This window comes from Paenibacillus sp. D9 (genome assembly GCF_001188365.1).
Classification (GTDB): domain Bacteria; phylum Bacillota; class Bacilli; order Paenibacillales; family Paenibacillaceae; genus Paenibacillus_O; species Paenibacillus_O humicus.
Genome location: NZ_JZEJ01000001.1, coordinates 1385058 through 1441558, shown reverse-complemented (window position 1 = coordinate 1441558; position 56501 = coordinate 1385058). Strand labels below are relative to the sequence as shown.

General features: G+C 61.3%; 57 protein-coding genes (2 of these 57 cut by a window edge). 51 read left to right on the top strand and 6 right to left on the bottom strand.

The features are described 5' to 3' along the window. The 9 genes from VE23_RS06705 to VE23_RS06665 all read left to right on the top strand — a co-directional run. Nucleotides 1-473, top strand: partial view of an amidohydrolase gene (locus VE23_RS06705; protein ID WP_084781696.1) — the end only. 673 nt of this gene lie to the left of the window's left edge; the window shows 473 of its 1146 coding nt (coding positions 674-1146); its start codon lies off the left edge, out of view; it ends in the stop codon at nt 471-473. Nucleotides 474-570: 97 nt separating this feature from the next. Next, nucleotides 571-1008 (top strand): CBS domain-containing protein, encoded by a 438-nt coding sequence (locus VE23_RS06700; protein WP_049867614.1) that lies wholly within the window; start codon nt 571-573, stop codon nt 1006-1008. 151 nt (nt 1009-1159) lie between these two features. Then, nucleotides 1160-2818 (top strand): DNA repair helicase XPB, encoded by a 1659-nt coding sequence (locus VE23_RS06695; RefSeq protein WP_049867613.1) that lies wholly within the window; start codon nt 1160-1162, stop codon nt 2816-2818. Beyond that, nucleotides 2815-4575, top strand: coding sequence for a hypothetical protein (locus VE23_RS06690; RefSeq protein ID WP_157053918.1), 1761 nt, complete (start codon nt 2815-2817; stop codon nt 4573-4575). Before VE23_RS06695 ends, VE23_RS06690 begins: the two co-directional genes overlap by 4 nt. 86 nt (nt 4576-4661) lie before the next feature. Next, a complete protein-coding gene (locus VE23_RS06685) occupies nt 4662-5123 on the top strand; it encodes a YlbF family regulator (protein WP_307721783.1) in 462 nt (153 codons plus the stop codon). Further along, nucleotides 5123-5428: a YlbG family protein gene (locus VE23_RS06680; RefSeq protein ID WP_232313036.1), complete on the top strand. Its 306-nt coding sequence runs from the start codon at nt 5123-5125 to the stop codon at nt 5426-5428. The genes VE23_RS06685 and VE23_RS06680 overlap by 1 nt, the downstream gene beginning before the upstream one ends. A 195-nt stretch (nt 5429-5623) precedes the next feature. Continuing rightward, entirely contained in the window at nt 5624-6061 is a 438-nt protein-coding gene (locus VE23_RS06675; RefSeq protein ID WP_021882077.1) for a hypothetical protein, read from the top strand. A gap of 206 nt (nt 6062-6267) precedes the next feature. Beyond that, on the top strand, nt 6268-7179 hold the full coding sequence (locus VE23_RS06670; protein WP_049869653.1) for a selenium metabolism-associated LysR family transcriptional regulator: 912 nt from the start codon (nt 6268-6270) through the stop codon (nt 7177-7179). After that, nucleotides 7170-8015 carry a PHP domain-containing protein gene (locus VE23_RS06665; RefSeq protein ID WP_049867611.1) on the top strand — a complete coding sequence of 282 codons (846 nt, stop codon included), beginning with the start codon at nt 7170-7172 and terminating at the stop codon, nt 8013-8015. The genes VE23_RS06670 and VE23_RS06665 overlap by 10 nt, the downstream gene beginning before the upstream one ends. A gap of 181 nt (nt 8016-8196) precedes the next feature. On the opposite strand, the gene VE23_RS06660 is transcribed toward VE23_RS06665, so the two are convergent. After that, the gene (locus tag VE23_RS06660; RefSeq protein WP_048747178.1) at nt 8197-8868 is read right to left on the bottom strand and encodes a phosphatase PAP2 family protein; all 672 of its coding nucleotides are present in this window, start codon (nt 8866-8868) and stop codon (nt 8197-8199) included. A gap of 138 nt (nt 8869-9006) precedes the next feature. After that, nucleotides 9007-10779, bottom strand: coding sequence for an Rqc2 family fibronectin-binding protein (locus VE23_RS06655; protein ID WP_048747200.1), 1773 nt, complete (start codon nt 10777-10779; stop codon nt 9007-9009). Between the two features lie 181 nt (nt 10780-10960). On the opposite strand from VE23_RS06655, the gene VE23_RS06650 reads away from it, so the two are divergent. The 19 genes from VE23_RS06650 to spoVM all read left to right on the top strand — a co-directional run bounded on the left by VE23_RS06650 (nt 10961) and on the right by spoVM (nt 33246). Beyond that, nucleotides 10961-13753 carry a calcium-translocating P-type ATPase, SERCA-type gene (locus VE23_RS06650; protein ID WP_049867610.1) on the top strand — a complete coding sequence of 931 codons (2793 nt, stop codon included), beginning with the start codon at nt 10961-10963 and terminating at the stop codon, nt 13751-13753. 427 nt (nt 13754-14180) lie between these two features. Next, nucleotides 14181-15011, top strand: a complete 831-nt coding sequence (gene dapF, locus VE23_RS06645) for a diaminopimelate epimerase (RefSeq protein ID WP_048747182.1) — start codon at nt 14181-14183, stop codon at nt 15009-15011. A 507-nt stretch (nt 15012-15518) separates the two neighbouring features. Further along, entirely contained in the window at nt 15519-15779 is a 261-nt protein-coding gene (gene remA, locus VE23_RS06640; protein WP_006036475.1) for an extracellular matrix/biofilm regulator RemA, read from the top strand. Nucleotides 15780-15793: 14 nt separating this feature from the next. After that, nucleotides 15794-16414 carry a guanylate kinase gene (gmk, locus tag VE23_RS06635; protein ID WP_048747185.1) on the top strand — a complete coding sequence of 207 codons (621 nt, stop codon included), beginning with the start codon at nt 15794-15796 and terminating at the stop codon, nt 16412-16414. 16 nt (nt 16415-16430) lie between these two features. Further along, complete coding sequence (gene rpoZ / locus VE23_RS06630) at nt 16431-16634, top strand: DNA-directed RNA polymerase subunit omega (RefSeq protein WP_048747187.1); 204 nt, start codon at nt 16431-16433, stop codon at nt 16632-16634. A gap of 158 nt (nt 16635-16792) precedes the next feature. Then, nucleotides 16793-18013 carry a bifunctional phosphopantothenoylcysteine decarboxylase/phosphopantothenate--cysteine ligase CoaBC gene (coaBC, locus tag VE23_RS06625; protein WP_048747189.1) on the top strand — a complete coding sequence of 407 codons (1221 nt, stop codon included), beginning with the start codon at nt 16793-16795 and terminating at the stop codon, nt 18011-18013. Beyond that, nucleotides 18010-20649, top strand: coding sequence for a primosomal protein N' (priA, locus tag VE23_RS06620; RefSeq protein WP_049867609.1), 2640 nt, complete (start codon nt 18010-18012; stop codon nt 20647-20649). Before coaBC ends, priA begins: the two co-directional genes overlap by 4 nt. Before the next feature lie 94 nt (nt 20650-20743). Further along, nucleotides 20744-21232 carry a peptide deformylase gene (gene def / locus VE23_RS06615; protein WP_049867608.1) on the top strand — a complete coding sequence of 163 codons (489 nt, stop codon included), beginning with the start codon at nt 20744-20746 and terminating at the stop codon, nt 21230-21232. A gap of 8 nt (nt 21233-21240) precedes the next feature. Next, a complete protein-coding gene (gene fmt / locus VE23_RS06610) occupies nt 21241-22209 on the top strand; it encodes a methionyl-tRNA formyltransferase (RefSeq protein ID WP_049867607.1) in 969 nt (322 codons plus the stop codon). Then, nucleotides 22206-23978, top strand: a complete 1773-nt coding sequence (gene rsmB / locus VE23_RS06605; RefSeq protein ID WP_198156239.1) for a 16S rRNA (cytosine(967)-C(5))-methyltransferase RsmB — start codon at nt 22206-22208, stop codon at nt 23976-23978. The genes fmt and rsmB overlap by 4 nt, the downstream gene beginning before the upstream one ends. 353 nt (nt 23979-24331) lie before the next feature. Continuing rightward, nucleotides 24332-26155: an LTA synthase family protein gene (locus VE23_RS06600; RefSeq protein WP_049867606.1), complete on the top strand. Its 1824-nt coding sequence runs from the start codon at nt 24332-24334 to the stop codon at nt 26153-26155. Nucleotides 26156-26380: 225 nt separating this feature from the next. Continuing rightward, entirely contained in the window at nt 26381-26890 is a 510-nt protein-coding gene (locus VE23_RS06595) for a hypothetical protein (RefSeq protein ID WP_157053917.1), read from the top strand. Between the two features lie 132 nt (nt 26891-27022). Next, nucleotides 27023-28096 (top strand): 23S rRNA (adenine(2503)-C(2))-methyltransferase RlmN, encoded by a 1074-nt coding sequence (rlmN, locus tag VE23_RS06590; protein WP_021879088.1) that lies wholly within the window; start codon nt 27023-27025, stop codon nt 28094-28096. Between the two features lie 19 nt (nt 28097-28115). Further along, nucleotides 28116-28865, top strand: coding sequence for a Stp1/IreP family PP2C-type Ser/Thr phosphatase (locus tag VE23_RS06585; RefSeq protein ID WP_373864523.1), 750 nt, complete (start codon nt 28116-28118; stop codon nt 28863-28865). Between the two features lie 10 nt (nt 28866-28875). Further along, nucleotides 28876-31092, top strand: coding sequence for a Stk1 family PASTA domain-containing Ser/Thr kinase (pknB, locus tag VE23_RS06580; RefSeq protein ID WP_049867604.1), 2217 nt, complete (start codon nt 28876-28878; stop codon nt 31090-31092). Then, nucleotides 31076-32023 (top strand): ribosome small subunit-dependent GTPase A, encoded by a 948-nt coding sequence (gene rsgA, locus VE23_RS06575; protein ID WP_083436534.1) that lies wholly within the window; start codon nt 31076-31078, stop codon nt 32021-32023. Before pknB ends, rsgA begins: the two co-directional genes overlap by 17 nt. Before the next feature lie 2 nt (nt 32024-32025). Next, on the top strand, nt 32026-32670 hold the full coding sequence (gene rpe, locus VE23_RS06570; protein ID WP_048748287.1) for a ribulose-phosphate 3-epimerase: 645 nt from the start codon (nt 32026-32028) through the stop codon (nt 32668-32670). A gap of 5 nt (nt 32671-32675) precedes the next feature. Beyond that, nucleotides 32676-32945 (top strand): hypothetical protein, encoded by a 270-nt coding sequence (locus VE23_RS06565; RefSeq protein ID WP_021879091.1) that lies wholly within the window; start codon nt 32676-32678, stop codon nt 32943-32945. Nucleotides 32946-33165: 220 nt separating this feature from the next. After that, nucleotides 33166-33246, top strand: coding sequence for a stage V sporulation protein SpoVM (gene spoVM, locus VE23_RS06560; RefSeq protein ID WP_040711006.1), 81 nt, complete (start codon nt 33166-33168; stop codon nt 33244-33246). Nucleotides 33247-33380: 134 nt separating this feature from the next. Here the strand turns inward: spoVM and rpmB are convergent, their stop codons facing one another. After that, nucleotides 33381-33569, bottom strand: a complete 189-nt coding sequence (gene rpmB / locus VE23_RS06555) for a 50S ribosomal protein L28 (protein WP_048748286.1) — start codon at nt 33567-33569, stop codon at nt 33381-33383. Between the two features lie 300 nt (nt 33570-33869). Here rpmB and VE23_RS06550 point away from each other — a divergent pair, with 300 nt between their 5' ends. The 7 genes from VE23_RS06550 to VE23_RS06520 all read left to right on the top strand — a co-directional run bounded on the left by VE23_RS06550 (nt 33870) and on the right by VE23_RS06520 (nt 41734). After that, entirely contained in the window at nt 33870-34229 is a 360-nt protein-coding gene (locus VE23_RS06550; protein ID WP_049867603.1) for an Asp23/Gls24 family envelope stress response protein, read from the top strand. Between the two features lie 18 nt (nt 34230-34247). Beyond that, entirely contained in the window at nt 34248-36056 is a 1809-nt protein-coding gene (locus VE23_RS06545) for a DAK2 domain-containing protein (RefSeq protein WP_021879095.1), read from the top strand. A 78-nt stretch (nt 36057-36134) separates the two neighbouring features. Beyond that, a complete protein-coding gene (locus VE23_RS06540) occupies nt 36135-36992 on the top strand; it encodes a DegV family protein (protein ID WP_048748285.1) in 858 nt (285 codons plus the stop codon). Beyond that, entirely contained in the window at nt 36989-39055 is a 2067-nt protein-coding gene (gene recG, locus VE23_RS06535) for an ATP-dependent DNA helicase RecG (RefSeq protein ID WP_021879097.1), read from the top strand. Before VE23_RS06540 ends, recG begins: the two co-directional genes overlap by 4 nt. Before the next feature lie 266 nt (nt 39056-39321). Beyond that, nucleotides 39322-39609: a stage VI sporulation protein F gene (locus tag VE23_RS06530; RefSeq protein ID WP_021879098.1), complete on the top strand. Its 288-nt coding sequence runs from the start codon at nt 39322-39324 to the stop codon at nt 39607-39609. A 291-nt stretch (nt 39610-39900) separates the two neighbouring features. Continuing rightward, complete coding sequence (locus VE23_RS06525; RefSeq protein ID WP_048748289.1) at nt 39901-40938, top strand: YeiH family protein; 1038 nt, start codon at nt 39901-39903, stop codon at nt 40936-40938. A gap of 169 nt (nt 40939-41107) precedes the next feature. Next, on the top strand, nt 41108-41734 hold the full coding sequence (locus VE23_RS06520) for an SGNH/GDSL hydrolase family protein (protein WP_048748284.1): 627 nt from the start codon (nt 41108-41110) through the stop codon (nt 41732-41734). 221 nt (nt 41735-41955) lie between these two features. Here VE23_RS06520 and VE23_RS06515 read toward each other — a convergent pair whose 3' ends face one another. After that, the gene (locus VE23_RS06515) at nt 41956-42405 is read right to left on the bottom strand and encodes a GNAT family N-acetyltransferase (RefSeq protein WP_048748283.1); all 450 of its coding nucleotides are present in this window, start codon (nt 42403-42405) and stop codon (nt 41956-41958) included. 175 nt (nt 42406-42580) lie between these two features. Between VE23_RS06515 and VE23_RS06510 the strand changes: the two genes are divergently transcribed. From VE23_RS06510 to VE23_RS06500, 3 genes are read left to right on the top strand one after another with little or no spacing between them, the layout of a single operon-like run. Beyond that, nucleotides 42581-43492 carry a GNAT family N-acetyltransferase gene (locus VE23_RS06510; RefSeq protein ID WP_048748282.1) on the top strand — a complete coding sequence of 304 codons (912 nt, stop codon included), beginning with the start codon at nt 42581-42583 and terminating at the stop codon, nt 43490-43492. 20 nt (nt 43493-43512) lie between these two features. Next, a complete protein-coding gene (locus VE23_RS06505) occupies nt 43513-43713 on the top strand; it encodes a DUF4177 domain-containing protein (RefSeq protein WP_048748288.1) in 201 nt (66 codons plus the stop codon). After that, on the top strand, nt 43710-44504 hold the full coding sequence (locus VE23_RS06500; protein WP_049867602.1) for a class I SAM-dependent methyltransferase: 795 nt from the start codon (nt 43710-43712) through the stop codon (nt 44502-44504). Before VE23_RS06505 ends, VE23_RS06500 begins: the two co-directional genes overlap by 4 nt. 131 nt (nt 44505-44635) lie before the next feature. Here VE23_RS06500 and VE23_RS06495 read toward each other — a convergent pair whose 3' ends face one another. Further along, entirely contained in the window at nt 44636-45310 is a 675-nt protein-coding gene (locus VE23_RS06495; RefSeq protein WP_049867601.1) for an SOS response-associated peptidase, read from the bottom strand. Between the two features lie 244 nt (nt 45311-45554). On the opposite strand from VE23_RS06495, the gene VE23_RS06490 reads away from it, so the two are divergent. The 5 genes from VE23_RS06490 to VE23_RS06470 all read left to right on the top strand — a co-directional run bounded on the left by VE23_RS06490 (nt 45555) and on the right by VE23_RS06470 (nt 52523). Continuing rightward, nucleotides 45555-47132 (top strand): DUF2515 family protein, encoded by a 1578-nt coding sequence (locus tag VE23_RS06490; RefSeq protein ID WP_069202435.1) that lies wholly within the window; start codon nt 45555-45557, stop codon nt 47130-47132. A gap of 203 nt (nt 47133-47335) precedes the next feature. After that, nucleotides 47336-49108 (top strand): cache domain-containing sensor histidine kinase, encoded by a 1773-nt coding sequence (locus tag VE23_RS06485; RefSeq protein ID WP_048746618.1) that lies wholly within the window; start codon nt 47336-47338, stop codon nt 49106-49108. After that, a complete protein-coding gene (locus VE23_RS06480) occupies nt 49086-50426 on the top strand; it encodes a response regulator (protein ID WP_049867600.1) in 1341 nt (446 codons plus the stop codon). The genes VE23_RS06485 and VE23_RS06480 overlap by 23 nt, the downstream gene beginning before the upstream one ends. Before the next feature lie 28 nt (nt 50427-50454). Next, entirely contained in the window at nt 50455-51792 is a 1338-nt protein-coding gene (locus VE23_RS06475) for an ABC transporter substrate-binding protein (protein ID WP_049867599.1), read from the top strand. Between the two features lie 32 nt (nt 51793-51824). Beyond that, nucleotides 51825-52523 (top strand): GNAT family N-acetyltransferase, encoded by a 699-nt coding sequence (locus tag VE23_RS06470; RefSeq protein WP_049867598.1) that lies wholly within the window; start codon nt 51825-51827, stop codon nt 52521-52523. Between the two features lie 89 nt (nt 52524-52612). On the opposite strand, the gene VE23_RS27295 is transcribed toward VE23_RS06470, so the two are convergent. Beyond that, on the bottom strand, nt 52613-52738 hold the full coding sequence (locus tag VE23_RS27295) for a hypothetical protein (protein ID WP_021882580.1): 126 nt from the start codon (nt 52736-52738) through the stop codon (nt 52613-52615). A gap of 210 nt (nt 52739-52948) precedes the next feature. Here VE23_RS27295 and VE23_RS26390 point away from each other — a divergent pair, with 210 nt between their 5' ends. From VE23_RS26390 to VE23_RS06460, 8 genes are all read left to right on the top strand, one after another. Then, the gene (locus VE23_RS26390) at nt 52949-53044 is read left to right on the top strand and encodes a YjcZ family sporulation protein (protein WP_121234964.1); all 96 of its coding nucleotides are present in this window, start codon (nt 52949-52951) and stop codon (nt 53042-53044) included. Nucleotides 53045-53268: 224 nt separating this feature from the next. Beyond that, nucleotides 53269-53361 carry a YjcZ family sporulation protein gene (locus tag VE23_RS25720; RefSeq protein WP_083436430.1) on the top strand — a complete coding sequence of 31 codons (93 nt, stop codon included), beginning with the start codon at nt 53269-53271 and terminating at the stop codon, nt 53359-53361. Nucleotides 53362-53587: 226 nt separating this feature from the next. Then, nucleotides 53588-53683 (top strand): YjcZ family sporulation protein, encoded by a 96-nt coding sequence (locus VE23_RS26385; RefSeq protein ID WP_121234964.1) that lies wholly within the window; start codon nt 53588-53590, stop codon nt 53681-53683. A 224-nt stretch (nt 53684-53907) separates the two neighbouring features. Continuing rightward, on the top strand, nt 53908-54000 hold the full coding sequence (locus VE23_RS25715) for a YjcZ family sporulation protein (protein WP_083436430.1): 93 nt from the start codon (nt 53908-53910) through the stop codon (nt 53998-54000). Between the two features lie 225 nt (nt 54001-54225). Then, on the top strand, nt 54226-54324 hold the full coding sequence (locus VE23_RS27290; protein WP_232313028.1) for a YjcZ family sporulation protein: 99 nt from the start codon (nt 54226-54228) through the stop codon (nt 54322-54324). Nucleotides 54325-54521: 197 nt separating this feature from the next. Then, complete coding sequence (locus tag VE23_RS26380; protein ID WP_021879332.1) at nt 54522-54659, top strand: hypothetical protein; 138 nt, start codon at nt 54522-54524, stop codon at nt 54657-54659. Between the two features lie 228 nt (nt 54660-54887). After that, the gene (locus VE23_RS06465; RefSeq protein WP_069202434.1) at nt 54888-55574 is read left to right on the top strand and encodes a G1 family glutamic endopeptidase; all 687 of its coding nucleotides are present in this window, start codon (nt 54888-54890) and stop codon (nt 55572-55574) included. Between the two features lie 160 nt (nt 55575-55734). Next, a protein-coding gene (locus VE23_RS06460; RefSeq protein ID WP_048746554.1) for an ABC transporter substrate-binding protein crosses the window boundary here: on the top strand, nt 55735-56501 show its 5' end (the start). It continues 1078 nt past the right edge of the window; 767 of the gene's 1845 nt are visible here — the first part of the coding sequence; it begins with the start codon at nt 55735-55737; its stop codon lies off the right edge, out of view.

The window sequence follows — 56501 nt, the reverse complement described above, 5'->3', positions numbered from 1 at the left end:
CTTTCCAGGCCGGAGAGGCGAGCAATGTCATTGCCGGCAACTGCCGGCTGAAGGGAACGGTGCGCACCTTCGACAAGGGCGTGCGGGACCTGATGCGCCAGCGCATCTCCGAGCTCGTCCGGCTCGTATGCGCCGGATTCGGCACCGAAGGGGAGCTGGATTACCGGGAGGGCTACCCGCCGGTCGTCAATGACGAGCTGGAGGCGGCCCGCTGCATGGCTGCGGCAGCCGAGCTGTTCGGAGACGGGAATGTCCGTCAGTCGGAGCTGATTACGGCAGGCGAGGACTTCGCCTATTATCTCGAGCAGGTGCCGGGCTGCTTCATGTTCGTCGGCGCAGGCAATTCCGAGGCGGGCGCCGTGCATCCGCATCATCATCCGAGATTCGACCTCGACGAAAGCTCGATGCTTCAATCCGCCCGGCTGATGATCGGCTGCGCGGAAAAATATGCCGCCACATTCTCCCGTGAATGACCTCATGGAGGCATGCGCACGATAAGGAAACAACCGGACTTCCTGTGCTGGAAAGCAGGACGAAACGAACCGGCCAATTTCTTGGGAGGTCAAGCGCATGCCAGTTGCGGTATCACAGATCATGAGCAAGCCTTGCATCACTGCTACGCTGAAGGACAATGTGTATGAACTGGCCGTGCTGATGAAGGACCACGGCATCGGCTTCGTTCCGATCGTCGAGGGCGAGAGGCTGATCGGAGTCGTGACGGACCGGGATCTTGTCGTGCGGGGATATGCCGGCAAGCATTCCGGCTCCACCGCCGTAATCGAAGTCATGACGCCGAACCCGGTCACGCTGAGCCCGGCTGACACGGCCGAGGAAGCGGGCCGCCTGTTCGCGGAAAAGGAGATCCGCAGGCTGCCCGTCGTGGAAGACGGCCGCTTGATCGGCGTTGTCGCGATCGGGGATCTCGCCGTACGCGACAGATTTGCGGATGAAGCGGGACATGCGCTGAGCGCCATATCCGAGGCGGCTCCGTCCCCGTTCGTCCATTGACAGGCATAGGAAAGAAAAAGGCCGGCATCCCTTCGGGAACTGCCGGCCTTTTTGCTTCAGCCCTCCTATGCGCGGCCAGGCGGCATAAAAAGGCTGGGTTTTGCCCCATACTGTCAGCATTGGCAAGTGATAAAAGGAGGCTGGGTCTAACATGCTGAAGCGGAAGAGCGGCCCGCTTGTCGTGCTGGAGGACGGCACGGTGCTGCTGGACGATGCCCATCCCGGAGCCGAAAAGGCCAGGGAAGCGCTCGCGGGCTTTGCCGAGCTCGTCAAGCGTCCCGGCACGATGCATACCTACCGAATGACCCCGCTGAGCGTATGGAATGCTGCTTCCCAAGGCAAGCCGGCGGAAGAAATCCTGGACTGCCTAGAAGCCAATGCGCGGTACGGGGTGCCGGGCGCGGCCGCCGGCAGAGTGAAGCAGTGGCTCAGCAGGTACGGGGAGCTGGAGCTGACATCGATTGAAGACGGCATGCTGCTGCTGTCCGGACCCGCCGCAAGGCTGCGGGAAATTACGGACGAGTGCATCGCTTCATGGGGGGCTGCCCGCGCAGCCGATGGAATCGCCGTTCCGGGCGATCGCCGGGGAGATCTGAAGAGAGAGCTGCTGCGGATGGGCATGCCGGTCGTCGACCATGCCGGCTACCGGGAAGGCGAAGCGCTCCGCATCGGTCTGCGCGGCGAGCTGCCCTCGGGCAAGCCATTCCGGCTGAGGGATTACCAGTTGCAAGCGGTGGAACGGTTTTGCCGGGACGGCGTCCAGGGAGAGGGCGGCAGCGGCGTCATCGTGCTGCCGTGCGGAGCGGGCAAGACCGTCGTTGGCGCCGCCGCTCTCGCCAGGCTCGGCTGCGCGACGCTGATCCTGACATCGGGCACGACCTCCGTACGGCAGTGGCGGCGAGAGCTGGTGGAAAAAACGACGATCGCGGAGGATGACATCGGCGAATATACGGGGGAGAACAAGCAAGTACGGCCGGTCACCATCGCCTCGTATCAGATTATGGGACGCCGGGGCAGCGGAGGCCATATGGATTTGTTCAGCCGCAGGGACTGGGGCCTCATCATCTACGACGAGGTGCATCTGCTTCCGGCTCCGGTATTCCGGTTGACCGCCGAGTTGCAGGCGACGCGGAGGCTGGGCCTGACAGCGACGCTCGTGCGCGAGGACGGGCGAGCCGAGGATGTCTTTTCCCTGATCGGCCCCAAGCTGTTCGAGCTGCCGTGGAAGGCGCTTGAGCGCGAGGGCTGGATCGCCGCGGTCAGCTGCCGGGAGGTGAGGGTGCCGCTGCCGGAGGAAGACGGGGAAACATATGATGGGGCGGGAGCCCGCGCCCAGCTGCGGCTCGCCGGAGAAAATCCCCGCAAGGCGGAGGCGGTGCGCCGGCTTCTGGAAAGGCATCCGGGGAAACCTGCGCTCGTCATCGGCCAGTACTTGCGGCAGCTGTCCAGCCTCGGGAGGGAGCTCGAAGCTCCCGTGCTGTCGGGCAGCACGCCGCCCGAGGAGCGGGAGGAGCTGTACAGCCGCTTCAATTCCGGCAGCCTGCCTGTGCTGGTCGTATCCAAGGTCGCGAATTTCGCGATCGATATGCCCGATGCGGCCGTCGCCATTCAAGTATCGGGCAGCTACGGCTCCCGTCAGGAGGAAGCGCAGCGGATTGGCAGGCTGCTGCGGCCGAAGGAAGATAACCGGGCTTATTTCTATACGGTCGTGACGGAAGGGACAAAGGAAACGGAATTCGCGTTGAAGCGGCAGCTGTTCATGATCGAACAGGGCTATACGTACGAGATCGCGGAAAAGGGGTCTTTATGATGGGCTCTGACAAGCCTTGGGAGCGCAGCAAAGCTGTCCGTCCTACCCGGAGACGCAGCGATCCGGTGATTACGCCGGAGCTGCCGGGCTCTGCCGGACCTTTCTCCGGAGAGGATTCGGAAGCGGAGATTTGGAGCCGCTTGAGCCCGGTCTCGAAGGATGTGCTCCGCTGTCTGCTGACGAGATTCGGCGTCCATCCTGCCGAGGAGGGGCGGCTGCTGGAGGAAGCCGCCGCAGGCTGCTGGTCGGGACTGGAGCTGCGTGCCGGCCTGTCCGGCCTGCAGGCAGCCGGAGCCGTGCAAGCGAGGCTGCGCTTCTGGGGGGAGCGCGCCGTCGCCGTGACGGCCGGCTCGTACTTGAAATGGGCGGCCGTTGCCAGCCCATGGATTGCTGCGGACGAGGAGGCGGCGCACCGCAGCGCCGCGTCGGCCGTAAGCGGAGGCGGCGCTCTGTACAGCCGCGCTCTGCTGGGGGCACTAGCGGAGCTTGCCCGAAGCGGACCGGTACTCACCGTGAAGGGAAGGCTTCATGGGAGCACCATTAAAGCTCTGGAGCAGGCAGCGGGCTTGAGCCCCGAATCCTTTATCCAGCTGGACCCTTCCTTGAGGCTGGACTATCCCGGCTCGGTCGCGCTCGTGCTCGACTGGTCTTTCAGCAGCGGCATTTTGCGTCCTGGACGAGCCTGGAGCTGGGATGCGCAGAAGCTGCGGACATGGCTTGACGAGCCTCTGATGCAGCGGGAAAGGGGGCTGTTCAGGTGGATATTGGATCGGGCTGTCCGCCGTTCGGCGGAAGCGGCTGCCGCTGCGTCGGTCATCTCCAGTCTGAGGGAGGATGTCTGGTACAGCGTGCCCAAGCTGGAGCAGCTATGCCGGTCGCGCTCCGTGTGGCCTGCAGGCTGCCCGGGCCGGGACAGCGCGGCATGGACCGGGCTGCTGGAATGGCTGGCGGGCTGCGGCTGGGCCGAATGGGGCGAAACGGAGCAAGGAGAGTCCTGCTTCCGGCTGCTCCTCTCTGCTGAAGGCTGCGGGGAGGATGGGGATTCAGAGGGGGACGAGCCGCTTCTGCTGCAGCCTGACGGAGATATATGGGCGGGAGCCTGGACTTCGTATCGTCAGCTCTGGCCGCTCGAGCTCGTTGCCGAACGTGGAGAAGTGAGGGAGCTCACTGCCTACCGGCTTACAGAAAAATCTCTGAAAAGGTCGGCGGCGCTCGGCATTGGGGCTGGCCAGCTGCGGGAATGGCTGGCCGGCGCCTCGGGAGCGGCGCTGCCTCCGCAGGTGGAAGCGCTTCTGGCGCAATGCTTGCCCGGGACGGAGAGCCGCAGCACCCTCTTCGCCGTCGAGGAGAGCGGGGAGGACGCTGCAGGAAGCAGCGGCAGGCCTTGCTGGCAGCCGTCGGATCCTTCCTTGACCTTTGCCTCGCTCGAACCGGCGCCGGCGGCCGAGGTTCAGCCTTGGCTTGTCCTGCAAGCGGAGAAGCTGCCCGCTGCCTGGACAGCCGCCCCGCGCAACTATCGCCCGTCCGCTTGCCGCCAGCTGCTGGAGAGCGCGGTCCGGCTGCATATTCCCGTGGAGCTTCATGACGGGGAAAGCGCCGGCATATTCGTTCCGCTCCAAGTACAGGGGGACGGCGACGGCTGGGCTGCGGAAGGCTTCTACCGGAAGGACAATGAAGCCAGAGTGCCGGCGATGCTGATTCCCGGCCAAGTCGGCCGAATCCGGCTGCACATTCCCGGAAACGCACCCGCCCGCTGAAGGCGTCTACCGAAGCTCAATCGGGTATGCTATGATAGGAGCAAGCCGGAAGGAGACCTTCCCCGGCAGGAAGGAGTGGACCGATCTTGCAGCAGCTTGAGATTGCGGAGCAGACGCCGCTGGATATGGCGCCAGTCGTGCTCTGCGCCTATGAACTGGGCGATTACATCAACCAATCGGCCGAAGTGGCGGATTATTTATATTGGAAGAACGAAGTCGAACACAACCCGGAGGTCGCCTCGCTGAGGGCGAGGTTCAACCGGGCGAAGGAATTCTTCTCCGAATGCGAGCGCTTCGGAAGGTTCCATCCCGACTATCATGCGGCCAAGGATAAAGTGAAGGCTGTCGAAGCCGAGATGGCGCAGGTGGAATGCATCCGCCGCTACAAGGAAGCCGAGGAGGTCGTGGATACGCTGCTCTATGACGTATCCCTGATGATCGCCGAATCGGTATCCGGCTCGATCAAGGTGCCGGGCAACAATCCGCTGCCGTCGGGCGGCTGCGGCGGAGGCGGCTCCTGCAGCTGCGGAAGCGGGGGGTGCGGCTGATGGAGCATTCCGAGTCGATGCCGGCCGTCGAAGCGGCTTCGTTCCCCGAACAGCGTAAGGGCTACATTGTCTGGGTGAGCGACGCCAAGTCGGCCCGCAGCCTGGAGAAATACGGCAACGTGCATTACATTTCGCGGCGGCTGCATTATGCCGTTATCTACATCGATTCGGGGCGCGAGGAAGAGACGCTGCGCAACATTCACCGCCTGCCGTACGTCAAGAAGACGGAACGCTCCCTCCGGAACGAGATCAAGACGGAATACACCAAGGAAAATCCGGACAAAACGCGTTTCTACAGCATGTAGATGCAGCGTCCGGCTTCGGTGGCCCAAGACCTTCGACCTCTGGCGGGCGAGGGTCTTTTTTCTTGTACAAAAACCCAAAATGTGACAATAATGGAGAGTCCTATTTTTTAATTTGAAATTGGAAATAGACATGGTAGAATAAACCTAATCATAAACTAGATATAAAGGCCTGCTTCCCAGGGAGGAGTGGACAAGATGAAGGATAGAACGACGGAACGCTGGAACACGTACGAGACGTTCCATGTTGAACTGGGCGAGAAGCGAGTGGCGGATGTCATCATCACTCATCATGCGAAGCTCCGCTGGGCAGACCGGGTGGAGAGCGTCAAGACCGGTTTCGACGACATCGCGGAATATATCTGGCAATGTCTCAAGCAAGGACGGATCGAATCCTATTACCGGAACGAAGAGGATGTCTACCTCATTGACGACGATCTGGTTTTCGTGGCGGAATTTAGCGATTCGGAGAAGGAATTCGATCTTGCCGGCACGCCGCTCCAGAAAATGATTGTCGTCACATTTTTGGGAAGAATGTCGGAAACGATCGAGCTGAGGGACTTAAAGTCCTATTACTCCTGGCTGCGGCATTCCCGGCGCATGACCTTAATCAAAAACAGCCGTAAAAGGAAATAACATATTATAACAATTATTATGATGTAGATGGAAATAGTGGAAACGGGTTTCCTGCTCCTAAGCGGCGAAGCCTGTTTTTTTCTATTTATTCCGATAGTTATGTTTTAGGCGCGGGTACGTTATAATGGACAAGAAAATGAGCGGGCATGTCCGGCCGGCAGCCGAAGCCGGATCAGGCCGATGCCGCCCGAAAGGATGACAATAAGGTGGCCATCAACTTCCATCAGCTGCATATTTTTTATACGGTCGCTGAAAAAGGCAGCTTTTCCGCGGCAGCGCAGGCGCTCCATATGACTCAGCCGGCCGTAACGATGCAGGTCCAGTCTCTGGAGGACCAGCTCGGCACGAAGCTGCTGCTCCGGTCCACGAAGAGAATCGAGCTGACGGACGCGGGGAGCGTCCTGCTGCCCTATGCCAAGCGGAGCATGGACCTGATCCGGGATGCCGATGCGGCCATGGCGCGTTACGCGAAGGGCCTCAAGGGACGTCTTCAGCTCGGCTCGAGCCTGACGATCGGCGAGTACATCCTGCCGCGGCTGCTTGGACCGTTCAACAAGGAGCATCCGGATATTTCCATCCGCATGAAGATCATGAACACGACCCAGATTCTCGAGCACATCCTGAACCATCAGCTCGACTTCGGCTTGCTCGAAGCCCCGGTCAGCCATCCGGACGTGCATACCGAGCCGGTGCTGAGCGACGAGCTGCAGCTGATCGTCGGTCCCGGCCATCCGCTGTCGGGACGGGGCGAAGTCACCCTTGCAGAAGCCATCAAGTACCCGCTCGTCCTGCGCGAGCAAGGTTCGGGCACGAGGCAGGTCATGGAGGACCAGCTGGCGATGAAATCCATCGATGCCGAGGACCTGAACATCGTCATGGAGCTGGGCAGCACCGGCGCGGTCAAGTCGGCCGTGGAGGCGGGAGTCGGCATGAGCTTCATCTCCGCTTCCTCCATCAAGCACGAGCTGGCGCTCGGCCTGCTGGAGACAGTGGCCATTACGGACGCCGATTTCAACCGGGAGTTCTATTCGATCTATTTGAAGTCGGCGCTGCTGCCGAAACCGGCCGTGTCGTTCCTCAGCTTCCTGAGAGGCAGGGATCTTGCCCAATGGCTGTAATACGCGGAGATCTGCATACGCATACGACGGCGTCGGACGGGATGGATTCGCCGGCCGAGCTCGTTGCCAGGGCGGCGGCGCGTGGTTTGGACGCGATAGCTGTGACGGATCATGACACGATGGACGGGATACAGGAGGCGAAGCTTCAAGGAGAGCGCTCCGGCGTCATCGTCATTCCGGGCGTGGAGCTGAGCACGGCTCGGAACGGCAAGGACATCCATGTGCTCGGATACGGCCCGGATCCCAGCGATCCGCTCTGGATCGAGCGCCTCTCCTCGCAAGGGAAGGTCCGCGAACGGCGCAACGAGCTGCTGCTGCAGCGTCTTGGACAGCTGGGCATCGAATTGACGCTGCGCCAAGTGCTGGATGCCGCGGCGCAGGGAGACCGCGGCGTTCCGGCGAGCGTGGGACGTCCGCATTTCGCCGCCGCTCTGGTGAAGGCCGGCGTCGTATCCACATTACGCGAAGCATTCGAGCTTTATCTTGCGGAAGGAGCTCCTGCTTATGTGGAGATTCCGCGCCTGACGCCCGAGGAGGGCATTCGCTGGATCGCCGAGGCCGGAGGAGTTGCGGTGCTGGCCCATCCCGGCCTGTACCGCGACGACGCTGAAGTAGAGAGGCTTGCCGCAGCCGGGGGCCTGGCCGGAATCGAAGCCTTTCACTCCGACCATACGCCGGAGGAGGAACGCAAGTACTTGCGTCTTGCCGAGAGGCACGGCCTTCTTGCAACCGGCGGCTCCGACTACCACGGCAGCCGCGGCGGGGAGATGCACCATGGCGACGTGGGAAGCCGTACCGTGGATGCAAGGACGCTCCTGGAGCGCTTGAAGCGCTGAATCGGATGCGGCCGGCGAGTTCCGCGAGAGGCCGGCAGAGAGCAGACGGAATGTGGATGTGGATAAAGGAAGGCACCTTTGCCTAGAAAAAAGCCGGCGCTGCAAGTCAGCGCCGGCCTTTTTCGTTTTTTATTGATTCGGCGAGCTTAGCCTCGTGCCTGCCGCCTTCCGCAACATGCTTTCAGCCTCGGCCGACGGAGCGGAACTTCCTCGATCTCCATCTTTCCTCCAGATAGCGTTCATACCATCCGATGCTTGCCGTCAGCCAGGCTGCACTGATCAGATAGCCTCCCAGTACGTCGCTCGGATAGTGAACGCCCAGATAGATCCGGCTGATTCCGATCATGAGGATCATGACGATTCCCGCCGACACGGCGGCGGCCTTCATCCAAGAGCGAGCAAGATGCTTCCAAAGGAAATAGATCGTCACGCCGTAAAGCGTGAAGGCAGCCATGGAATGGCCGCTCGGAAAGCTGTAGCCCGCCGCGTCGATGATTCGATGCACATCCGGCCTGGCGCGGTGGAAAATAAGCTTGAGCAGCACGTTCAGCAGGCTGGAACCGACGATGACGCCGGCAAAAAAGATCAGCTCCCTGCGATAGCCGACGAGGAGCAAGGCAGCGACGATCACAAGCACAATCCCTGTAACCCAGGGACCGGAGCCTGCTGTCGTAAATCCCTTCATGACGGCGGTCACGGCATCGGAGGCGACTCCCTGCACGGCATCGGACACCCGCTCGTCAAAGACGGCGGTATGCCGCCTTCCGATCAGCATAGCCCATGCTGCGAACAAGCAGAGGAGAAGCAGCGAGCTCACAAGGGGACGGATCAACACTGCTGTCAAAAAGCGCATAGGTTTTCTTTCCCCTTTGAAAGATGGCTGGAGCCAGTTTCTTATCCAGGATCCCGGCATGAGATTCGAAGGCAGGCAGGATCCATTTTTCAGGATAGACGATTTCAGAGCGGCTTTAGCGGCAATTGCCCGGACGCATCAAGCTTTGACTGCGGATGGAAGCTCCTGCAGGCGGGCTTCATCCGGGGTGATGAAGAGCGTTTTCTGCCGGTCGTAGATGACGAATCCCGGCTTGGAGCCGCTCGGCTTGTGCACATGGCGGATCAGCGTGTAGTCGACCGGAACCATGCTGGAGCTGCGGGCCTGGCTGTAATGGGCGGCCAGCATCGCGGCCTCCTCGAGCGTAGCATTCCCAAACTCGGCAGAGCGGATGACGACATGCGAGCCGGGAATATCCTTCGTATGCAGCCAAGTGTCGCCTTGAGAGGCGAGCCGGTTGGTCAAATATTCGTTCTGCGTATTGTTTTTCCCTACATAGATGGCGATGCCTTCGGATGACGTGTAGCAGAGCAGGGCGGGCCTTGCGGCCTTCTTGCGCTTGGCTCCCCGCTTCCCGCGCGCGCGCAGGTAGCCTTCCGCTACGAGCTCCTCGCGAATTTCCTCGATGTCCTCCAGAGAAGCGGTGTCCAGCTGCTGCAGCAGGGAGTCGAGATAGGCGATTTCGGTGCCGGCGAGCGCCATCTGCTCCTTCACCGCTTCGGTGCTGTTGCGGAACTTTGTATAACGCCGGAAGTACCGCTGGGCATTGTCCGAAGGGGATAGCTGCGGATCCAGCTCGATCGTGACGCTAGCCGCATTCTCGTCATAGTAGTTTTCCAGCTCCACGGAACGGTCGCCTTTGGAGAAGGCATGCATATACGTCGTCAGCAGCTCTCCGAGAATGCGGTATTTGTCGGCGCCCTTCGCTTCTTCCAGCGTCTCGTTCAGCTTGTCCACTTTCTTGACGTTTTTGGCTTTCTCGTTCTGGAGGAAGCGGATCATGTCCGACACCCGCTGCTTGACGGTGTCGCGGCTGGCCTTTTCCCCATAGAAGGCTTCCAGGCATTGGCTTATGCTCTCGAAGCCGCGGCGCTCTCCTTTCAGATGCGTCAGCTCGATAATGGAGAAATAGCTTTTGCCGGCCGGCGTCTCCACAATGTTGGGAGCGTAGCGGCCGCTGCGCACCGACTCCATGAAGGAGGAAAAGACGGTCCACAGCCGATGCAGCTCCGAGCCGTCGCCGGCGTCGACGGAGCCGGCGCGGTAGGCCAGCTCTCGCGCCAGCAAGGGACTGAAGCCGCTAAGCGCCGCCACGAGCAGCTTGTCGAGCGGCTTGCCGGGCTGCTCCAGATCGGCTTCGCTGCCAGCCGCCTCGCCCAGAATGCGGGCGAAATCATTTTCCTCCGTCAAATGGAGCGGGTCGGTCTTGTGCTGGTCGGGCGGAGCCGTATACGCCGTGCCCGGCATGACAATGCGGTAGCTGCTGATCGCCGGCGTCACGTGATGGATTCCGTCGTGGATCGTTCTCGTCGCGGTGTCGACCAGAATGATGTTGCTGTGGCGGCCCATGAGCTCGATGATGATCGTCTTCAGCGTCAGGTCGCCAAGCTCGTCGCGCTGGCGGATGTCCAGCTCGATGACGCGCTCCATGCCGATCTGGCGGACCGCTTCGATCTGGCCGCCTTCGCAGTATTTGCGAAGCAGCATGCAGAACATCGGCGGCTCCATCGGATTCTGGTAGCTGCGTTCCGTGAAGTGGATTCTCGGATAAGTCGGGTTGGCCGAAATCAGAAGCTTGCGCCCCCCGCCTGCTCCGCGTGTCTGAACAACGAGATCGTGCGCGGTCGGTTGATGGATTTTATGAATGCGTCCGCCGACGAGCTGCTGGAGCTCGCTTACGGCGGCGCGGGTTACGATACCGTCCAATGCCATGAGGGTCGATCCTTTCGTGCGCGCCTTGTCGTCCATGCGGCGCAGGTTGTATTGCCGTCTTATTCTACCATAACGACAAGGACAAGGGATATTTCGGGGATTGTCCTCATATAGTGTCCTAGAGCCTTGCGGGTGCTGCCCGCAGCATTATCGTGCCATCTGCGGGAGGGAGAAGAGTCGAATGGAGAATAGGAAGTGGCACCAGCTGGCGGAGGAACAGCTGCTCAGCCAGCTCGGCAGCTCTCCGGACAACGGTTTATCGGCGGAGGAGGCTGCCAAGCGGCTGGCCGAGCATGGCCGCAACGAGCTGTCCGAAGGAGAGAAGCTGTCGCCGGTGAAGCTGTTTTTGAACCAGTTCAAGGATTTTATGGTGCTCGTCCTGATCGGGGCGACGCTGATTTCGGGTCTGCTGGGGGAATATCTCGACGCGATTACGATCATCGCCATCATTGTCATCAACTCGATTCTCGGATTCGTGCAGGAGTTCAGAGCGGAGCGGTCGCTGCGCGCCCTCAAGGAGCTGTCCGCTCCGATCGCCCATGTTCTGCGCGGAGGCAAATCGGATGCGGTCCCGGCCAGCGAGCTCGTGCCGGGCGATATCGTGCTGCTGAAAAGCGGCGACCGCGTTCCGGCCGACCTGCGCTTCCTGACCGCCAACAGCTGCCAGGCCGAGGAATCGGCGCTCACCGGGGAATCCGTGCCGGTAAGCAAGCATTGCCACGCGATCGCCGAGGAAGAGCTGCCGCTCGGGGACATGCGGAATATGGGCTTCATGGGCACGATGCTGACCGGAGGCACCGGCACCGGCATCGTCGTGAGAACAGGAATGAATACGGAGATGGGCAAGATCGCGGATCTCATCCAGCAGACGGACGAGATGGAGACGCCTTTGCAGCGAAGGCTGGAGCAGCTGGGCAAAATCCTCATCGTCGTCGCGCTTTTCCTGACGGTCATGGTCGTCGTGGCCGGCATCCTGCACGGCCAGCCTGCCTACGGAATGTTCCTCGCGGGCGTCAGCCTGGCGGTGGCGGCCATTCCGGAAGGGCTGCCGGCAATCGTTACGGTGGCGCTCGCACTGGGCGTCCAGCGGATGATCAAGCGCAAGGCGATTGTGCGCAAGCTGCCGTCGGTCGAAACGCTGGGCTGCGCCTCCGTCATCTGCTCGGATAAGACCGGCACGCTGACGCAGAACAAAATGACGGTCACCCGCATCTGGAGCGGAAGCCGCCAGTTCGAGGTCACCGGCGAAGGATATGAGCCCGCCGGAGGCTGCTACGCGGACGGCCAGCAGATAGAGGCCAAGGACGACGCTTCGCTGCGGCGCATGCTGCAGGTCGCGGCGCTGTGCAACAATGCGGAGCTGATCCGGGCCGAGGAAGGTGCGGAGCGCAAAAGCAAAGGGGGCCAGACGGAGCCGAAGGAAGAATGGTCGCTCAAAGGCGACCCGACGGAAGGCGCGCTCGTCGTGCTGGCGGCCAAGATGGGACTCAGCCAAAGCTCGCTCGGCGGCCTGTACAAGCGGGAGCGGGAATTCCCGTTCGACTCGGAGCGCAAGCGCATGTCCGTGATCGTGTCGCATCAAGGCGGACGGATCGCCTGCGTGAAGGGAGCGCCGGACATGCTCCTGGAGCGCTGCTCGTATATTCTGTGGGAAGGCAAGGTTGTGCCGTTCACCGGCACGCTCCGGCAGAAGGTGCAGCAGGCGCAGGAGGGCATGGCCCAGTCCGCGCTGCGGGTGCTCGGACTCGCTTACCGGGATCTTCGTCCGCATGACAAATGCGAGAGCGCCGAAGACACGGAGAGCCAGCTCGTTTTCGCCGGCCTTACCGGCATGATCGATCCGCCGCGCCGTGAAGTCCAGGGCGCCATCGCGACATGCCGCCGCGCCGGCATCAAGACCGTCATGATTACGGGCGACCACCAGCTGACCGCCGAGGCGATCGCCGCCCAGCTCGGCATCATGCCGCGCGGCGGCCTGTCGATCAGCGGACGGGAGCTTGCCGGCATGTCCGACGACGAGCTGGATAAGGTTGTCGACAACATCTACGTCTATGCCCGTGTTTCGCCCGAGCATAAGCTGCGCATCGTCAAGTCGCTTCAGCGCAAGGGGCATGTCGTCGCCATGACGGGAGACGGCGTCAACGACGCGCCGGCCATCAAGGCGGCGGATATCGGCATCGCCATGGGCATTACCGGCACGGATGTGTCCAAGGAAGCTTCCTCGCTCGTGCTCGGAGACGACAACTTCTCGAGCATCGTGGCCGCGATCGAGGAAGGCAGGGGCATTTACGAGAATATCCGCAAGTTCATCCGTTATTTGCTGGCGTCCAATGTCGGGGAGATCCTGACGATGTTCCTGGCGATGATGGCCGGATTGCCGCTGCCGCTGCTGCCGATCCAGATTCTGTGGGTCAACCTTGTGACCGACGGGCTGCCGGCGATGGCGCTCGGCGTCGATCAGGCCGAGAGCGACCTCATGACGCAGAAGCCCAGGTCAGCCAAGGAAAATATTTTTGCCCGCCGCCTCGGATGGAAGATCGTCAGCCGCGGCGTGCTGATCGGCTTCTGCACGCTGGGGGCGTTCTGGATCACCTTGAAGACGGCTCCGCAAAACGCGGACGGCCTTGTGCTGGCCCAGACCGTCGCCTTTGTCACGCTCGTCATGGCGCAGCTGATCCATGTGTTCGATTGCCGCAGCTCCCGGTCGATCTTCCACCGCAACATGCTGCAGAACAAGTATCTGGTCCTGTCGGTCCTTTCTTCGCTGGGCCTCATGCTGGCCGTCGTGTACGTTCCCGCCCTGCAGCCGATCTTCAAGACGGTTCCGATCGGATTCCGCGAATGGTGCCTCGTCTTCGTGGCCGGCGGCATCCCGACGTTCCTGATGGGAGTGGGCAGCGTGCTTGGATCGTCCAAGCGGCGCAAGCCGAAAGCCCGCATCTCCTATACGGGCGGACAGACAAGCGCCCGCTGAGTGGATTCCGGAGCGCCGCGTCAGACGTTGTTGCCTGCGAAGCAAAGCCCCCCGGCGTCCAGCCGGGGGGCTTTGCCGCGTTTTACCCCTCAAGTCAGAGAATTATAGTAGAGAAAGCAAGGAAGCATTCCAGGAGGCCTTACAGATGGAGAATAAGAACGGAGATGCCGCCGGACATCGGCGCCATTCATGAAATCAATGCCCTTGCGTTCGGCAGAGAGGACGAAGCCGGCCGGCGGGAGCTGCCGGTCTCCGGCTGCTTTCGCCGCGGCCGACGGGGAGGCGCGGGGAAAAAGTACAAATCTTAGACGCAATCGGGAATAGCCTTGCCCGGCTTGATGCGCTATCCTAATAACGACGGCCGCCCGCAGCGGCGGCGACCAACAGGCCATCAATGCTTCGGCATATCAAAAGGAGAGCATCTATCGTGGAATTCACCAAAATGCACGGTCTAGGCAATGATTTTATCGTCGTATTCGGAGAAAAAGACCTTCCGGCCGGGGTGGACGAGCTTGCGGTCTCCCTGTGCAACCGTTTCTTCGGCATCGGAGCCGACGGGCTCGTCTATATCCTGCCTTCCGATAGGGCGGACTTCCGCATGCGCATCATCAATTCCGACGGGTCCGAGGCGGAGCAGTGCGGCAACGCGATCCGCTGCGTAGCCAAGTATGTCTTCGACAACGGCCATACGGACAAGGAACGGCTGACGATCGAAACGCTCGGAGCCGGCGTGCAGCAGGTCGAGATCACCGCGCAAGACGGCAAGGCGGCTTACATCCGCGTCGACATGGGCGAGCCGATCCTGCAGGGGCTGCAGGTTCCGACGACGGTCGATGCCGACCGGGTCATCGGGCATCCGGTCGAAGTGGACGGACGGGAGTTCCGGTTCACGGCCGTCTCGATGGGCAACCCCCACGCGGTCATCTATGTCGACGACGCGGCCGGATTCGATCTTGCCGCCTGGGGCCCCAAGCTGGAGACGCATCCGCTCTTCCCGCGCAAGACGAACGTTGAGTTCGTGACCGTCAACTCCCGCAGCCAGGCGGACATGCGCGTATGGGAGCGCGGCGCGGGTCCGACGCTGGCATGCGGCACGGGAGCATGCGCGACCGTCGTCTCCTCCGTGCTCAACGGGCTGACCGACCGCAAGGCGACGGTATCGCTCAAGGGCGGGGATTTACTGATCGAATGGAACGAGGAAGACAATCATGTGTACATGACCGGACCGGCGGCGGAAGCATTCCGCGGAACCGTGTAGGGAGCTGTCCGGGCTCTTGAGGAGATCCGCCCGCGTGGGCGGATTTTTGCTTTATCCGGATGAAGGCGCCCGTGCAGCGGAGTTGATGCGCCGGCCGTCCTGCGACATCTCTTCGCCGCGAACAGGCGGCTTCGGGCCGCTTAGCCGGCGGACGGGAAAAGGGCAGGCTTCATCGAAGCGCGGGCTCCCGGGGGAAGATCGCCGGCAAGCCAGGAAGGGCGTTTCAAGCGCAAATTACGCCCCGGATTCTATTTTTCTCCCGAAATCGCTTTGAACCTTGTTCGTTTGGCGAATATCGATTAGAATAGGTACACGACTGTCCGCCTGGGCTTATGCCCGGGTGCGAAACGGGATGACGCTTGGGACGGCCGCCGGAACGGCGGACGGAACGTTTGCGCCGTGTTTTTTGTGTCAACACTAGTTGCAATGGTTCTGCCCATTGCCAGATGGCGGACCTTCTTGGAAGACCGCCGATCTGTTCCAATCTGTCCGGAGGGAGAACCTGACATGGCTATCAAGCTCATCAATATCGGCTTCGGCAACATCGTATCGGCTAACCGGATCATTTCGATCGTAAGTCCGGAATCGGCGCCGATCAAGAGAATCATTCAGGAAGCGCGGGATCGCCACATGCTTATCGACGCCACGTACGGCAGGCGCACGCGGGCGGTTATCATTACGGACAGCGACCATGTCATTTTGTCGGCCGTGCAGCCGGAGACGGTCGCGCACCGGTTGTCCGCGAAGGATGACGATCACGACGAATAATAGCGGGGAGTATTATGAATAAGGGATTATTAATCGTATTGTCCGGACCTTCCGGCGTCGGCAAGGGCACGGTATGCTCCGTGCTCCGCCACAAGATGCCGGAGCTGGTCTACTCGGTGTCGGCGACGACCCGCAGCCCGAGACAGGGAGAGACGGACGGCATCAATTACTTCTTCAAGACGAGGGAGCAGTTCCAGGACATGATGGCTCGCGGAGCCATGCTGGAGCATGCGGAATACGTCGGCAATTATTACGGCACTCCCCGCGATTTCGTGGAGAGCACCATCAACAGCGGCAAGGATATCATTCTAGAGATCGAAGTCCAGGGAGCGCTCAAGGTCAAGGAAACGTTTCCCGAGGGCGTCTTTATTTTTCTGATGCCGCCTTCGCTTGAGATTCTGAAGCAGCGCATCACCGGACGCGGCACGGAAACCCAGGAAGTTATCGACTCCCGGATGTCCGTCGCCGCCGAGGAGATCAACCTGCTCCGCTATTACGACTATGCCGTCGTCAACGACGAGATCGACGCGGCCTGCCACCGGATCCAGAGCATCGTCACCGCCGAGCATTGCCGCAAGGAACGTTATTTGGCGGGGCTCGCCCACGATATGCAGACTGCATCCGAAAAAGCCTGAAACGGAGTGATTAGCCATGTTGTATCCATCCATTGACGAAATGATGAAGAAGGTCGACAGCAAGTATTCCCTGGTCGTCGCGGCATCGAGACGCGCGCGTGCCCTGAGGGACGGAGAGAAGACCGAGCTGCGCGGACAGAAATCCCATAAGCAGGTAGGCGTCGCCCTCGAGGAGATCTACCACGATCTCGTGCAAGTGGAGCAGCGGAACGAAGACTAGGACATGCCGGCCGCAGCCCGGCTGCGGAAGGCGCATGAAAGATAGCAGCATAGCGGTACGCTTAACAACCCTCTGCGGTTGTTATTTTTTTAGCGGAAGCAAACCCGGCGGAGCGGCCGGTGCCGGCGGGTATTGCCGATGAGGGAGGAGAACACCCCATGCTTCAGGGAAAAAGAATCGTTCTTGGCATAACGGGAGGCATTGCGGCCTACAAAGGCGCCGCTTTATGCAGCAAGCTGGTCCAGGCGGGTGCCGAGGTGCATGTCATCATGACGGAATCGGCGGCCAAGTTCGTTGCGCCGCTGACGCTGCAGACGCTGTCCCGCCACCCTGTATATCTGGACACCTTCGACGAGCGCGATCCCTCTGTCGTGTCCCATATCGAGCTGGCGGACAAGGCCGACCTTATCCTGCTCGCGCCGGCTACGGCCAACACGCTGGCGAAGCTGGCGGCCGGACTGGCCGACGACATGCTCGGCGCGACGCTGCTCGCCGCGACGTCTCCGGTCATCGCGGCTCCGGCGATGAATGTTCATATGTACGAGCATCCGGCAACGGTGGCGAATATGGAGCTGCTCGGCAGCCGGGGAGTCCGCTTCATCGATCCCGGAACCGGCCAGCTCGCTTGCGGCTACGTGGCCAAGGGCCGCTTGGCCGAGCCGGAGGAGATCGTGCTGGCGGTCGAGCGGTTTTTCGCTGCGGGCAAGCTGCTGGAAGGAAGGAAGGTTGTCGTGACGGCGGGAGGCACGGTCGAGCGCTTTGATCCCGTGCGTTACCTGACGAATGATTCCTCGGGCAAAATGGGCTTTGCCATCGCGGAAGCCGCCCGCGACATGGGCGCTCAGGTGACGCTGATCGCCGGCCGCGTGTCGCAGCCGCTCCCCGGGGGCATGAAGATCATGCGCGTAGAATCCGCGCAGGAGATGCTGGAGGCGGCGAACAGCGTATTCGACGACGCCGACATCGTGGTCAAGGCAGCGGCGGTCGCCGACTACCGGCCCGTCGTGCGGCATGCCTCCAAGCTGAAGAAGACGGGCGGCACGCTCGTCCTTGAGCTGGAGAAGACGGCCGATATTCTGGCCGCTCTGGGAGAGCGCAAAAAAGGCCAGTTCCTCGTCGGCTTCGCCGCCGAGACGGAGCGTCTGGACGAGCATGCGATGGACAAGCTGCGACGCAAGAACTGCGATCTCATCGTAGGCAACGACGTCTCGATGGAAGGGGCGGGCTTCAACGGCGACACCAATGCGGTCCGGATCTTCGACCGGGACGGCCTGGTCGAATCGCTGCCCGTGATGAGCAAGCGCGATGCCGGCGAACGGCTGCTGCGCCTAGTCGCGGAGCGGATCGGCTCGAAGGGGCCGAAGGGACCGATATCATGATCGCCGGCGTCATCGTCGATGTGCCGAGCCGTCAGACGGACCGGCCCTTCAGCTATGAGGTGCCGCCCGCCATGGAGGAGTGGATCGAGCCGGGCAGCCGTGTCGGCGTTCCCTTCGGCGGACGGACCGTGCAAGGCTTCGTCGTCAGCCTTTCGGCCGAAGCTCCGGCCGACAGCGCCGGGAAGCTCAAGCCGATCGCCGAGCTGCTGGATCCGCTGCCGCCGCTCCTTCCCGATCTGGTCGAGCTCGCCCAATGGATGAGCGGGAAGTACTGCTGCACTTGGACGGCCGCGCTGCAGGCGATGATTCCGGCCGCGATCAAAGGCAAGGCCGAACGGTACATCCGCCTTGCGGAAGACGGAGCCGGGATAGCCGATCTCCTGCGCGCGGAGCCGTCCGGGAACGTCGGATCGGCTGCCGGACGGGAGGAGAGTCATTCCTTCGCCGCGGGAATCGTTTCGGCCGGCCGGGGCGAGGACGATGGCAAGGGCATGAGCCCGGCAGCGGTCGCCCAGCAGCAGCTGCCTCTGGAGCAGCTGCCTCCGGCTCTGGTTCAAGAGCTGCAGCGCTCCGGCGGCATGCGTCTGGAGCTCGTCGCGCAGCGTTACCCGGAAGCCGGAGCGGCGATCAAGCGGGCGCTCGCTTCGGGATGGCTGGCCGAAGAGACCTCGATTCGGGACCGGCTCGCCGTCCGCAAGCAGCTGACGGTGTATCCGCCCGAGGATCGGGCCGCCGCGGAGGCGGCGCTGTCCGCGATGTCGAAGCAGGCTGCCCGGCAGCGGGAGCTGCTGGAATATGTTCTTGAACTGAGCGAGCCGGTCACGCTGCAGGCGATGCTGTCGGAGACGGGCGCCAGCGCCTCCTCCGCCAAGGCGCTCGAGGCCAAAGGCCTGATTGCGATCCGCGAAGCGGAGCAGCAGCGGGATCCTTACGCCGGCCGCGAGTTCCGGCGCAGCGAGCCGCTGCCGCTGACGGATGCGCAGCGGGAAGTGTTCGTGCGGCTGAAGGCGGCGGTTGAAGCTCCCGAGCCGGCGACGTTCCTGCTGCATGGAGTGACGGGAAGCGGCAAGACCGAAATCTACATGCAGTCCATCCAGCGGGCTCTCGAGCTCGGCATGGAGGCGATCGTCCTCGTGCCGGAGATTTCCTTGACGCCTCAGATGGTGGAGCGGTTCAAGGGACGCTTCGGAGACGAAGTCGCCGTCCTGCACAGCCGCCTCTCGAACGGAGAGCGCTACGACGAATGGCGGCGGATCCGCCGCGGCGGCGCCAAGGTGGCCATCGGAGCGCGCTCCGCCGTATTCGCGCCGTTCGGCAATCTCGGCCTGATCATTATCGACGAGGAGCATGAGTCCAGCTACAAGCAGGAAGAAACGCCGAAGTATCATGCCCGCGAGGTCGCCGTGCGCCGCGCGCGGCAGCAAGGCGCCGTCGTCGTGCTCGGCTCGGCGACGCCGTCGCTCGAGAGTTACGCGGCAGCCGTCCGCGGAGGCGCGGGCGGCAACGGGGCTTTGCTGGAGCTCAACGAACGGGTAGGGGCGCGGCCGCTTCCGCCCGTCAAGATTGTCGATATGCGGGACGAGCTGAAGAGCGGCAACCGCTCCATGTTTAGCCGCGATCTTCACGAAGGGCTGCAAGCCCGGCTCGAACGGGGAGAGCAATCCGTCCTTCTGCTCAACCGGCGGGGTTATTCCACCTTCGTCATCTGCCGCTCCTGCGGGTACACGGCCGTGTGCCCGCACTGCGACATCTCGCTCACCTACCATCAGAAGACACGAGCGATGCGCTGCCATTACTGCGGCCATGCGGAGCTTGCGCCCCGGACATGCCCGTCCTGCTCCAGCGAGCAGATCCGCTATTTCGGAGCGGGCACGCAGAAGGTGGAGGAGGAGCTGGCGAAGCTGTTTCCCGGCATCCGGGTCATCCGGATGGACGTCGACACGACGACGGAGAAGAACGCCCATGAGAAATGGCTGACGCTCTTCGGCGAACGCAAGGCGGATGTGCTGCTCGGCACCCAGATGGTCGCCAAAGGGCTTGATTTCCCTTACGTGACCCTTGTCGGCGTCATCGCGGCGGATACGTCGCTCAACCTGCCCGATTTTCGGGCGGGGGAGCGGACGTTCCAGCTGCTGACGCAGGTCGCGGGCCGCGCCGGACGCCATCATCTGCCGGGGGAGGTCGTCATCCAGACGTACAACCCCGGCCATTACGCCGTCACGACCGCTCAGCACCATGATTACGGCGGCTTCGTGGAGGAGGAGATGAAGCATCGCCGCATGATGGGCTACCCGCCTTTCTGCAGGCTGATTCTCGTCACGATGTCCCATGAGCAGCTCGCCACCCTCTCCTCGGTAAGCGACCGCTTTGCAAGCAAGCTGCGGGCTCTTGCCGCCGAGAGAGGCGTGCTGGCGCCGCTGCAGAGCGGCGGGGAGCGGGCGTTCGACCTGCTCGGCCCTGTCGCGTCCCCGATATCGCGGATGAAGGACAAATACCGATTCCAGTGCATGATCAAATACAGGGGAGCGGTCGACGCTTCCATGCTCGTCAAGGAAGCGATAACCCGCACCGAAGCGGAGGCGGCGCGCTCCGGCGTGCTGTTCAGCGTCGACGTCGATCCCCAAATGATTTTATAGAAATTGGCCTCAACGCCTGTTGTCCCGACATATCCTTCTATATCCGGCCTCAGGCGTCTACTACTACGAAGCAATCAAGGAAGGTGCATCCATCATGGCCATTCGGCTTATCGTTCAAAATCCCGACTCCGTCCTGCGCGAAGTCGCCAAGGAAGTCACGAAGTTCAACTCCAATCTCCACAAGCTGCTGAAGGATATGGCGGAAACGATGTACGACGCGGAAGGCGTCGGCTTGGCCGCTCCCCAGGTCGGCATTTCCAAGCGCGTCATCGTCGTCGACGTCGGCGACGAGAACGGCCTGATCGAGATGGTCAATCCGGAAATTCTGGAGCGCTCGGGAGAGCAGTTCGGACCGGAAGGCTGCCTCAGCATCGCCAACCTCAACGGGGATGTGCGCCGCGCCGAAAAGGTGAAGGTGCGCGGCCAGAACCGCGACGGCGAATACTTCGAGGTGGAGGCGGAAGGCTTCCTGGCGCGCGCGTTCCAGCATGAGGTCGACCATCTGAACGGCATTCTGTTCATCGACCTGGCGGAAGAGCTGTACGACGGGTCCGCCCGCGACCGCCGCGAAGACGGGGAGTGAGGAAGCCGATGCGCATTGTTTTCATGGGTACGCCCGACTTCGCGGTTCCGTCGCTGCTGTGGCTGCTCGGGCCTGAAGCCCGCAGCCTCGGCTGCGAGGTGGTCGGCGTCGTGACTCAGCCGGACCGCCCGAAGGGCCGCAAGCGGGAGCTCACCCCTCCCCCGGTCAAAGCCGCCGCTTTGGAGCATGGCCTGCCCGTGCTTCAACCGGAGCGGATGCGCCGGCCGGAAGCGGTGGAGGAGCTGAAGCTGCTCGCACCCGAGCTGATCGTGACGGCGGCCTTCGGGCAGATTCTGCCGGTTGCGGTGCTGGAAATGCCCCGTCTGGGCTGCATCAACGTCCACGGCTCGCTGCTGCCGAAGTATCGGGGCGGCGCTCCGATCCAGCGCTCCATCATGAACGGCGAGACGGAGACCGGAGTGACGATCATGCATATGGCGGAAGGCCTCGACACCGGCGACATGATCAGCCGCGTCGTCGTGCCGATCACGGATGCGGACGATTCCGGGACGATGTTCGCCAAGCTCAGCGGCGCCGGAGCGCGGCTGCTGGCGGATACATTGCCGCAGCTTCTGGACGGCACGGCACCCCGCACGCCTCAGGATGACAGCGAGGCGACGTGCGCGCCCAATCTGAGCCGCGACGACGAGCGTCTGGACTGGAGCCGCGGCGCGCGCGAGCTGTTCAACCAGGTGCGCGGCCTCTCGCCGATGGCGGGCGGCTTCACGCTGCTCGGCGGCGAGCCGTTCAAGGTCCGAGCCTGCCGGGTCGAGCGTGAAGACGGCAGCGGAATCCCCGGAGAAGTCGTTGATGCCGGCGAAGAAGGCATCGTCGTGCAATGCGGCCGCGGCCGGCTGCTGCTGACGGAGATTCAGCCCGCAGGCAAGCGCGCGATGGCCGCCGCCGAGTGGCTGAAAGGCTCCCGGCTGCAGCGCGGCGCCGTCTTCGGCGTCGAAGCCGGCGGAGGCGGCCTGTGAGCGCCCTTACGCCGGGGCCGGGCGGACAAGCCGGCAGCTCCGGTTCCCGCGGCCCTCGCGCCGCAGGCGGCGGCAATGCCAAAGGTGTAGGCAATGCCAGAGGCGCCAAAGGCGTCGGCAGCGCCAAAGTCGGCAGCAGCGCCAAAAATGGCAGCGGCGCCAATGGCGGCGGCCGGGCATCGCTGAAGCCGGCAAAGGGGAAGGAGCAGGCCCCGGGTGGCCAGCGCAGGCATCAGGGTCTTGATTCCGCACGGAATGCGGCGGGACAAGCCGGCCCCGGCGCCAAGCCTGCCGCCGGCAAAGGCAAAGAGCGCCAGGCTGCCGGTCAAGGACAGCAAAGCCGCGGCAGCGCAGCCTCCAGGCAGCCGCGCAGCGCGCGCGAGCTCGCGCTCGACGCTCTCATCCGCGTCGAGCGGGATGGAGCCTACAGCAATTTGCAGCTCAACCGCGCGCTGCTGGATTCCGGTTTGTCGCGCGCCGATTCCGGCCTTGCGACCGAGCTTGTATACGGCACGCTGCAGCGCAGGCTTACGCTTGACCACTGGCTGGCGGGCTTCATTCCCAAGGGGCTCAACAAGCTGGAGCCGTGGGTGCTGTCCCTGCTGCGGATGAGCCTGTACCAGCTCGTCTATCTGGACCGGGTACCCGCTCATGCGGCTGTGAACGAGGCCGTCAACATCGGCCGCCGCCGGGGCCACTCCGGCATCTCCGGAATGGTGAACGGCGTGCTTCGCAGCGCCGTGCGGCAGCTGCCACGGCTGAAGGCCGAAACCTTCGCTGCCGTAGCCGACGCGTCGAGCCGCTTGTCGCTGCGGCATTCGTATCCGCAGTGGCTGGCCGAGCGCTGGATATCCGCTCTCGGCGAGGAGGCTGCTGAAGCGGTCATGGCTTCGGGCAACGAGGCGCCGCACGGCAGCCTGCGTCTCAATCCGCTGCGGACGACCCGGGACGAGGCGCTGCGCCTGCTGGAGGAAGCGGGACTCAGCGCCCGTCCGGCATCGGCTCTTCCGGATTCCGGAATTGTCGTGGATCGCGGCGGCAATCTGGCGATGACCGACGGCTATGCCAAAGGATTATGGAGCATACAGGACGAGAGCTCGATGCTTGTCGCCGCTGCGGCGAATCCCCGGCCCGGCAGCCGCGTCCTGGACTGCTGCGCCGCGCCGGGCGGCAAGTCGACGCATCTGGCGGAGCTGATGGGCGATCGCGGCGAGGTCGTCTCGAACGACCTGCATGCCCATAAGCTGGCGCTGATCGAGGACAACGCCAAGCGGCTCGGCCTCCGGGCCGTGCATCCCGTTACCGGGGACGCCGCGGAGCTCGGCCGGCTGTATCCGGCGGAGTCGTTCGATCTTGTCCTGCTGGATGCGCCTTGTTCCGGTCTCGGCGTCATCCGCCGCAAGCCGGAAATCAAATGGACGAAGTCCGAGGGCGACATCAAGGATATCGCCGCGCTTCAGACCCGCCTGCTCGAAGCGGCGGCCGGCCTGGTCAAGCCGGGAGGAGTGCTGCTGTACAGCACCTGCACGATCGAGCATTCGGAGAACGGCGGACAGGTCGCCTCCTTCCTGGGACGCCATCCCGAATATGCGCTGGATCCCGGCGGCTGGCCGGAGAAGGTGCTGGAGCCGCTGCGGGCTGCCGGCGTCGCCGGGGCGGAGGAAGGTCGCTTTGACGGCTCCCTGCAGCTGCTGCCCCAGCATTTCGGCAGCGACGGCTTCTATATCGCCAGGCTGACTAAAAAAAGCGGAATAACCGAGAAAACCTGAAGAACTTCAAGCACTCCAAGAACCAAAAAACCCGTATCCCATCGCTGGGATACGGGTTTTTCGCTTGGAAGATCGGGTAGTCCTTGATTGCCGAACGACTAAAAAGCACACCCGCAAGACAGACAGCTCTATTGCTTTCCATCTAGCAGCCGTCTTCTTTAGAATGGCGGCGTTTTGAAGCCTGGCGGCTGCAACAGAGCCGGACCTCCGGAAGTCCCGAAATTCGGACCTCCGCTAAGCCTTCCGGCCTCCCTTTCCCGAAATCCATGGTGCCGAGGTTGGCATCTCTTTTCTAGTATATTAAAATATAGTAAAGGGAACATGGGAGAATACCGGACAGGGAGTAGATGGACTTGCGAAGTTGGATCAAGCCTACGCGAAAAATCGTTTTGACCATGCTGGCGCTTTATCTCGTCGCCATGCTGCTGAACGCGGGCATGCAGACGGCGTCGATGGGGATGGATTACGGTGCGGTGAGACAGTGGATTGCCGGCCAGTACCCGCTGTTTTTCATGGGGAGCTTCATTTTCTTCTTCCTCCTCCTGGCTGCGGCATCCATCGTCCGCAATGTGTACGGAGGCACGGCGCTTGTGGCCGCGGTTACCGCCCTTACGGGCACAGCCGTCTATCAGAAAATGAAAGCGACGGGAGAGCCGCTGTTCCCCTGGGATCTGCTGCAGCTGAAAAACGCCGGCGAAATGGCGTCCATGACCCGGGGAATGTTCTCGCCGCTTGTCATCGTGCTCACGCTCGTCGTCGTGGGCAGCTTCGGCTTCCTCGTGTTCAAGCTTCCGAAGCTGCGTTTTCCGCTCGTGCTGCGCGTCGTATTCGCCGTGTGCTCCATCACGGGCATTTTCTTCTTCGTCCATATCATGGAGAGCAAGGACAGCACGCTTCTGAACAAGATCAGCTACGAGGATATTTTTTGGGACCAGAAGCAGAACTACCAGTACAACGGCTTTGTCATCGCATTCGCTTCCAACCTGACGGGGAGCATGATGGCCGAGCCCGACGGCTACAGCAAGGAAGCCGTCGAGGCGATCGCCGCCAAATACGCGTCCATTCCCGATGCGGAGCCGGCCGCCTCGCCGGCCGAGGCGCCCAACATCGTGTTCGTGATGAACGAGGCTTTCTTCGATCTGACCCGGGTGACGGACTACAAGCTGAGCGAGGATCCGCTGCCGTTCCTGCATGAAGCGAGCAAGACGAAGCCGTCCGGCTACGTGCTTTCGCCCGAATTCGGAGGCAGCACGGCGAATGTCGAATTCGAGGCGCTGACCGGCCTCACCAACTATTTTCTGAATGACGGCTCCGTGCCGTTCCAGCAAAATCTGACCAAGCAGACGGACCTGCCCTCGATCGTAAGCATTTTGAAGCAGCGCGGATATGCGGCGCTGGCGCTCCATCCTTTTGATAAAACCTTCTACAGCCGAAACACCGTCTATCCGATGCTCGGCTTCGAGAAATTCACCAGCTCCAAGGAAATGCCGAACCGGGAGTACCTGTCCTCCCGCAGCTATGTCTCCGACATGGCCGCGATGAAGGAAGCGGTGAGAGAGCTGAAGGAGCAAGAGAAGACCGGCAAGCCGGCATTCCTTCATCTCGTTACCATGCAGAACCACTTCCCGTATACGAACAAGACCATCCACGGCATGAACACGGTCCGCGCGGCTGGCGTCGCTTCTGAATATACGGATCAGGTGGAGACGTACGCCGAAGGAATCAAGCATACGGACGGAGCCCTTTCGTACTTGTCCTCGGCCATCCAGCAGCTTGGCCGGCCTACGGTCGTCATCCTGTGGGGAGATCATCTGCCCGGCCTTCCCGCCAAAGTGTATGACGACGCAGGCTGGACGGACGAAAGGCTGCGCCACGAAACGCCGCTGCTCGTGCTTTCCAACTACGAGGTGGGCAGCAAGCCGCTCGGCACATTGAGCCCTTCTTTCATCGGACCCGAAATCTTCTCCTTCGCAGGCCAGAAGCTGCCAGCCTACTACAAGCTTCTTCATGAGGTCAAGACGGCCATGCCGGGTTTGAACAAGAAGGTTCTGCTGGGACCGGAAGGCAAGGTCGGGGAGCCGACGGCGGAGCAGCAGGCGCTGCTCGACGACTACAAGATGATCCAGTACGACCTTCTGGAGGGCAAGGGATACGCCAAGGAAAGCATGTTCGACTAATTTAAGGCCGGCTTTTCGAAGCCGGAAGCCTCCGAGCCGGCGCTCTATGCGCCGGCTTTCTATTTAGCTGGGGCGGAATCTGTGATTCCGCACGCATCGCAATTTCCCGAACGGGAGGAGCAAGCGTGGCTTCCGTCCTCGCCAGAGGACCAATAGGAAACCATTGCCGCCTCATGCTCGTCTATCCCTGTGCGAGAAAGAGATGACGATGGGGGCGACTGAAGGGTGAAGATGCGGAAAAAACGGCTGCGGCAGGCGGTGCCGATTGCGGCGGCCGCATTGCTCCTGGCGCTGCTGGCGGACATAAACGGCTACTATGGACATCGGGTACCCGGCGGTGCCGGAGAATTGTTCCGGGCGCGGCTGCTGGAGACGCTCGGACAAGGAGGGCAGGTCAGGCTGTCGGAACTCACGGATTTCGACTGGGATCGGATGGCCGTCGTTCCCCCTTATACGACCTGGGAACAGATGGAGGAGGTCGTCGGGGCTGAATGGACGAACGCCAGTACTTATCCGGGCTACATGCTCCTGCGGATGCTTCCCGATACGTGCACGATGTGCCATGAAGGGATGCACAGGCTCGTATTCGCCAAAGGAAGCCGTGTCCTGGCAGACGTATCCTTATCCCGGACGGATCTTGACTTTACCGGCTTGAGCGGCATCACCCGCATGGAGGAGCCGATCGTCGGGACCGAATCGGCGGGAAGTCCGCTAGTCGTTGTCATCCAGCCTTGACGAGCGCGTGCCGGCAGGCTGTGGTCTTGCGAGGGACGTTTGTGGTAAACTAGAGCGACGAGCGTCCTGCGGCAACGGATTCCGGCAGCCGGATGACGGATTGAATGATAATGAAATGAGTGAAGCAACGAAATGAAAGCATTTGATCAGCCTTACATTGTGGAAACACCTTTTATATATGATTATTCTCTTGATCAGCTCCAGGGATGGATGAAGGAACAGGGCCAGCCCGCCTTCCGCGCGGGCCAGCTGTTCGACTGGCTGTACGTGAAGCGCGTCACCTCGTTCGAGGAGATGACCAACCTGCCCAAGGAGCTCCGGGACAAGCTGGCGGAATCGTTCCAGTTCGTCACGCTCACCGAGATCACCCGCTTCGAATCGAAGGACGGAACGGTCAAATTCCTGTTCGGGCTCCATGACAATCATGCCATCGAGACCGTCATCATGCGCCACAACTACGGCAACAGCGTCTGCGTGACGACCCAGGTCGGCTGCCGCATTGGCTGCACGTTCTGCGCCTCCACACTGGGCGGACTCAAGCGCAATCTGACCGCCGGCGAGATCATCGCGCAGGTCGTCAAGGCCCAGCAGATGCTTGACCCGACCGGAGAGCGCGTCTCCAGCATCGTCATCATGGGCTCCGGCGAGCCGTTCGAGAACTATGAGGCGACGATGGGCTTCCTGCGCACGATGATTCACGAGAAGGGGCTCAACATCGGGCAGCGCCACATTACGGTATCCACGAGCGGCATCGTGCCGAGCATGTACAAGTTCACGGACGAGAACACGCAGATCAATCTGGCGATCTCGATCCATGCGCCGAACGATGAGCTGCGCTCCAAGCTGATGCCGGTCAACCGCCGCTATCCATTCCAGGAGGTCATCGACGCCTGCCGGAACTATATCGCCAAGACGGGCCGCAGGATTACTTTCGAGTATGCCCTGATCGGCGGCACCAACGACCGGCCGGAGCATGCGCAGGAGCTTGCCGAGGTGCTCAAGGGCATGCTCTGCCACGTCAACCTGATTCCGGTCAACCATGTGCCGGAGCGCAAGTATGTGCGCACGCCGCGGGAGGATATTTTCGAATTCCAGAGAATTCTGGAGAAGAACGGCATCAACGCGACGATCCGCCGCGAGCAGGGCCACGACATCGCGGCAGCCTGCGGCCAGCTTCGCGCCAAGCATATGGAACTTACGCAGTGAGGTGACGGGATTGATAACAGTGAACCGCAGTGACATCGGCCGGATCCGGATGGCCAACGAAGACCGCTCCTGGGCGGGCTTGACGGACGGAGGCTTGACCGTCGCCATCGTGGCCGACGGCATGGGCGGCCATCAGGCCGGAGACGTGGCTAGCCAGCTTGCCGTCGACGCCTTCCGCGAAGAAGTGGAATCCGCGGCCGCCGGCATGACCGAGGAGGAAGCCCGCGAGCTTCTGCGCCGGGCGATCCGCAAAGCCAACGAGGTCGTATTCGATATGGCTTCGCGCAACGAGCAGTACCACAACATGGGCACGACAGTCGTCGCGGCCCTGTTTGTCGAGGAGCAGCGGCTGATCGTCGGCCATATCGGCGACAGCAGGGCTTATCGCATCTCGGAAGGCGGCATCACGCTGCTGACCGAGGATCATACGCTCGTCAACGAGCTTGTCCGCTCCGGGCAGATCAGCTACGAGGAGGCGGCTCATCATCCCCGCCGCAACGTGCTGACCCGCGCGCTGGGCACGGATTCCGAGACGGAGCTGGAGCTTCAGGCGCTGCCTTGGGCGGCAGGAGATATTCTGCTGCTGTGCAGCGACGGCCTGAGCGGAATGGTTAGCGACGAGGACATCCGCTCGACCGTATCCGCCGAAGGATCCTCCCTGGAGGAAAAGGCCGAGTCTCTGATCCAGCAGGCGCTGGCAGCGGGCGGGGACGACAATATTACGGTAGTGCTGCTGCAATCCGGCTCCGGCACGGACGGAGAGGAGTGAGCGTAAGCGCATGATCGGCAGAGAATTAGGTGGACGCTATGAAATCCTGTCCCGCATAGGCGGGGGAGGCATGGCGCTTGTATACAAAGCCCACGACGTGCTGCTCAGCCGCAACGTCGCGGTGAAAGTGCTCCGTTCCCAATATGTCCATGACGAGGAATTCATCCGGCGCTTCCGCCGCGAGGCGCAATCCGCCGCCGCCCTGTCCCATCCCAACGTCGTCAGCATCTATGACGTGGGGCAGGAAGAGGACGTCCATTACATCGTCATGGAATATGTCGAAGGCCATAATCTTAATGAAATCATTCAGGAGCGGGCGCCGCTTCAGGCGGACGAGGCTGTACGGATCGCTTCCCAGATCGCGGACGCTCTGGACCACGCGCATCAGAACCATATCATCCATCGGGATATCAAGCCGCACAATATTCTGATCGGCCGCAACGGGCGCGTCAAGGTGACGGATTTCGGCATCGCCCGCGCGGTGACGTCCTCGACGATCACCCAGACGGGCTCGGTGCTCGGGTCCGTGCATTATTTCTCGCCGGAGCATGCCAAGGGCGTCAGCACGGGAGAAAAATCGGATATCTACTCGCTCGGCATCGTGCTCTATCAAATGGTGACGGGCAGGCTTCCGTTCCTCGGCGAAAGCCCGATCAGCGTAGCGCTCAAGCATCTGCAGGAACCGCTTGAGGATCCAAAGTCGGTGAATCCGCTCATTCCGCAAAGCGTGGAGAACATCATCATCAAAGCGACACGCAAAAATCCATCCGAACGATACCGGACGGCAGGCGAGATGCTGGAGGATCTGGAGACGTCCTTGAGGCCGGACAGGATCGGGGAGCCCAAGATTACGTTTGCGGCCGGCGACATGGACGAAACCAGGGTCATGCCGGCGATACGTCCCGGCATGCTCGGGAACGAAGGCAAGCCTTCCTTCCAATATCCGGCTAGCGGGCAGGGTGCGGCGGCGAAGGATACCGCGCGCATGGCTCCCGCCGAGGAGGAGGAAGAAGAGGAGGAGCCTGCCCGCCGCAGAGGCTGGGTCAAGCCTCTCGTCATCATCCTGATCACGCTCGCCGTCATCGGAGCCGTATACGGCGTATTCCGCGTCGTATCGGGATCCCTTGACGTAGCGGAGGTCGAGGTGCCTTATGTAGTCGGACAGACCGAGCAGCAGGCCCGCACGATGCTGGAGGACGCGGGGCTTATGATCGCCGAGCCTTCCATCCGCGCCTACAAGGCGGATATTCCGAAGGACCAGGTCTTTGCCCAGTCCAAGTCCAATATGCGGGTGAAGAAAGGCTCCCGCGTCCAGCTGTCGGTCAGCGACGGGCCGGAGCTGAAGAAGCTGGACAGCTATGTCGGCCAGAAGGTCCAGGACGTCGTCGCGGCCCTCCAGGATCTAGGTCTGGAATCCGGACAGATCAAGCAGACCGAAGTGTTCGACGCATCGGCTGAACCGGGAACGGTCATCAGCCAGAATCCGCCGCCCGATACGGAGCTCGACCCCGCAACGGCGACGGTGACGCTCACCGTCAGCAAGGGCCAGGAAACGGTGCCGATGCCGGATCTGCTCGGCAAGTCGATCGACGACGCCAAGAAAATGCTGCAGAATGCCGGGCTTGAAGTCCGCGACGAAAATATTCTGAAGCAGGACAGCTACGAGAAGGAAGGAACCGTCCTTTCGCAGGATCCTTACAGTCCGGGCTCTCAAGTATCCAAAGGCACCCAGCTTACGCTGACGGTCAGCGGAGGTTTCCCTAAGGATGCTTTGGAGTATACGTTCAACCTGCTCATCTCTCCTTCGCGGGCGGGCAAGTCTAGCGAAATCCGGATCGTCTACAGCGATGCGACGGGCAACGACATCGAAGCGAGAAAAACGAGCATCAAGGAAACCAAAAGCTTCGACGTCAAAGTCGTGCTGGCTCCCAATACGGAAGCGCTCGTGAAGATCTACCGCGACGGCCAGCTGGCCGATACGTTCTCGCGTTCCTACGAGGACGAGAAGGCGGGCAGGGACTCGGGACCGATGGCCGTGCCGGGAACGGAGCCGACCCCGACGCCGACGCCTGAAGCAACCCCGACGCCGGATCTTGGAGCAGTCGCTCCTCCGGATGGAGAGAACACTTCGTTGGACCTGGACGGCAAGCCGGGCAAAGGCAAGGACAGAGACAAGGAAAAAGACAAGGAAAAAGACAAGGACGGCAACCATGACGGAAATGACTGACTACTCCGGCACAACGGGCGAAGGCCTGATCGTCAAGGCGCTTAGCGGTTTCTATTACGTCATTCCGGACGGCGCCAGCGGCAAGCCGCTGCAATGCAGAGCGCGCGGAATCTTCAAGAAGCGGGGAGAGTCCCCGCTTGTCGGCGACCGAGTCGTCTACAGCGCGAGCGTGACGGGGGAAGGCACCGTGGAGGAGATTCTTCCGCGCAGCACGGAGCTCGTCCGGCCGCCTGTAGCCAATGCCGATCTGGCGGTGCTCGTGTTTTCCGTATCCGAGCCGTCGCTCAGCCTGACCCTGCTGGACAAATTCCTGGTCCATATCGAGCATTCGGGCCTCGAAGCGGTGTTATGCCTGAGCAAGCAGGACTTGTCCGAGGATGGCCCGGACGCCAAGGAAGCAAGAGAAGCGATTGATACGGTGGAGCGGGTATACCGGGCGATCGGCTACCGGGTCATCGGCACGAGCTCCAGGCAGGGCAGCGGGCTGGAAGAAATCCGTGCCGTGCTCAAGGGCCGTCTGGCCTTGTTCGCGGGGCAGTCGGGCGTCGGCAAATCATCCCTGCTCAACGCGCTCGTTCCGGAGCTGAAACTGGAGACGAACGAGATCAGCTCCAAGCTGGGCCGCGGCAAGCATACGACGCGCCATGTGGAGCTGGTCGAGGCAGGCTCGGAGCCTGGAGACGGTTATGTCGCCGATACGCCCGGATTCAGCCAGCTCGACTTCCAGGAGCTCGGCATCGAGGATCTGTCCTACGGCTTCAAGGAAATGCGGGAGCTGTCTCCGGATTGCAAATTCCGCGGCTGCACGCATACCCATGAGCCGGGCTGCGCCGTTACGGCAGCGCTCGCGGAAGGAACGGTCGCACAGAGCCGGTACGACAGCTATGTGCAGTTTCTGGGAGAAATGAAAGAGAAGAAGCGGAGGTACTGAACATGACCATCATTGCGCCATCCATCTTATCCGCTGATTTTGCCAAGCTGGGGGAAGAAATCGCCGCCGTCGAGAAGGCGGGAGCGGATTGGATCCATGTGGACATCATGGACGGCCACTTCGTCCCCAATCTGACCTTCGGTCCCCCGATCATGGGGGCGGTCCGCCATGTGACTAAGCTCCCGTTCGACGTTCATCTCATGATCGAGCAGCCGCAGCAGTACATCGAAGACTATGCCGGAGCCGGAGCGGACCGCATTACGGTGCACCTGGAGGCCTGCACCCATCTGCACCGGGTCATCCACCAGATCAAGGATCTGGGGCTGCCCGCGGGCGTGGCGATCAATCCCGGCACTCCGGTGCAGCTGCTGGAGCCGGTTCTTGACGATGTCGACCTCGTGCTCATCATGACGGTGAATCCGGGCTTCGGCGGCCAGTCCTTCATCCCTTACTCGCTCGACAAGCTGCGTAAGCTCCGCGGCATGCTCCACGACCGCGGCCGCAGCGGCGTCCATGTGCAGGTGGACGGAGGCATCAATGCCGCGACAGCGCCGCTCGTGCGCGAAGCGGGCGCGGATGTGTTCGTTGCCGGCAGCTACGTATACGGGGCGGAGGATCTGGCGGCGGCGATAGCGTCGCTGCGGTAGGCGCCATGGAGACGGAGAGCAGATGGAGAGGATTTGCCGCCGCGATGCTCTACGGCATCGCCTGCGGCCTGCTGATGACTTTGTTCGTCATGGTGCCCGGCGTCATCCGGTTCGTTTTTTCCCTTGTGGCTTTATGGCTGGGGCTGCGTTTTTTCCGGGCCCACGAGACGGTATGGAGGCGAGTCGGCTTCGTCTTCGTATCCATTCTCTTCTTTATCCTGTCCGTCATTGCGTACACGATGTACGTCTTCGTCAAGCACGGCACCGCTCCGTAAAGGCAGGCTGCCGCCCAAGCTGATGCCGAGGCGGAATAGGACAATGTCTTCCCGCATAGGATGGTTACATGAACTTCAGGTTCTTGTAGCCTTTTTTTGTTGTGCATGAACAGATAAGGGGCGAATGTTCCGCGGCTGGAGGCGGCCCGGCAGCCTCATTCGGGCGGAAGCGCGGCCCGGCAGTGAATACACGACCAGCGATTCCGAGGAGGGATGAAGCATGAAATTCTACACGATCAAGCTGCCTAAGTTTCTGGGCGGATTCGTCAAGGCCATCTTGAACACCTTCCAAAAAAGCTGACTTCCGTGAGCAGCTGCCGGCCCTTCCGAACTGAAAAGCCCGCAAAAAAGCACCTGGGCTTAAAGCCCAGGTGCTTTTTGTCGTCGGAAAAGAAGGTACAGGCATGTCCCTTCTTGGACGCAAAGGCGTGTTCACTACACGCGGGTTACCTTGCCGGATTTCAGCGCGCGGGTGCTGACCCATACGCGTTTAGGCTTGCCGTCGACGAGAATGCGCACTTTTTGGACGTTGACGCCCCAAGTACGGCGGTTGCGGTTATTCGCGTGGGAAACGTGGTTTCCGGTGCCCGGAGCTTTGCCGGTTACGAAACATTTGCGAGACATGCGATACACCTCCTTTACAGCTTGCAGGTCGCCCTATGCGAACAACAAAGTCCGCATGAAAACATACTTGGATATCTTAACATACAATAGGCTCTTGATCAACCATCGTTTGGCAGGCGGGACGCGGCGCCGCAAGGGGCAAGAGCAGGCGCATTTGCGAGAAAAACGAAGGGAAGAGCGTTTCAGGCTTCATAAACGGGCTGAAATATAGTACAATGGATGTCAGTCCTTGTTCCCAGGGAATAGTAGGGCGTGCAGCTTGCCAAGTTCTGCCCGATACGAAGGAGTGTGTAACCTGCCATGCCCATGCAGCTATCGACCGAATTAGGTAAAATTTTTGTAACTGACGATGTCATCGCCGTCATTGCGGGATCTGCGGCGCTCGAATGCTACGGGCTTGTCGGCATGGCCTCGCGCAAGCAGCTCAAGGACGGCATCGCCGAGCTGCTCAAGAGGGACAACCTTTCCCGCGGAGTGGAAGTGCGGCGCGAAAACGAAGAATTTCATATCGACTTGCATATCATTGTAAGCTACGGCACCCGGATTTCCGAGGTCGCCCATAATATCCAGACCAAAGTCAAATACGTGCTGAACGAAGTGATCGGCCTGAGGGTAGACCATGTCCATATTTTTGTCCAGGGCGTGCGGGTCATCAGTTAGTGGAAGGGGAAATTTTGCTTGGGAAAGCGCTTTATTAACGGTTCGGACTTCGCCGGTATGGTTTTGCTCGGTGCGGAGAATTTGCAGCGGGGCGCGGAACGCGTCAACGCTTTGAATGTATTCCCCGTTCCCGACGGCGATACGGGTACGAATATGAACTTGACGATGGCTTCCGGAGTGCGGGAGCTGCAGAATAAGAAATCGGACTCGGTGGGCCGTACGGCCGAGGCTTTGTCCAAAGGCCTGCTGATGGGCGCCCGAGGCAATTCCGGGGTCATTCTGTCCCAGCTTTTCCGCGGAACCGCAAAAGCGCTGGCCGGCCTGGACGAGGCAGGGCCGGTGCAATTCGCCGCCGCCCTGCAGCAAGGAGTGGACATGGCCTACAAGGCTGTCGTGAAGCCGGTCGAAGGCACGATCCTGACCGTCGCCAGGGAGACGGCCCGCCATGCCCAGACGGCAGCCCGCCGCACGGACGACATGGAATCCCTGATGAGGGAGGTGCTGTCTCAGGCCGAAGAGACGCTGCGGCGCACGCAGGAGATGCTTCCGGTGCTGAAGCAGGTCGGCGTCGTCGATTCCGGCGGCCAAGGGCTGGTGCTCATCTACGAGGGCTTTTTGGCCTACTTTGTCGAGAACCGGCTGCCTGTTCTTTCGGAAGCCGCCCCGGTCGAGGCCTTCCGCGAGCATGGCCGCTCCTCCGATCCCCTGCCGGTCTATTCTGCAAGTCAGCAGCCGGCAAGCCGCCCTGGAGCCAAAGCCCAGGCACGGCTTTCGACAAGCGAGATCGAATTTTTCTACGACATGGAATTCTTCATCAAGCCCAAGCTTGCGCTGCCGGGAGCTCCGGCCTTCGATGAAGAAGGCTATCGGCAGCAGCTGGCGAAGGACGGCGACTCCATTCTGGTCATCGCCGAAGACGACCTTATCAAGGTCCACGTCCACTCCCGCCGCCCAGGAGATGTGCTGAATCTGTCCCTTCCATACGGCGAGCTGACGGATTTCCATATCCTCAACATGAGGGAGCAGCACCGGGAGCTGCTCGGCGAGGATGCTTTCAACGAAGCGGTGCGCGGTCTGGACATGGCTTCGGACGAGGCGCTTGCCGTGGCGGAAGTGCTGGCGGGATCGGCTTCCGCTCTGCAGACGCCTCCGGAATCCGTTCATGAATGGGCTCCTTACGGCATTATCGCCGTCGCGATCGGAGACGGCATCTCCGGCATCTTTCTCGACAACAACGTCGATGTCGTGCTGTCCGGGGGACAGACGATGAATCCGAGCACCGAGGATTTCGTCAACGCGATCGAAGCGCTGCCGGCCGAGCATATTTACCTGCTCCCGAACAACAGCAACATCATTCTCGCCGCGGAGCAGGCAGCCGAGCTGTCCGGCCGCAGCGTCAGCGTCATTCCGACCCGTACGGTGCCGCAAGGCCTCGCGGCGGTGCTCGCTTTCAAGGAGAACGAAACGCCGGAGCGCAACAACGCCCTGATGGCCGGCGCGGCCAAGGCCGTACGGTCGGGGAGCGTCACGCAAGCTGTCCGCAACACCGAGATCGACGGCGTGGAAGTCCGCGAGGGCGATTACATCGGCATCTTCGAGAAGGCGATCGTCGTCTCGGAGCCGTCGCTCCTGGAGTCCTGCAAGGGGCTTGTCGGACGCCTGCTGGCGGATGGCGGCGACCTGCTGACCATCCTGACGGGAGAAGGCTCCACGGAAGAAGGCACGGAGGAGCTGGCGGCCTGGATCGCCGATGCCCATCCGGATGTCGAGCTTGAAGTGCATGAAGGCGGACAACCGCTTTACCCTTATTTGTTTGCCCTGGAATAACGGGGATACCGGCTGGAGGAAGGTTGCAACGGAATCGTCCTCCAGCTCAACAGCAGCAGTCCGTGGAGGTTGACGTAAATGACGACGAAGGTTCGGATAGTAACCGACAGTACAGCGGATATTCCTCGCGAAGTCCGGGAGCGGCTGAACATCGAGATGGTGCCGCTGCAGGTGCTCTTTGGAACGGAATCCTACCTGGATTCCGTAACGCTCCAGGCCGATGAATTCTACGAGAAGCTGGAGAAATTCAGCGGGCTGCCGACGACATCGCAGCCTTCCCCGTCCGAATTCATGGCCGTATACGAGAGGATTCTGGATGAATCTCCGGATGCGCCGATCATCTCCATCCATCTGTCCTCCCAGTTCAGCGGCACCTTCCAATCCGCTCTGCTTGCTCAATCGCTGATCGAGAGAGAGGCCGACATTACGGCCGTCGACTCCAAGTCGGCTTCCTACGGCAACGGCATGCTGGTCGTGAAGGCTGCCGAGATGGCCGAGGCCGGCGCGTCCAAGGAGGAGATTCTGGACGAAGTGTACCGGATGCGCAAGGAGACAGGGCTTTATTTCCTCGTGGATACGCTGGAATACCTTCAAAAAGGCGGACGGATCGGCAAAGCCTCGGCATTTTTCGGATCCATTCTCAATATCAAGCCGATCCTGTCCATCGATGACGAAGGCTCCATCACGCCTGTGGACAAGGTTCGAGGCACCAAAAAAGCCGTTCAGCGCGTCGTTGACCTGCTGAAGGAACAATTCGGCGACGATCCTGTGGCGGTCCACTTCGCCTGGGGATACCAAAGAGGCTCCGCACTCGATCTGTATGAAGCGATCAACGCTTCGTTCCAGATCCGCCATACGACCACCACAACGCTCGGTCCTGTCATCGGCGCCCATGTAGGCCCAGGTACCGCAGCGGTGTTCATGCAGAGAGCATGACCCATAATTCTCTTGCCCGGCTGGAAGAAATTCCGCTGAGGCAGATCAAAGGCGTGAGCGCTCCGAAGGAGCAGGAGCTTCACGCCTTTGGCATCTATACGGCAGCCGATCTGTTGAACTATTTTCCTTTCCGCTACGAGGATTATCGTCTCCGTTCCCTGGGAGAGGCGAAGGACGGCGAGAAGATCACCGTTCAGGGCGTCATCCGGGGGCTGCCGATGGTCGCCCGCTTCGGCAAGGGAAAAGCCCGCATCACCTGCAAGGCCGAGGTGGACGGGCAGCTGGTGACGGCCGTCTGGTTCAACCGGATGTTCCTCAAGGACCAGCTGACGCTGAGCCGTGAAATTACGCTCACGGGCAAATGGGATGCCCGCCGGATGCAGCTGACGGTGACCGATTCGGAATTTCCCGACAAGGGAGTCGCCAAAACAGGCACTCTGCAGCCGGTCTATTCGGTCGGAGGCGGGATAACGCAGGCATGGATGCGCAAGACGATCGGACAAGCGCTGGCTCAATACGGCAGCCTTCTGGAGGAGAACCTCCCGGAGAGGCTCGTGGCGAAGTACAAGCTCATGCCGAGAGCCGAAGCGGTGCTGCATATCCATCATCCCGAGCATCCGAAGGATGGGCAGGGAGCGCGCAGAAGGCTCGTCTACGAGGAGCTGTTCTTCTTCCAGCTCAAGCTGCAGGCATACCGGATGCTGAACCGCCGCCGCGCGGACGGCATCGTCCACCGGGTCGATCCGGAGGTCATCCGTCAGTTCGCGGCATCGCTGCCGTTCGAGCTGACGGATGCCCAGAAGAAGGTCGTCAATGAGATTCTTGCCGACATGCGCCAGCCCCATGCGATGAACCGGCTGCTGCAGGGCGACGTCGGCGCGGGCAAGACGGTCGTCGCCGCCATCGCTTTGCTTGCGGCCGTCAAGGCCGGGCATCAGGGAGCGCTCATGGTGCCGACGGAAATATTGGCGGAGCAGCATATGAGGTCTCTGACGAGGCTTTACGAATCGGCAGGCGTCCAGACCGGGCTGCTTACCGGCAGCGTAGGGGAGCGCAAGCGCCGCGATCTGCTCGCCGGGCTGCAGATGGGGCTCATCGACGTGCTGATCGGGACGCATGCGCTGATTCAGGACGACGTCGTCTTCCGCTCGCTTGGGCTCGTCGTCACGGATGAGCAGCATCGGTTCGGAGTCAATCAGCGCAGCGTGCTCAGGCGCAAGGGGCCGAGTCCGGATGTGCTGACGATGACGGCGACGCCGATTCCGCGCACGCTCGCCATAACGGCGTTCGGCGACATGGACGTGTCCACGATCAAGGAACGCCCGAAGGGCCGCATTCCGATCAAGACCTATTGGGTCAAGCATGCCATGATGGACCGGGTGTTCGGCTTCATCCGCAGGGAGACGGCGGAGGGACGGCAGGCTTATGTCATCTGTCCGCTCATCGAGGAATCGGAGAAGCTGGACGTGCAGAATGCGATCGATCAGTTCGTGCAGCTGCAGCAGGCTTTCCCGGATTTGAAGGTCGGCCTGCTGCATGGCAGGATGACTACGGCCGAGAAGGATGAGGTCATGCGGGCGTTCGGCGAGAACGAGCTGCAGGTGCTCGTCGCGACGACGGTCGTGGAGGTCGGTGTCGACGTTCCCAACGCGACGCTGATGATCATCATGGATGCGGAGCGCTTCGGCCTCTCGCAGCTGCATCAGCTGCGCGGCCGGGTAGGGCGCGGAGCCCATGCCTCTTTCTGCGTGCTCGTCGCGGATCCGAAGACCGAGACCGGCCGCGAGCGGATGGCCGTCATGCAGGAGACCGACGACGGCTTCGAGGTGGCGCGGCGGGATCTGGAGCTGAGAGGTCCCGGCGATTTCTTCGGCACGAAGCAGAGCGGCCTGCCGGACTTCAAGCTGGCCGATATGGCCGCTGACTTCGCCGTGCTGGAGGCCGCGCGGGACGATGCGGCCGACATCGCCGCCGAGCCTGATTTCTGGACTGCGCCGGCCTATGCCGACATGCGTGCGATGCTTGCCAAGGATCCGATTTTCCAGGGAGCCCAGCTCGATTGAGTCTTGGCGTTTTCGTCCTTGAAGCAGCAGCTGCCAAGGATCCGATGTTTCATGATGCAGCTCTAGGGCGGAACATCGACATCGGTGCCATGCCATTCTTGTCCCATCCGGGTCCTGCCCCGCAGCTGCTTGCCGGCTGCGGGGCGTTTTTGCCTCCCGTGCGCATATTTCGGCTATGTCAGGAAACTCTCGGATGGGCCCGGCATAGGATAACATCGGTGGTTTTGGGATGTTGCCCGACCAAATCGATGGAGGTGCCTGGCTGCATGAGCTACGTAAAGTACGGGATACGGCCCGAATTCGTGGAACGAGTCAAGCTGAAGCTGAAAAATCCGGCAGTGAAGGATCGCATCAAGCTGCTTGTGAACGGAATTACGAAGTACGATCTGGCCGACCGCGCCAAAGTGAAAAAGCTGGTCCGCAACGGTGCCAGCATCCTGCAGGAAAAGCTGACGGATACTCAGGAGGAGCAGCTGGTGCAGTTCGTGCTGAGCCTCAAGATCGATCCGAACAATACGTTCCACCTCATCAAGCTATGGGGAATGTTTCGCTGATCGGGACGAAGCGCCCGTACCTTCCGGCAATCCGCTCCGTCATTGCATGGATGCCGCTTGGGCGTTGGGAATATAGACACGAGCGAATTTTGGCCGGCAGCGGCAAGGGAAAAGCGTTGAATTTCGGGCGGAACACCCGGCATTCAGCGTTTTTTTGTGCTTGAAGAGCTCGCATAAGCATTCCTGATGACTGGCATAGAGGATCTGAATTTCACATCTCTCCCCGACTGTCCTATAGTGAAGTCAACAACAGGACGGAAGGTGAACGGTTTGACACAGGTTCAGGTACAGATACAGGCGGCATTCAAGCAGCTGCCCGGAAACAAGGGGTTCGCCTTCGGGCTTTTCCTGACGGCTACGCTGGCGGCTGCGGCGAAAATGATCGTCGAGCTGCCGGGATTCCAGGTATTCGGTCCGCTGGTGCTGGCTATCGTGCTTGGCATGGCCTACCGGCATTTTGCGGGAGGAGTGCCGGCGGCGGCAGGGGCGGGCATCTCGTTCGCCTCGAAGACGCTGCTGCGGGCGGGCATCGTCCTGCTCGGCATGAGGCTGAATCTCGGCGACATCGTGTCGGCCGGCCCCCGGGTGCTCGCGATCGACATCATCCATATCGCGGTGACGATTCCATTCGTAGCCTGGATCGCTTCACGTCTGGGCACGAGCCGGAATCTGGGACTGCTCACCGCCTGCGGAACCGCTATCTGCGGCGCGGCGGCAGTCGCGGCCATATCGCCGCAGCTCAAGGCCAAGGAGGAGGAGACGGCTGCGGCTGCAGCCGTCGTCGCAATTCTCGGCACCATCTTTACGCTGCTCTACACGCTGCTCTATCCGGTGCTTGGAATGAGCGCTTCAGGATACGGAATCTTCTCCGGCTCGACGCTGCACGAGGTCGCCCATGTGCTGGCCGCTGCAGCTCCGGGCGGACGCGAGGCGGTCGACATGGCTGTCGTCGTCAAGCTTGCCCGCGTGGCGATGCTGGTTCCGGTCGCGCTGCTGCTCGGCATGTGGTCGGTCAGGAAAAGCCGCAAGAGCGGCATAGACGGAACGGCGACAAAAACGCCCGTTGCGATACCATGGTTTATTTTCGGATTTCTGGCCGTCAGCGCCATCCATACGACAGGATTGGTTCCGGAGGAAGCCGCTTCCGCTCTTGTCACGGCGGCTTACCTGCTGATCGCCATGGCGATGGCGGGGCTCGGACTGGGCGTAGACGTCAAGATGTTCAGGCGGCTTGGACCAAAGGCCTTCGCGGCGGGGCTTGCCGGCTCGGTGCTGCTGACGGCGATCGGTTTCGGCCTGGTCCATCTGCTCGGGCTCGCGCAGGGCTGAGCCGGCGCTCCTCTAGGGCTGGACGCTGCATTGGCACAAGGATGGATAGAAGGGCGGCTTCGGTTCCGGGGGCCGCCTTTTGATTTGATTTTCATCTTGATGGTCAACCTATGAATGCGTCTCCATATTGCGCGTCAAGGTGTATAATGGGCGGTGGAGGTGTACATACATGACATATATTGAAGATGGAGCCGTCGTTTTGTTTCAGGGCGACAGCATTACCGACGCCGGACGCGACCGCAGCCAGGGAGACAGCCTCGGTTCCGGTTATGCTCTGATGGCAGCAGCGCAGTTCGGAAGAAAGCACCCGACCAAGGACGTGAAGTTCCTCAACAGAGGCGTCGGGGGAGATCGCGTCGTCGACCTCGCCGGCCGGTGGGAGGAGGACTGCCTGGAGCTGCGCCCGTCCTGGCTGTCGGTCTATATCGGCATCAACGATACTTGGAGACGCTTCGACAGCGGCGTGCCGCTGAGCGCGGAAGAATACCGGGACACGTATCGTTCCATCCTGGAACGAGCGCTGGAGAAGAACGCTCCGAAGCTCATTCTGGTGGAGCCGTTCGTGCTGCCGGTAAATGAGGGACAGAAGGCGTGGCGCGAGGATCTGGATCCTAAGATCCAGGCCGTGCGCGAGCTTGCAGGAGAATACAAGGCCCTTTATGTACCGCTCGACGGCCTGTTCGCCCAAGCGGCGGCCGCGACAGGACCGGAATACTGGGCCCCGGACGGCGTCCATCCTTCCCCGGCGGGCAACGCGCTGATCGCCGAGGCCTGGCTGAATGCGGTGAAGGCGTAACTTTCTTTTCATGTGCGGAAAAGAAAAGAAAGATATTGGAGCGCAACTGCCGCAAGCACAGGCAGCGGCAGGCCATTCGGCTTGAGAGCGGAGCCGGACTCTGAATGCGGAACGCTCAACAACGAACAGAAGCCCGCCGGAAGAGGCGGGCTTCTGCCTTTTCTTTTGCCTTGTCTGCCTGCAGGGAAGGCGGTCAAGGCCGCTTCTGCCGCAAGCCTGCATCAGGCAAGCGGACGCAGCTTCTTCTTGAAGCCGGCTTCGCGGCGGAATCCGACCGATTCATAGAAGGCATGCGCTTCGCTGCGGTGGGCGCCGGATACGAGAATCATGTACGTGCATTGATGCGCGTTGGCGAAGCTTTCCAGATCCGCCATCAGCTTTCTTCCGACGCCGCCTCCCCGGCAATGGGCCGATACAACGACGTTCTCGATCAGCAAATAGGGGCGGAGGCCGCCGACGAGATCGGGGCAGAGGATGCCCATCGCCGTGCCGACGAGCCGCTCTCCGTCGGAGGCAACGGCTACCCGGATGCTGTCGTTGCCGGCCATGCGGTCCAGCCGCTCCGCCAGAGCCGCCGGATCGGTATCCGTCCCGGTCAGCTCCAGCAGCAATTCCGCCAGGGACGAGGCATCCGCAGGCACGGCGCTGCGCAGTTCGATCGAATTCAGCATCGTTGTCGAGGCCGCCTTTCTCAGTTGAAGCATCTTTCTACAGCATACCAAAATCGGCTTTATCCGTCTTGTCCCGAAGGAAGAAGCCGCTCTAAGCCGAATAGAAGAGACGGAGAACGAGTAGCGGACATCGACTATGGTCCTATGAGCGCTTGTTTGGAGAGGAGAAGATGCCGTGAGCGGATCTCTGCATGAATGGATGGATCCACTGGGACTGCCGGATGTCGATGAGCCCGCCCGGCTCCTGGCCCAGTGCATGTACGCAGGAGGCGACGCGGAGAGGCCGCATCGTGTCCTGCAGCAGTACCGCGAGGATCGGGAGCTTCACTTGGCCGGCCTCGGCGAGGGCGGCAGGCTGATCGGCATTGCCGGTTATCGGGCGCCTTCCCATCGCGACGCCGTGCTGCTGCATCTTGCGGTGAGTCCGGAGCTGAGGGGAGGCGGGGCGGGCAGGCGGCTGGTATCCCGCTGTCTGCAGGCGGCGAGGAATGGCGTTTTGCGGGCCGAGACCGACGCCGATGCGGTTGAATTTTACCGGAAGCTCGGCTTCGATATCCGCAGCCTGGGAGAGAAATATCCTGGTGTGGAACGCTTCGACTGCACGCTCCGCCGTTATGTCCCGAGGAAGGCGGACAGCGGGGACTTCTCCGTTGTTTCCGCATGGCCGGCGAGCCGCAGCGAGGCGTTTTATATGTTCCCTAAGGGCGGATATCCATTGCGTGCCGACGAGCTGGAGGCGGCTGCGGCTGAAGACATCCATCCGACGCTGCTGACCGAAGCCGCGGACGGGACGCCTGCCGCATATGCGAATCTGTACGAGTCGGAAGGCAAGCTCTGGCTCGGCAATGTCATCGTCAGTCCGGATTACCGCGGCAAGGGAGCCGCCGCAGCTCTCCTGGAAGCGATGGAAGCGGCAGCCGCGGAGCGGGTGCGGGAGCTTCATCTGACCTGCCACGGTCCGAATGGCAAGGCTCTGTTGTTCTTTGCCGGCGCAGGCTGGATGCCTTGGGACATCCGCAGGATGGAGGGACCGGATGGAACGCCGATCGCGGCCGTTCGTATGAGGAAGCTGCTGACACATCATTGACGATCGAAAGGATGATGAAAATGGGACGCTGGGAATATAAAACGCTCAAGCATCAATTCGGAGGCTGGACAGGCACGAAAATCAACATCGAAGATCTCGACGGACGGCTGAACCTGCTTGGAGCCGAAGGGTGGGAGCTGGCCTCATCCTTCGATACGAGCCGTTACGAGGGCGCTTCGACGGGAATTGTGATGATTTTCAAGCGATGGGTGGAGGCATGACCGGCAGCAGGGAGGAAGCCCGATTCGGCGGCAGGCTGAGGATGGACTTCGACGAAAGCCTGCAAGATTCCGGCGAAGCCTTCTCAGGCTGGGACTTCGGATATTTGACCGCAACCGGCCGCATGATCGAATATCCTCTTCCATGGAGTTACCGCAATCTGCTGGAGCCTTATAAAAGAGCCGCTTCCTCCATGCTCGACATGGGCACGGGCGGAGGGGAGTTCCTGCAGCGGCTGAAGCCGCTGCCTCCCGATACCCGGGCGACGGAAGGCCATCTGCCCAATGTGGAGGTCGCGCGCCGGCGGCTGGAAGAGGAAGGCGTGCAAGTGGCCTGCATCGAGAGCGACGAGGACCTCCCCTATGGAGATGAATCGTTCGACTTGATCATCAACCGGCATGAGTCGTACTGCGCTGCCGAGCTCCATCGCTTGTTGAAGCCCGGAGGCATATTCATCACCCAACAGGTAGGCGGCAGCAACGACCGCGAGTTCAACGAGCGCCTCGGGCAGGCGCCGCCGGCCCACGCGGACTGGACGCTGGACCGGACACGCGGCGAGCTGGAAGCGGCGGGCTTGCAGCTGATCTGGCAGGACGAGGTTCTCACGCACACCCGATTTTACGATATCGGGGCTGTCGTCTGCTATTTGACTATAATCGAATGGCAGGTCGTTGGCTTCTCTCCATCCACGCACCGCGATGCGCTGAAAGAGATCCATGATGAAATCGAAAGGCGGGGCTGGCTGGATGTCACCTGCCATCGATTCGTGCTTGCGGCAGCCAAGCCGGCATGACGCTGCGGCGGGCAGCAACGGAAGGTGAAGGGCGGCTGACGGAGCCGGCAGCCGGGGAGTATCCTTGAGAGCTGTCATGGAAGCTCTCGAAAAGCGAAAAGCCTTTCGGATGTCCGAAAGGCTTTTCGAGTTCAATCCACCAGCGGCTCGATGCAGTCGCGCGTGTCGTTTTTGACGCTGCCGACGCCCGCGCCGACCGGATAGGCGGCCATCTCTTCCTCCGGATAGGGGACGAGCAGCGGCGACAGGCGGGACGCATCCTGGACGCCGCGGTCAAGCCACAGAGGCTCGTCCTCCCGCCGGAGGATGACCGGCATCCGGTCGTGAATGGAGGCCATCAGCCCGTTCGGAGACGTCGTAAGCACCGTACAGGTGGACAATCGTTCGCCGGCCGGCGACACCCACGTCTCATAGAGGCCGGCCATGGCAAAGGGCTCCCGGCTGCGGAGCGTAATTCGCATCGGCTGCTTGCCCGATTCCGTGCGCTGCCACTCGTAGAAGCCGTCGGCAGGAATGAGGCAGCGCTTGCGGCGAAGCGCATCCCGGAACGCCGGTTTGGCGGCGGCCGTTTCGGCTCTGGCGTTGAGCATGCGGCTGCCGATCTTCGGATCGTCGGCCCAAGGCGGGACCAGTCCCCACTTCAGCTCGCCCAGCCGGTTGCGCTTGCCGTCGCTGACGACGGCCATGACCATCTGGCCTGGGGCGACGTTGTAGCGGGGCTCCAGCTGCGGGATCGTCGTTTCCCCGATCAAAAATCGGAGCATGAGCTCTTCGAGCGTGACGGTCAGCGTATAACGTCCGCACATGGTTGTCCCTCCTCGAAAATGGAATGGCTTCGAAAGCAGGCTGTTCGCAGCGCTGCAGCTTCCTTTAGCATAGTATGTCTGCCGGCTTTCGGCAAATCGCATCAGCGGGAGCGTTGGGCCCGGCATCAAGCTTCCGCCGCCCGTCTCCGGCCTGTCGCCGATGAACGGTTGTTCGAGGATTAAGCAGATAGCTTTCCGACTATACTGGGAACAGAGAGATTCGGTGCGGGAGGAAGACGGGCATATGAAGGAAAGCAAGGCCGGAAACGAGAACGGACAACGGCATCGGCCCGGAAAGCAGGACGATGTCGCCGATATCCGGGAAACGGGGGACGGAGGGGGGGCGGATGGCGGCATGGAAGCCGCGTCTGAAGTCAAAAGCGCTCCAGCCCCCCGCAGGCATCCGCTGCTCAGGCTGCTCCTGCTGCCGGCGGCGCTGCCTCTGGCGGCGGCAGCCTATGCGGCCGCCAAACGGCGCAGCCGCCGGGCTTCCCGCGAGCTGGCGGAGCGGGCCGCTCCGCTGACGCTGACCGCTCCGTCGGTCGCGGAGCTCCGTGCCGCATGGCAGAAGCTGGAGCGGACTGCCGCCAAGAAAGCCTCCTTTCCCGCCCCGGGCTGGCTGGCGCACCCACATGCCGTCTCCGGCAAGCAAGCCGCCCTGCCGTCGCCCGATCCGGCATGGGCGATCGAAGCTGCGGCCGCGCCGGGAACGCCGCCCCAAGCAGCCGGTCCTGCCGGCGATGCCGCGCTTCTGCAGCGCATCCGTGCCGAGACCGCGCGGATGAACCGCAACAACTTGACGCGGACGGAAGCCTACCGCCAGTTCTATCTGCGGCGCCCGGAGGTTCACTGGGCGCTGCTGGCCCATATGGTGAGCCGCAACGGCGGCTGGAACATGACCGATCTGCAGGCCGAATGGCTGCCCAGGCTGCTCGACACCGCCAAGCGAAGGGCATGCTTCGGAATGCTGGAGAGAGCCAATGCGCTTATTTTCCATGACGCTTATGCCCAGCTGCTTCTCTACGAGGAGAGCAGGCGAAGCGGGCGCAGCCTGCTGCATCTGCTGCCGGCGCTCGGAGTGTCGGCCTTCATGCGGCCTGTCTGGCAGCAGTTCCTCCGCACGGGCGATGCGGTGCCGCTGACGATCGGTCTGATCGTGAACGAGCAGAACTTCATCGAGAGCCGGGTCGTCCAGAACGCCTACTATCGGCGCAAGGTGCTGGGCACATTCTACTTCGGCATGCAGTCGGTGCTGCAGCTGAACCAGGTCGTGTTTCCTTACGGCCGGGACGAGAGCGGAGAACCGCTGCTCGCAGGGCTTATTCTCGAGGACTTCTCCGATCTCAAGGAGCGGATCGAGTTCGGCAAGCGGCTGTACGCGCTGCTGTTCGGAGTTCCCGGGGTGGCGGAGGGCGTCCTTGAGTTCGCCAAGAAAACCCGCCATACCGGGTCGCGGAGCGACTACGCCCCTGCGATGTACGCATCTGTACGACGCTCCCCGCCAACCGCCGCCTACCGGGAACGCCTCTCCGGCGGACGGCTGCGCGACGGCGCGGAGCCCCTCTACAGCCCGCCGCTCCAAGCGGCCTGGTCGGACCGTCCCGTCGATGATCCGGAGCCGGGGGACTGGTTTGCGGGCACCGCTTCCGTCCTGCCGTATTTCCGCGGCTTGCCGCTGCCGCATCCATTCGAGATGACGGCCGACTACCGCATCGCGCTCGGCAAGGTGGAGCTTGCCGTGCTTGCCGCGCAAGCAGCCGGAGCCGCGGCCAAGCCGGTTCCATGGACGACACCGTCCGCAGAGGAAGAGAGCATGGACTAGGTCGTCCAGCCGGCTCCGGATTGCATCCGGACCGGCTTTTTTTGTCTTGCCGGCATGCCGCGGGCATCCGACGAACGGCCGCTCGGGCAGCCGCAGCCGAAGCAATCACCTGTTCGCTTGGCGTCCGGAGGGCGATGTCGTATGATAAAAGCACAACCGAGATCAAGCTCTGCCATCCAATTCCAGCTTCGGGCGGTGAGACGATGGGAAGCAGACGGTTTTTCAGCCTCAGATCCAAAGTTCTGCTGTTCGCCGTGGCGGTGGCCGTCATTCCGCTTGTAATTGTAAGCGGTTTCTCGACCTTCGAATCGACGAAGCTCATTCAGAGCCAGGTCGCCCAGCTGAAGCTGGAAAGCGCGCGTGCCGTCTCCAGCCATCTCGACATGATGATGAACGACGTCAATACCATTTCCCTGAATCTCATCCAGAATCGGGATGTGTCCGCTTATCTGTCCTCGAAGGATCCTGCCGCCAGGCAAAAACAGCTCTCGCGCATCCTGTCCATCTGCAACGAGCAAGCCTTCAACAAACCTTATCTGTTTTCGATTTATTTGCAGGATCTCGCCGAAAAGGGCATTGACACCAGGGGCGCGCTCAACGCCATCCCTCCCGACCGCCTGCTTCGCGCCAAGGAACGGAAAGGAGGCGACAGCTGGTATCCCGACAGCGTCTACGTCCAGAACAAGGAAATCAAGGTCATCACGATGATCCGAGACATCCGGGATATCAACGATGTCGGCCGCTCGCTGGGCGTGCTTAAGATCAATATTCCGCAAAGCAGCATCCTGGAGCTGTACCGCAGCAGCATGCCGGGAGAGAGTCCGTTTTATTTGCTGGACGGAAGCCGGATCGTGCTCACCTCGGAGGAGTTTCATCCGGATGGAGGCAGCAGTCCTCCGCCGCTGCCGCCAGGAGGGCTCGGCTCCGCAAGCGAAGGGCAGTACGTCGCAGAGCTGGACGGAGAGAGCTATTTGGCGGTATACGACCGGATGAGCCGTCCGGACTGGCATATCGTGGAATTGACGCCGCTGCGGCAAATAGCGGAGCCTGCAGCGGTGATCCGGCGCTTCGCTTACGCCTCCATGCTGGCCAGCCTGGCCGTATGCCTGGCCTTCATCCTCATCTTCGGATCCAAGGTGTTGAAGCCGCTGAAGAAAATCCGGGAGCTTATGCGCCATGTGGAGCGTGAGAACTTCGGCGGGCAGATGGAGGTGAAGGGCAGCGACGAGATCGCGCTGCTGTCGCATGGATTCAACCGGATGTCGCGCAAGCTGGATGAGTTGATCAACGAGGTCCATGTGTCGCGGATGAAGCAGAAGGATGCCGAGCTGAAGGCGCTCGAGGAGCAGATCAATCCCCATTTCCTCTACAATACGCTGGACATGATCTATTGGATGTGCCGGATGGAGCGCGCCTTCGAGACGTCGCTCATGATCAATTCCCTGTCCCAGCTGTTCCGGATCGGCCTGAACAGCGGCAGCCGCTTCACGACCGTCGAGAAGGAAGTCGAGCATATCCGCCATTACATGGCGATCCAGCAGAAGCGGCATGACGGCGGAATCCGGTTTCTGGAAGAGATCGATCCGTCCGTCCTTTCCTGCAAGGTGACGAAAATCGTGCTGCAGCCTCTCGTGGAAAATGCGGTCCGCCACGGCATCGAGCCGGGAGGCGGGGAGGGCAGGATCCGGCTGCGGATCTACCGCCAGGGAGCCGATCTTCTCTATGAGGTCGCCGATGACGGGGCCGGAGCGGATGAGCAGGAGATTCTCTCTCGGCTGGAAGCATGCGAGTCCGGCAAGGGAAACGGGAAGGAGGGAGGGCTTGGCTTGACGAATATCCGCGATCGGATCCGGCTGAACTACGGCACCGGCTATGGAATCGATTTCCGGAGCATTCCGGGGAAAGGCACAGTCGTTACCGTGCGCCAGCCATGCACAGAGGGGGAGGCTGTCCATGTTCAAGGTCATGCTGGTTGACGATGAGAAGATGGTGCGCAAAGGAATACGGATGTCCATCGATTGGCAGCGTTACGGCGTCGTAATCGCCTCCGAGGCGCGCGACGGCGCGGAAGCTCTGGAGAAGCTGCGGGAGGAGCCGGTCGACCTCATCCTCTCGGATATCCGGATGCCGGTCATGTCGGGCATCGAGCTGGCGCGCACCGTCAAGCAGCAGTATCCGGACGTGGAAATGGTGCTGCTGAGCGGTTATGAAGACTTTGCCTGCGCCAAGGAGGCGATGGCGCTCGGCATCCGGCATTACCTGCTCAAGCCGGTGCTGGCCGACAATCTGGTGGAGACCGTATCGGGACTGCGCGACGAGGAGAAGGAGCGCAGGCTCCGGCGGCAGGGAGAGCAGCTCAGGGGACAGCTGCTCCGGGCGAGCGCTCCTCTGCTTAAGTCGAGGCTGGTCGCGGGGATGCTGGAAGGCAGGATCGGCAGGCAGGAGCTTCTCGAGCAGGCACGGCTGCTGGGCATGGAGCTGGGAGGGCCTCCCTATACCGTATTCGCGGCCGAAGTGGACGGCTACCGGCAGCTGCAGGAACGTCTCACTCCCTCGGAGCTGGACGCTTACGGATATGCCTTGCTGAACATCGCCGAGGAAACGCTCGCCGCAGCCCCGGGAAGCCCGGTCTGCATAACGGCGATCCGCCCTGGCAGGCTCGCAGGAATCCTCCCTATGCCGAGCGGGAAGCTTTCTTTGGATGCATTGGAACGGGTCGCGGCAAATGTCCATGCTTGTCTGGGCGTTTCCATTGCGGTTGGCGCCTCTCTGCCGGTCTGCGGTCTTGAGGACGCGGGACGAGGTTTCGTTGAAGCGCTGGCTGCCCTTCGCCAGAAGGCTGCTGCCGCCGGGGGAGGAGTCGCGGTGTATAAGAGCTCCCATCCGGAAGCTCGGCAGCCGGAAGATGCGCAGGCTGCACTTGCAAGCGAGGGGGATCAGCAAACTTGCGCGGAGGAGACTGTCCGCAAGCCTTGCGCCGCGAGCCGCCTCGTCAAGGAAGTCATCCGCTTCGCCGCCGAGAACGGCGACAAGCCGATCGGATTGGCGGAAGCGGCCGACCATGCGGGAGTGACGGCAGCTCATCTAAGCAAGGTGTTCAAGGAAGAGACGGGAACGACCTTCATCAAGTGGCTGACGAGGCATCGGATGGAGGAAGCGCAGCGGATGCTGCGGGACAGCCGACTGAGGACGGCGGACATCGCCTGCAAGGTCGGCTACCAGGATTATAAGTACTTCTCGCTGATGTTCAAGAAGCATGCGGGGATGTCCCCTCGGGATTACCGCAATCGATAGCCGCCAGAAGGCAGGGGGAGAGTCGTTCATGCTCAAGCGGATTGCGGCGGCGCTGCTGCTTGCGGTTCTCATACCGGCCGCCGCCGGCTGCAGGAGCGGTCCGTTGCCGCTGCCGTCTGCAGCCCCTGCTGCCGGGACGGGCGAGCCGCTGCGGATCGCGCTCACGGATTCCTGGCTGCCCACCTCTACGGCAGCCGTCGATGTCGTCCATCGCGAGCTGGTGGACCAGTTCCGCCGGGAGCATCCCGGCCTAGAGCTGAAGGAGGATGTGCTGGACAACAACGCCTTGAAGCTGAAAATCAAGACGCTCGCAGCCGGCAACGCGCTGCCCGACGTCTTCATGGTTCTCGGCTCGGATGCCCGGATGCTGCTCGGCAACGGCTTGATCCAGCCGGTGGACGACTTTCTGGCGGCCGATCCTTCCTGGGGCGGAGGATTCAGGCCCGAGGCCTTCGACGACTTCACCTTCGGCGGCAGGCGGGCAGCTGTCCCGATGCAGATTACGGCGACCTCGCTCGTATTCTACAACAGCCGCATGTTTCGGGAAGCGGGCTACGAGCATTTCCCGGGAAGCTGGGAGGAGCTCCTCCAGGCGCTGGAAACGATCAAGAAGCGCGGCTATACACCGATTTCGTTCGGCAACAGGGATGCCTGGGTAGGAGGCTCGTGCCTGTTCAGCACGCTGGCGGAGCGCTATGTCGGGGAAGCCTGGATCAATGATGCCGTAGCCGGAACCGCCGCATACACGGACGCCCCGTTCGTGGAGGCGCTTCGCGCCGTTCGCAGCTTGGCCGATCAAGGGCTGCTTAACGCCGACCGGGGAACGCTCGACAACGTGCAGCAGCGGGAGCTGTACTATCAGGGCAAAGCGGCGGTCGTGCTGGAGGGAGGCTGGGCCGTATCCTCGTTCGCCGCAGATGCGCCTCCGGCCATAGCAGCTGAGACCAAGCTGGCGCTGCTGCCCGCCGTACGGGCCGGGCAGGAAGGAGCCGGCCTTGCGGTATCCGGCGGTTCCGGCTGGGGACTTGCCTTCAAGGCCGGCCTGAGCGGGGACCGTCTTGAAGCCGCATTGGAGCTTGTGAAGCTGCTCACCGGCTCGGAACAGGCCAATCGGGCCGCCGAGAGCGGCGACTTGTCCGGCTCGTATCCGAACGAATACGACGAGAGCGCTTCGACGCCGCTGTTCCGGGAATATCTGTCCTTGATGCGGCAGGTCCGCCTGACGCCGGTATTCGATGTGCGGCTGCCCGCGGGCGTTACCGAGGCGATGTACGCCGGCATTCAGGAGCTGCTGCGGCCGGATTCGGAGCTGACGCCGGAGGCGCTGGCCGCCAGAATTCAATCAGCCGCAGACGCAGGAGGATAGATGCGCGCTTGAAGAAGGGGGGTTGCGGGACGATGAGGGGAAGAAGTGCGGATAGGATCGGCGATTATGAGCGGATGACGATTCAAGCGGAGATCTTGTTCAAGACGGATGAACGGGGAACGATGACCGCGGTCAATGAGCCGTCCGGTTCGGCGGCGCCGCTTATTTTCCTCGGCAGAACGGCGGAGGGAGACGTCGTCCGCTTCGGCGAGGATTTCCCGGACGATCAGCGGGAGGCTTTTGACCGTGATTTCGGGAAAGGCCGGCCAGGGCTGGGGCTTGGAGAACTGATTCGGAGATGGAATGGGATCCGGGAGTTGACGTCGATCTGGATGGGGCCGGCTTATCTGTTCAGGAATCCTGTTCAGGCAGCGGGCGGAGCCATCCGCATTACGAGCGAGAACAGGAGCCTGCTTGATTCCGGATTTCCGGGCTTGGCCGAAGGACTGGAGGAACGCCAACCGGTTTTTGCCGTTGTCGAAGACGGGCTGGCCGTGTCGGTCTGCTTCAGCGCAAGAAAAGGCCTCCTTGGAGCGGAGGCCGGACTGGAGACGCTGCCGGGCCATCGAGGCCGGGGGCTCGCGATCCGGTGCGCGAAAGCCTGGGCCCAGGCGCTGCAGGCAGACGGCATGCTGCCATTTTACAGCACCTCATGGGACAACTTCGCTTCGCAGTCGGTCGCACGCAAGCTGGGCCTGCATGCATACGGCGTGGATATCCACGTTCGTTAGAGCCTTCAAGTCTCGGCGTAGAAAGGAATCAAAAAAGAGGACCCGCGGGGGTCCTCTTTTGCCTTAGAAAATGACATTCCGTACTAGTACTAGCAAAGGAACGCGCGCGTAATGATGACGAGCAGAATGAAGAGGACCAGGATTGCTGCCGTGCTCATTCCAAATCCGCCGTAACCGCAGCCTACGCCTTCTCCGCCGACGACTCCATAAGACATTTGTCATTTCTCCCTTCGGTAGACTGCGATATCCTATGCCTGCCGTTCCGGTTATGGCTGGACTCCGAGAGAAATGGGCGTGAAAATGGGCCCTTCCGCTTGAGGAGATCACGCCGACCCTAGCATAAGCACAAATATACCTCCCGTCCAAACATCGCTGCCGGTAGATACATAAGGTAGGGTAGACTCAAGTGAAGGGGGAAATGGAAGATGTCTGAAGTCGGCCACGTCAAATCGATCAGCACAGCCGCTGTTCTGGTCCTGTTCATTCTGCTGGTCATCGTAAGCGCCTCTTTCCTGTACTAATCAGGTAAAATCAGCTTTCCACATGAAGACGCGGAACGAAAGCTTCCGCGTTTTTTCATTTTCCGTTTCCGTTTCGGCATGGCGGACGGGACGTCCCGATTCCCCGGCAGCGGTCTATAAAACTGCGGAATACCCTAGCATAAGCACAAATATTCCTCCCGTCCAAACGTCGTGCATGGGAGATACATAAGGTAGAGTAGCAAGAACGAAAGGGGAAATGAAAAATGTCCGAATATGGTCATGGCAGACTCAGCACAGGCGCCATTCTGGTCCTGTTCATCCTGCTGGTCATCGTAACCGCATCTTTCCTGTACTAATCAGGTAAAAATCAGCTTTCCACATGAAGACGCGGAACGAAAGCTTCCGCGTTTTTTCATTTTCCGTTTCCATTTCAGCATGGCGGCTGCGCCGTCCCGCCCCCCCTGCAGCTGTCTATAAAACTGCGGAATACCCTAGCATAAGCACAAATATACTTCCCGTCCAAACATCGCTGCCGGTAAATACATAAGGTAGGGTAGACTCAAGTGAAGGGGGAAATGGAAGATGTCTGAAGTCGGCCACGTCAAATCGATCAGCACAGCCGCTGTTCTGGTCCTGTTCATTCTGCTGGTCATCGTAAGCGCCTCTTTCCTGTACTAATCAGGTAAAAATCAGCTTTCCACATGAAGACGCGGAGCGAAAGCTTCCGCGTTTTTTCATTTTCCGTTTCCGTTTCGGCATGGCGGATGGGACGTCCGATTCCCCTGCAGCGGTCTACAAAACTGCGGAATACCCTATCATAAGCACAAATATTCCTCCCGTCCAAACGTCGTGCATGGGAGATACATAAGGTAGAGTAGCAAGAACGAAAGGGGAAATGAAAAATGTCCGAATATGGTCATGGCAGACTCAGCACAGGCGCCATCCTGGTCCTGTTCATCCTGCTGGTCATCGTAACCGCATCTTTCCTGTACTAGTTCAAGGAGCGGATGAGGGCGCATGGGGAGACGCGGAAGGCAAATTCCGCGTCTTTTTCATTTCGGTTCAGGCTTCCGCCTTGCTCCGGATCGCCGTGCAGGAGGGGACGGCTGTCTATGAATCTGCCGGCTCCCCTAGCATAAGCACAATTATACTTCCCGTCCAAACGTCGCGTCCGGGAGATACATAACGTAGAGTAGAACTTGTGAAAGGGGTTTTGAATCATGTCGGAAGCTGGCTATGGCAATGCTTACTCCAGCACAGGCGCCATCCTGGTCCTGTATGTGCTTCTCGTCATCGTCGTTAGTTCTTTCATGTACTGATCCGGTTCAAAAGGGTGCTTCAAAGGAACAGGCGCGGAATGCTAGATTCCGCGTCTTTTTGATTTGGTTCCGATGCATACGGTCCATCCGGGCACCCGGCTGCCGCTGCCTCTGTTGGACGATTCAAGGGAGATGCTCAAGCATGCGGGCAGCGACCGCATCAGCTTCTCGTTGGCGCTCAAGGATGGAACCTCTTCATGATCGGCTTTTATACAGGCAACAACAGCTTTTCGGCTGGCGCCTACGGTACCGAAGAGCTGAAAAGGCTCCCTGTCGGCGAACGGCAGCGGATCAAGAAAGCAGCCGGAATGTACATTTTTTTCGTGGAGCCGTGAGGGACGGAGCTTCAGCTCCGGCGCATTGAGCGGGGGCTATTTGCCGTTTTCGGGAAGGGAGCGACTGTCCTTCATTCGGTTGGCGCAACTAAGCCTCCATAGCATTTCTTTGGCTTGATTGCGATGGCAGCCGGATGCCCATGCACGCCTTCTGCCCGATGCATAGTTGATATAGCATCTCCCTCAAAAGGCTGTGAACAGATGATGCCCGATCGGTTATCCCAACGAATGAAAGCCGCTTGCCGCGGCAAAAAAATTTCGCCTGTCCTCGCTAACGCAGGCTGGACCTCGTCGAACTGGAGCGGGTACGCGGCAACCGGCAGCAAAGGCGCGTTCCGAAGCATCTCCGCTTCCTGGACCGTGCCGCTCGTGCTGCCCTCGGCGCGATCCTCGTATTCCTCCGCCTGGATCGGCATCGACGGCTACAACAACAGCTGCCTGATCCAGACCGGAACCGAGCATGAGTACGTGAACGGCAAAGCGAACTATTACGCCTGGTGGGAAATACTGCCTCAGGCCGAGACGAGGATCAAGCTGCCGGTATGTCCCGGAGACCTCATCGAGGCTTCCATCGTCAAGCTGAGCCTGTCCAAATGGCTCATCCGGCTGCGCAACGCCACCCGCGGCTGGCTGTTCCGGACCGTTCAGGCTTATAAGGGGCCGCAGACGTCGGCGGAGTGGATTGTAGAAGCTCCGGCCATCGGCGGAGTCATCACCCGTATGGCCCGCTTGACCCCGGCAGCTTTCCGCCGCTGCCGTCTCAACGGCCGCAATCCGAAGCTGACTGTGGCGGAGCGGGGCATCATGGTTCAGAAAGGCCTTGTCACGGCGGTTTCTTGCCGTCCGAACCGCGCCGGGGACGCATTCCTTGTCCGCAGCGTTCGCCTGCGCATCCCGGCGGCCGACGTTTCCTGAGATCCGCAGCCGCAGATCGGAGGCTCTACCCCAAAAAAATAGATATAATCCCAAAACTGCCACCATTTACGGTCCTTCGAGGCCGTTTTATACTTGTTTATGTAAACGCTTACTTAAGGGAAAGGCATCCAATTTAGTTGAGGAATGGGGAGAGGAAGCCATGAAGCGTAAAGCGCTAGCCTTAACGTTCGCCTCGGTCATGATGACGGGGTCGCTGCTGGCCGCATGCAGCAATTCCACGCCGCCGCCAACGAGCGCGGCGAACACCGGAGGAACGGAGGCGACCAAGGAGCCGGCCGCGAGCGCCGATCCTTCGGCCAGCCCGCAGCCGACCGCGAGCACGGACAGTTCCGGCGGAGCCAAGGAAACGCCGCGCAACGAGACGCTCTATATCAACGGCCTGCAATGGGGAGCGCCGACCAACTTCAACCTGCTGAGCGGCAACCCGGCTTTTCCGATCAACTACGGCAACTCCCGCGAGCTCGTGTATGAAACGCTGTTCATGATCAACATGATCGACGGAAAGCTCGAGCCTCTCCTCGGCAAGTCGTACAGCTGGACGGACGACAAGACGCTGCGCATCGAGCTGAACCCCGACGCCAAGTGGAGCGACGGCCAGCCTTTTACTTCCGATGATGTCGTGTATACCTATGGCCTCGGCAAAAAATACGAGCTCAACTGGTCCAGCTACTGGGATTACATCCAGGACGTCAAGGCGGACGGAGCGAATGCGGTCGTCATCAGCCTGAACCCCGCCAACGCCAACAAACTGACCGTAACCGAGAGCATCGAGCTGATGCCGATGCTGCCGAAGCATATATGGGAAGGCGTCGAGACGAAGTCGAACAACGACCTGGCGACGATCCGCAAGGAAATGAACGCCGACCCGGTCGGCACCGGGCCTTACAAGCTCATGTTCTACAACGA

Bases quoted from the DNA above. Each gene is read 5' to 3' on its own strand.
- VE23_RS06700 (WP_049867614.1), top strand. From the start codon at position 571: ATGCCAGTTGCGGTATCACAGATCATGAGCAAGCCTTGCATCACTGCT.
- VE23_RS06695 (WP_049867613.1), top strand. From the start codon at position 1,160: ATGCTGAAGCGGAAGAGCGGCCCGCTTGTCGTGCTGGAGGACGGCACG.
- VE23_RS06690 (WP_157053918.1), top strand. From the start codon at position 2,815: ATGATGGGCTCTGACAAGCCTTGGGAGCGCAGCAAAGCTGTCCGTCCT.
- VE23_RS06680 (WP_232313036.1), top strand. From the start codon at position 5,123: ATGGAGCATTCCGAGTCGATGCCGGCCGTCGAAGCGGCTTCGTTCCCC.
- VE23_RS06675 (WP_021882077.1), top strand. From the start codon at position 5,624: ATGAAGGATAGAACGACGGAACGCTGGAACACGTACGAGACGTTCCAT.
- VE23_RS06665 (WP_049867611.1), top strand. From the start codon at position 7,170: ATGGCTGTAATACGCGGAGATCTGCATACGCATACGACGGCGTCGGAC.
- VE23_RS06660 (WP_048747178.1), bottom strand. From the start codon at position 8,868: ATGCGCTTTTTGACAGCAGTGTTGATCCGTCCCCTTGTGAGCTCGCTG.
- VE23_RS06655 (WP_048747200.1), bottom strand. From the start codon at position 10,779: ATGGCATTGGACGGTATCGTAACCCGCGCCGCCGTAAGCGAGCTCCAG.
- VE23_RS06650 (WP_049867610.1), top strand. From the start codon at position 10,961: ATGGAGAATAGGAAGTGGCACCAGCTGGCGGAGGAACAGCTGCTCAGC.
- remA (WP_006036475.1), top strand. From the start codon at position 15,519: ATGGCTATCAAGCTCATCAATATCGGCTTCGGCAACATCGTATCGGCT.
- gmk (WP_048747185.1), top strand. From the start codon at position 15,794: ATGAATAAGGGATTATTAATCGTATTGTCCGGACCTTCCGGCGTCGGC.
- rpoZ (WP_048747187.1), top strand. From the start codon at position 16,431: ATGTTGTATCCATCCATTGACGAAATGATGAAGAAGGTCGACAGCAAG.
- coaBC (WP_048747189.1), top strand. From the start codon at position 16,793: ATGCTTCAGGGAAAAAGAATCGTTCTTGGCATAACGGGAGGCATTGCG.
- priA (WP_049867609.1), top strand. From the start codon at position 18,010: ATGATCGCCGGCGTCATCGTCGATGTGCCGAGCCGTCAGACGGACCGG.
- def (WP_049867608.1), top strand. From the start codon at position 20,744: ATGGCCATTCGGCTTATCGTTCAAAATCCCGACTCCGTCCTGCGCGAA.
- fmt (WP_049867607.1), top strand. From the start codon at position 21,241: ATGCGCATTGTTTTCATGGGTACGCCCGACTTCGCGGTTCCGTCGCTG.
- rlmN (WP_021879088.1), top strand. From the start codon at position 27,023: ATGAAAGCATTTGATCAGCCTTACATTGTGGAAACACCTTTTATATAT.
- pknB (WP_049867604.1), top strand. From the start codon at position 28,876: ATGATCGGCAGAGAATTAGGTGGACGCTATGAAATCCTGTCCCGCATA.
- rsgA (WP_083436534.1), top strand. From the start codon at position 31,076: ATGACGGAAATGACTGACTACTCCGGCACAACGGGCGAAGGCCTGATC.
- rpe (WP_048748287.1), top strand. From the start codon at position 32,026: ATGACCATCATTGCGCCATCCATCTTATCCGCTGATTTTGCCAAGCTG.
- VE23_RS06565 (WP_021879091.1), top strand. From the start codon at position 32,676: ATGGAGACGGAGAGCAGATGGAGAGGATTTGCCGCCGCGATGCTCTAC.
- spoVM (WP_040711006.1), top strand. From the start codon at position 33,166: ATGAAATTCTACACGATCAAGCTGCCTAAGTTTCTGGGCGGATTCGTC.
- rpmB (WP_048748286.1), bottom strand. From the start codon at position 33,569: ATGTCTCGCAAATGTTTCGTAACCGGCAAAGCTCCGGGCACCGGAAAC.
- VE23_RS06550 (WP_049867603.1), top strand. From the start codon at position 33,870: ATGCCCATGCAGCTATCGACCGAATTAGGTAAAATTTTTGTAACTGAC.
- VE23_RS06540 (WP_048748285.1), top strand. From the start codon at position 36,135: ATGACGACGAAGGTTCGGATAGTAACCGACAGTACAGCGGATATTCCT.
- recG (WP_021879097.1), top strand. From the start codon at position 36,989: ATGACCCATAATTCTCTTGCCCGGCTGGAAGAAATTCCGCTGAGGCAG.
- VE23_RS06530 (WP_021879098.1), top strand. From the start codon at position 39,322: ATGAGCTACGTAAAGTACGGGATACGGCCCGAATTCGTGGAACGAGTC.
- VE23_RS06520 (WP_048748284.1), top strand. From the start codon at position 41,108: ATGACATATATTGAAGATGGAGCCGTCGTTTTGTTTCAGGGCGACAGC.
- VE23_RS06515 (WP_048748283.1), bottom strand. From the start codon at position 42,405: ATGCTGAATTCGATCGAACTGCGCAGCGCCGTGCCTGCGGATGCCTCG.
- VE23_RS06505 (WP_048748288.1), top strand. From the start codon at position 43,513: ATGGGACGCTGGGAATATAAAACGCTCAAGCATCAATTCGGAGGCTGG.
- VE23_RS06500 (WP_049867602.1), top strand. From the start codon at position 43,710: ATGACCGGCAGCAGGGAGGAAGCCCGATTCGGCGGCAGGCTGAGGATG.
- VE23_RS06495 (WP_049867601.1), bottom strand. From the start codon at position 45,310: ATGTGCGGACGTTATACGCTGACCGTCACGCTCGAAGAGCTCATGCTC.
- VE23_RS06490 (WP_069202435.1), top strand. From the start codon at position 45,555: ATGAAGGAAAGCAAGGCCGGAAACGAGAACGGACAACGGCATCGGCCC.
- VE23_RS06485 (WP_048746618.1), top strand. From the start codon at position 47,336: ATGGGAAGCAGACGGTTTTTCAGCCTCAGATCCAAAGTTCTGCTGTTC.
- VE23_RS06480 (WP_049867600.1), top strand. From the start codon at position 49,086: ATGTTCAAGGTCATGCTGGTTGACGATGAGAAGATGGTGCGCAAAGGA.
- VE23_RS06475 (WP_049867599.1), top strand. From the start codon at position 50,455: ATGCTCAAGCGGATTGCGGCGGCGCTGCTGCTTGCGGTTCTCATACCG.
- VE23_RS06470 (WP_049867598.1), top strand. From the start codon at position 51,825: ATGAGGGGAAGAAGTGCGGATAGGATCGGCGATTATGAGCGGATGACG.
- VE23_RS27295 (WP_021882580.1), bottom strand. From the start codon at position 52,738: ATGTCTTATGGAGTCGTCGGCGGAGAAGGCGTAGGCTGCGGTTACGGC.
- VE23_RS26390 (WP_121234964.1), top strand. From the start codon at position 52,949: ATGTCTGAAGTCGGCCACGTCAAATCGATCAGCACAGCCGCTGTTCTG.
- VE23_RS25720 (WP_083436430.1), top strand. From the start codon at position 53,269: ATGTCCGAATATGGTCATGGCAGACTCAGCACAGGCGCCATTCTGGTC.
- VE23_RS26385 (WP_121234964.1), top strand. From the start codon at position 53,588: ATGTCTGAAGTCGGCCACGTCAAATCGATCAGCACAGCCGCTGTTCTG.
- VE23_RS25715 (WP_083436430.1), top strand. From the start codon at position 53,908: ATGTCCGAATATGGTCATGGCAGACTCAGCACAGGCGCCATCCTGGTC.
- VE23_RS27290 (WP_232313028.1), top strand. From the start codon at position 54,226: ATGTCGGAAGCTGGCTATGGCAATGCTTACTCCAGCACAGGCGCCATC.
- VE23_RS26380 (WP_021879332.1), top strand. From the start codon at position 54,522: ATGATCGGCTTTTATACAGGCAACAACAGCTTTTCGGCTGGCGCCTAC.
- VE23_RS06465 (WP_069202434.1), top strand. From the start codon at position 54,888: ATGAAAGCCGCTTGCCGCGGCAAAAAAATTTCGCCTGTCCTCGCTAAC.